Source organism: Paenibacillus sp. IHB B 3415 (assembly GCF_000802655.2).
In the GTDB taxonomy this organism is placed as follows: Bacteria; Bacillota; Bacilli; order Paenibacillales; family Paenibacillaceae; genus Paenibacillus_AQ; species Paenibacillus_AQ phytohabitans.
Genome location: NZ_JUEI01000029.1, coordinates 1 through 43,679, shown reverse-complemented (window position 1 = coordinate 43,679; position 43,679 = coordinate 1). Strand labels below are relative to the sequence as shown.

Sequence of the window (43,679 nt, the reverse complement as noted above, 5' to 3'; positions counted from 1 at the left end):
AAAAAAACCGCTCCCAGCAAGGGTTTGGAATTATGAAATTGTCTCTAAAAGGCAGCATTTCTCCTCCTCCACGCGGCTTTACGGGAAGATTGTTGTATTTCATACAACAATCCGCCTGAACACCCTGGTATTTAGGAATCAGAGTTGCAAAACGTACAACATTTATGCCGATACAAGCGCGAACTTAAAAAGTTTAATTCTGCCAGCAACGAATCTGGGAATCAGTATGAGGAGTCGGGCAATTCCGGCTTGTCCCATAGTCGAAGCGATTGATCAGTTACTTGTTTGATTTGGTTGTAGTCCCCAGTGCAGGTTATATTGCCGCAAATCCATGCTTATTCAGCAGCAGGCTTCCGGCTATATAGGCAGCGCGTAATACTGCGCCCGCTGGCTCTCGTCCTGCTGATAGAGCACGATCAGTAGCGTACTGCCGCCACTGGAACCGGGATGCGCATCAGCCAGAACCGGGGCTGCCCCCTCGGCCACAGCCAATGCTACCGCAGAATGCGGCGTTTCTGCCGCAGCCGTCACATTCTCTGCGGCTTCTGCTACAGCAATACCAGCCGTCTCGCCTTCAGCACCAGCCAAGCCGTCAAAACGCAGCCCACTGATCGAATCCAGCACCGGCTCCAGCCGGAACGGCAGCACATCCAGCACGATGTACTTCTGCAATTCACGCTCGCTTAAGCCCGCCTCGGCCAGCTTGGCCGAAATCAGCTCCGGCTGCCCGGCAATCTGCTTCAGGTATTTGGCCCACTCCGACTTGCCCATCACCTCATCCCACCAGATTTTGCGCGGCTTGTACTTGTGGCCGAGGAAATAATCCAGCTTCATCAGCCCGGTGATGATGTCCATGGATGCCGTACCCCGGTCCGTGAGGAAATCCTGCAGACGGGTGAACAGATCCTCGAGCTGATGCCCGATCTTCTGCCAGCCCCGCGCTTCCCAGTAGTCGCCGAATTCCTGGAAGAAATCGAACGGTGACGGGAAGACATGGCGGATCAGATACTTGACCGAATGAGCCAGGCGCTGGCTGTTCCAGTACTTCTCCAGCACATCCTCCAGCCGCTTCAGCCGGATAATGTCAGAGAACGGCATTACATGGCTGCTGAGAATTTCGTACGGCGCATGCTCCATGTACGTATAGTCGTATTTGGCTGCCTGGGCGCGCAGCCCGGTGCCGCGGAGCATTTTGAGGAAACCCAGCTGCAGCTCCTCCGGCTCCATGGCGAATACATCATTGAAGGTCTTGCGGAAGGTGGAGTAATCCTCCATCGGCAGTCCGGCAATCAAATCGAGATGCTGGTCGATATTGCCGCTGGCCTTGATCTTCATCACCGTGCGGGACAGCTTCGTGAAGTTCTGGCGGCGTTTGACCAGTTCGTTGGTCTCATCATTGGTCGACTGCACACCGATCTCGAAGCGGAAAACTCCGGGCGGCGCATTCTGCGCAAGGAAATCCAGCACCTCCGGACGCATAATATCCGCTGTAATCTCGAATTGGAACACACAGCCCTGATGATTGTCGATCAGGAACTGGAACATCTCCATCGCGTAATTGCGGTTGATATTGAAGGTGCGGTCGAGGAATTTGATCACCTTGGCCCCGCCTTCAATCAAATAGAGCAGATCGGATTTGACCCGTTCAATATCGTAATAACGCACGCCTACCTCGATGCTGGACAGGCAGAACTGGCAATTGAAGGGACAACCCCGGCTTGTCTCAAAATACACAATACGCTTGCTGAGCTCCGGCAGATCATCCGCGAAACGGTGGGGCGTCGGCAGGGTATTAAGGTCGCTTTTGGGACGCGGCGGGTTGACGATCAGTTCCTCCCCCTTGCGGTAGGCAGCGCCGTATACAAAATGGTACTTATGCTCATCCCGGATCTCCTGCAGCAGATGATGGAAGGTCTCTTCCCCGTCCCCATTGACTACGAAGTCGATTCCGGCTTCCCGTTTCATCCAGTACAGCGGCTCATAAGACACCTCCGGCCCGCCAAGTACGATCTTCACCTCCGGCATCACCTGCTTGAGGATCGCGACCAGCTTGACCGTTTCTTCGATGTTCCAGATATAACAGGAGAAGCCGATCACATCCGGCTGCTTCTGGAAAAGGTCCGACACGATATTCATCAAGGGATCTTTGATGGTGTATTCCGCCAAAAGGATATCTTCGAATTCATGCTCGCTGTACGCCTTCAGAAGCCGGATCGCCAGTGACGTATGAATATATTTGGCATTTAATGTGGCCAGGATGATTCTCATGCCTTATAACCTTCTTTACATTTCATTTTGAAAAAACTCCAGGAATGCCTTGCCGTATTTGCGGTACTTCACTTCGCCGACACCCTTCACCCTCAGCATCTCCGCTTCCGTCTGCGGGCAAACCACGCTCATCTCGCGCAGCGTCGCATCATTGAAGATGATGTAGGACGGCACATGCTCGCGCCCCGCAAGCTCCCGGCGGATCAGCCGCAGCTGCTCGAAGACCGTCTCGTTGACGGCCGACGGCGAGTGGTCGCGCGTACGGCTGCGGTCCCGCGTGCCGGAGGTGACAAGCGTGCGGGCCACGCGCTGGTGAACCTCACGCTGGCCGCGCAGCACCTCGGCTGCCAGCGGCTGCAGCCGCACGACCGGATACTGGCCTTCGGACAAGGCCAGATAACCCTCCGAGATCAGCACATTGATGCTCTCGGTAATTTCCTTCTCGCTGCGGCCCGACATCGCCCCGTGAGTCGGCAGCTTCTCGAAGCCGTACTGCAGCACCTTCTGGTTGCGTGAGCCCTTCAGCACTGAGGATACCAGCGCCACACCGTAGCGTTCACGCATACGGTGGATGCAGGAGAAGATCTTCTGCGCATCCACCGTCATGTCCACCAGCTGGCGTTCATCGGTACAGGAGCTGCAGATGCCGCACGGATCGTCGTCATGATTCTCGCCGAAATAATCCAGCTGTGCACTGCGCAGACAGCGGGTGGTGTAGCAGTAATCAATCATCTGCTGCAGCTTGCGGTATTCATTGGCTTTGCGCTCTGTGTCCTGCGGATTCTGCTCAATCAGGAACTTCTGCGTCATGATATCCTGCGCACTGAAGAGCAGAATACAGTCACTCGGCTCCCCGTCGCGGCCGGCACGTCCGGCCTCCTGGACATAAGCCTCCATATTCTTCGGCATATTGTAATGGATGACATAACGAACGTTGGACTTGTCAATCCCCATCCCAAAAGCATTCGTGGCAACCATGACGCGGATATCGTCATACAGGAACCCTTCCTGGCTCTCGGCCCGTTCCTGGTCGCTCATCCCGGCATGGTAGCGGCCCGCGGCGACTCCCGTCGCCTGCAGCCGCTGATAGAGATCATCCACCTCTTTGCGGGTGGCGGCATAGACAATGCCCGGCTGATGCGAATGCTGCGCCGTGTAGTCCAGCACGAATTCGCGCTTATTCTCTCCGCGCAGCACTTGCATGGCCAGATTATCACGGCCAAGTCCGGTCATGAAGACGCCCGGATCGCGCAGACGCAGCAGCCGGACCATATCCTCCATAACCTCAGGTGTAGCTGTAGCGGTAAAAGCGGCCAGAATTGGCCGCTGCGGCAGCTCCTCTACAAACGGCGACACCGCCAGATAGCTGGTACGGAAATCATGGCCCCACTGCGATACGCAGTGCGCCTCATCGACAGCCACGCAGGAAATAGACAGCCCTGCCATCTCCAGGCGGAACCAGTCCAGCTCCAGACGTTCCGGCGCCACATAGAGCAGCTTCAATTCGCCCCGGCGGGCGGCGCGGATCCGGTCATTCACTTCCTTGCCGCTTAAGGTGCTGTTGATATAGGCAGCCGGAATCCCGGCGGTAGTAAGGGCGTCCACCTGATCCTTCATCAGCGAGATCAGCGGGGATACAACAAGTGTAAGTCCCGGCAGCAGCAGTGCAGGAACCTGATAGCAGATTGATTTACCGCCCCCGGTAGGCAGGATGCCCAGCGTATCGCGGCCTTCGAGTAAGTTGTTCACAATTTTCTTCTGGCCTTCCCGGAAATCAGGATAACCGTAATATTTTTGCAGTTCAGCCTGCGCTTGTTCCATAAGTGATCCTTGCATCTTCATATCTCTTCTGACTCCTTAAGACTTTCTACCTTTAGTTTACCGGGCAACAGGGTACTTAGGCAACCGCTTGAAGCAGATATCATAGCACTCCTTTTGGGCCTGTTACATAAAATTTACATAAAAATCACGCGATCAAGCAACACTTTATAGAAATACATTCTAATTGTACTGCGGAGGAGGCGGCCATTTGCAAGACTGGAAAGATAAATATACCGCTTTTGTGCACAAGCAGCAGCAAGCTTCTCCTCCGGAGCCTGACAAAAGTCCGCTTACAGGAAATCTGCAGGCCGATTTACAAGCGCTGCAGGCACGGCTCGGCAACAACGGCGACCTTGTAGTCCGCGACTTTCAGCTCTTCGGAGCTCACCAGGCCGCAATGCTCTTCTTCTCTTCACTGGTTAATATGGAGCAGGTGCGCGAGCATGTCCTTAAACCTTTAATGGCCCAGCCCTCCGGGCCTCAGGAAATTCCGGATCATATTGCCGGTATGATCCATTATATCTGGAGTACAGCCGTCCAGGTAACACAGGGAACAACCACTACAGACATTGCTGTGCTGCCGGACGCTGCCGTGAAGGGTGAGCTGATTCTGCTGATAGAGGGAGTGCCCGAAGCCCTTGTACTCGATATGCGCCAGATTGATATGCGCGGCGTGGAGCAGCCGCAGACCGAGCAGGTGATCCGCGGACCCCGTGAAGGTTACGTGGAGAAGCTGGAGAATAATCTGTCCTTGCTGCGCTACCGGCTTCAGAGCACAGATTTCCGGATCGAAATCAGTCCGATCGGAACCCGTACCCAGTCGAGGGTGGCCTTATGCTATATCGAGAGCATTGCCGACAGCGGGCTCGTTGCTGAAGCGATGCGCAGAATCTCGATGATTGATACCGACGGCATTCTCGATGCCGGGTACATCGAGCAGTTCATCGAAGACCAGCCGCTGTCTCCGTTCCCGCAGGTACAGAGCACGGAGCGGCCGGACAAGACCGTTGCTGCTCTGCTGGAAGGACGCGTAGCCCTCCTGGTCGACGGCTCCCCCTTTGCCTTAATTGTCCCGGCTCTGTTCAACCAGTTCTTTCAGACGGTGGATGATTACACGGAGCGTTTCATTATGGGCACTTTAATCCGCTTGATCCGGCTGATTGCGCTGTCTTTCTCACTTTTTTTCCCGGCGTTATATGTTTCTGTGATCTCGTTTAATCCCGAATTAATGCCGACGGATTTCGCTGTGGCTATCTCGGGCGGAAGAGCAGGGGTGCCGTTCCCAGCCGTTCTGGAGGTACTGATCATGGAGGTCTCCATGGAGGTGCTGCGTGAAGCTACGATCCGTCTGCCGCAGATGATCGGCGGCGCCTTATCCATCGTGGGCGTTCTCGTAATTGGACAGGCAGCAGTAGGTGCCGGACTCGCCAGTCCGATTACCGTAGTGATTGTAGCGCTGACGACCATCGGTTCTTTTGCCACTCCAGCCTATAATGCCGCTATTGCCTTGCGGATGCTAAGATTCCCGCTGATTATACTGGCCGGAATGTTCGGTCTCTACGGTGTAATGATCGGTACGATTCTCATTCTGAACCATCTGCTGTTCCTGGAATCCTTCGGCGTTCCGTATATGTCCCCTTTCATTCCCGGCAAATGGCGTGACCTGAAGGATACGCTGGTACGTGTGCCGCTGTGGTGGATGCGCCGCCGTCCGAGCTTCCTGCATGCCCAGAATAATGACAGGCTGTCCCGCAAGGTTCCCGCAGTACATGTAGATCAGATCCTCAGGCAGGAAGGTGAACCCAGTGAACAATCCCCGGCAGATCACAACGCTGCGCGCAGCCGCCGTCATCAGTAGCACCATTATCGGTGTCGGGATTCTCAGTTTCCCCCGTTACATGGCATTAGCCGGGAACAGCAGCGCGCCATTCATCGCATTCAGCGGCGTAGTCCTGTCTTTCCTCAGCTACTGGCTGCTCGTTTCCCTGTGCCAGCGTTTCCCCAAAGAGTCCCTTTTTGTGTTCAGCCGCCGGCTGATCGGACGTCCGCTCGCCACCGTCTTCACCGCCGTAATTCTGATATTGTTTATTACGCTGACAGGGATCACTACACGACAGTTCGGAGATGTCGCCACAACCGTGCTGTATAAAAAAACGCCAATTGAAGCCACAATTTTTCTGATGCTGCTTGTTAGCCTGCTCTCCTCCAGACGCAATGTTGTGAAGTTCTCGTATATCCATTTTTTCTACCTGCCGCTGATTGTCGGCTCTATCGTACTCACGATTCTCATCTCTCTGAAAAGCGTGGATCTGCTTAATCTGCAGCCTATTCTAATGTCACCTACCCTCAAATTCTGGAATGGTGCACGGGAGGCAAGCTATCTGTTCCAGAGCACCTTCGTGATTACACTGCTGATCCCGTTTATGGAAAGGCCGAAGCAGGCGTTCCGCGCGGGGGCTCTGGCCATAATCATGTCGGGTGCCATCTATGTGCTGATCGTGGTTGCCTCTGTGGGAATGTTTGGTGCGGAGGAGACCAAGCTGCTGATCTATCCCACACTGGAAATGGCGCGTTCAGCAGCATTTGGTGAGGGGTTTCTTGAACGGCTGGATGCCATCTTCATCATTATCTGGGTCATTTCGGTCTATACAACGGTGTACACAACGTATTACATATCCGCCTACCTGCTGCAGAACCTGTTCGCTCTCCGTGATCAGAGTATGGCCGCAAGTATGCTGCTGCCGCTGATCTTTGCTCTGGCGATGCTGCCCCCCAATGTCTTCGATGCCTATAATTGGATCCTTCACCTGGGCAATGCCGGAATGGTACTGATGATTGGATATCCGCTGCTGCTATGGATGGCCTACCTCATCCGGCGCGCCGGGAGGGGGGCCTCCTCATGATCAGAAGGCTTCCGCGCTCCCTCGCCCTAATCCTAATGCTGGCTATGGCTGCCCCTGTTCTAAGCGGATGCTGGGATCAGGTGGAAATTGAAGACCGGGCGCTTGTGCTCGGGTTGTCCATCGATAAGATCTCGGCCGAAGAGGCAAAGAAAGGAGACGAAGTCACCCACATTAACCATGATAATCTGCCGGCAGAAATGATCAGTGTGACCGCACAGATTGCGGTTCCCGGCAGAGTTCCACTTGGTCCCGGAAGCGGAGGAGGAAACCCGGGTGACGCCAAGACCAGCCCGGTCTGGGTGGTTAGCGTACGCGGCATTTCACTCGACGATGCCATGAACAATCTGCAGCAGCAGATTGCCGATCCGCGCTATCTGGTTCATCTGCGGATCATTATCATCAGCGAGGATATCGCCAAAGGCAATCTCGAAGAACTCAACGACTATCTCCGGCGCAATCCGGAAATCCGGCGCAGGACCTGGCTGCTCGTCTCCGAAGGCAAAGCCTCTGATTTCATGGATGTGAATCCGCCGCTTCAGCGTGTGCCCACACTTTATATTTTGTCCATGATGGAGAAGTCGGTGTCCTCCGGGAAGTTCCCCCGGGATTATATCGGCACATTCTGGTCGGCGGATACCAAGTGGGGCCAGAGCGCGTACTTGCCTTATGTCGCACTGCGCAATAGAGATAATATCCTGATCAAAGGACTGGCCTATTTCAGCGGCGGAAGAATGGTCAACAAGACCTCTCCGATTGAAATCGGCGGCTTCATGGCACTCCAGGGAATCGACCCGGGAGGTTATTCTACCCTCTTTCATACCAATAGGATGGGTATCGTCATGACCAAAATCAATGAGCGGTTCACCCGGGCGCGGAGCTACATCAAGGACGGCAAACCGGTTCTATCGTATCAGGTCTTCCTGGAGGCCGATCTCGATGAGCATTATGGCAGCAATATCCCTGTCAACTCATCCGCCAAGCTGCAGGAAATTGAACGGGATTTCGAAGAACAGGTCCGAAGCATACTGACCGGACTGGTTAAGCAGACCCAGAAGGATCACTCCGATATTTTTGGCATGGGCGAAATGATCCGGAGTCACCATCCTGCCTACTGGAAAGAGCATATCCATGACAAAAATGACTGGGAAAGCCTGTATAGCAGCATTGAGGTAGACATTCAAATGAACCTTCGTATCCGGAGAGTGGGACTGAAAAACCAATGACCCGTAATTAAGTTCCTGTATCTATGCTAGAAGGGAGCGATCCGCATGGTCCGCCTGTTCGGAAGTCTGGTTATCGTACTGTTAGTCTCCACACTGATGCTGCTGGCAATAGATGCCCGGATTTACAACAGCAGAGGCTGGCTCCGGGAGAAAAAATACGCTATGGTTCTGGGATGGGCCTACAGCGTCATCTCCCTGGCTATCCTTATCGGGCTGATCATTTATGTCTAGCTGTCCGGGCACCCTCCGTAGTATTTCTTCACGGCCCATGGTATATTGAGGAGTACAATATTACAGGACGGAGAATGCAGGCATGAATACAAGAAGAAATCCGAAAGAGGGTTCCAAGCGGGGCGTGAAGCCCGCAGCAGCCTCCAAGGCCCAGCCTAAATCAGGAACCAGAAATCAGGGGAACAAGACCTCTAATTATAAACCGGGCGCAAGACCCGGGGCACCTGCCAAAACAACCACTAAAACACCTGCTCAGATAAAGTCCTATACGGTGTCCGAGCCCGCAGAGCTGCTGCCTTATCTGCTTAAGACGATTACGAATAAGGGACGGAATGCGGTCAAGTCGATGCTGTCCCGGGGACAGATATCGGTGAACGGCAAGCCGGTAACCCAGCATAACCATCAGCTCCATCCCGGCCAGACCGTGACCATTGATCAGGAGAAGCATGCAGAAGCCAAAGAAATGCTCGGCCTAACCATCGTCCATGAGGATGATGATATCATCGTCATTCAGAAGGATGCCGGTCTGCTGTCGATTGCTACCGGAGAAGACAATGAGCTGACAGCTTACCGCCAATTGATGGAGCATGTGCGCCTGACGAATCCGAAGAACCGCGTCTTTGTGGTACACCGGCTGGACCGCGATACCTCAGGAGTCATGATGTTTGCCAAAAGCGAGGCCATTCAGCAGTCCCTGCAGAACAGTTGGAAAGAGACCGTCAAGGAACGCTCCTACGTGGCGCTGGTGGAGGGCGCAGTCAAGAAATCCGAAGGCACCATCAGCTCCTGGCTGAAGGAGACGTCTACGCTGAAGATGTACTCCAGTCCGCATGAAGGGGACGGGCTGCATGCCGTAACCCGTTATAAGCTAATCCAGGCCAACCGCCATTTCTCCCTGCTGGAAGTTCACCTGGAGACCGGACGGAAGAACCAGATCCGTGTCCACATGTCAGACATCGGGCATCCAATCGCCGGCGACAAGAAATACGGCGCAGAGACCAAAGCCGTCGGCCGTCTCGGACTGCATGCCCGCGTGCTCTCGTTCGTTCATCCGACTACGGGAGAAGTCCTCACCTTTGAGAGTCCGATTCCAAAGACTTTCCTGAAATATACCGCTCCTGCGCCGACGAACTGATTAAGCCCGACTAATTTCTTTGTCAGTTACTAGAGTTTGATTCCACTCCAGACACTTTTATTCGCGTAATTAAAGGAAAATGAGAGGCATTTATGCCTCTCATTTGTCGCTTTCGGGAATTCCCCGATTCATCCGCTTTCTGAGGCAGAGATCCGGAACCATTCTATGAAATCCTGCACATAATACAACATTTTCCTCCTCATACCGGCCCAAATCCACAATTGTTGTACAAACTGCAGCATTTCACCTTTTTCAAGCGGCTCAGCAGGATTATTCTTGTATTTCATACAACAATCCTCCCGATCACCCGGCTATCCATCAATCAAAGTTGCAAAACGTACAACATTTATATCTATAGTGTTTCTTGCACTCTCTTTCGATTCACTATCATTCAATTTTAAACTTAGCATATAGGATTAGTTCGTTTGCTCTATCCCGCGCCTGTGAAATTCCACGAAAAAGGCACCCCAAGGGTGCCTTTTCATGCTCACTATCTAATCTCGTACCTGTTCCCCAGACCTGACGCCATAGCGCAGACGAATTACTCTACCTTACCGCCTTCAACTACCAGCTCGTCAGTATAGCCTTCTCCATAGACCTCGTTCAACGTATGGTTATAAGCCTGATGGATGAATTGCTCTTTGCCGATGGTTTCAAGCTCTGTATTGATCCAGTTCAGCAGCTCCGTGTTGCCTTTGGCTACCGCCGGGGCAATCGTATCCTGTCCGCCAAACGCCGGGATGCTTACCGTGAAGCCGGGATTGGACTTCGCCCAGGCGATCAGCTCGGTGTTATCGTTGGCAATCGCCGCGCCGCGCCCGTCTTTGAGTGCTGCAAAGATCTCTGTATACTGGTCAAATTTCAGCAGCTCAATGTCCGGGTACTCTTTGGTGAAGTAAGTTTCTGCTGTGGTTCCTTTGGCAACAATAAGCTTCTGGCCTTTCTCCTTCAGCTGGTCAATCGAAGTAACCGGTGCACTGTCAGGGGATACGATCCCGAAGGACAGCTTCATATACGGATTGGCAAAATCCACTTTTTCTTTTCTTTCATCCGTTACGGTAAAGTTAGCCATAATGATATCTACTTTATTGGATTCCAGATAAGCGACGCGGCTGGCCGCATCTACCAGAACGAATTCCGCCTTGGATTCATCCCCGAGCAGATCCTTGGCGAATCTTTTGGCGATATATACGTCGAAGCCCTGATTCTTGCCGTCGGCATCCACATATCCAAATGGCGGCTTATCCGCAAAAACACCAATCCGGACCTTGCCGTCCTTCTTCAGCTGTTCAATAGAAGCAAACTTGGATGATGCCGATCCTGCACTATTATCCTTGTTATCCGAATTACCGCAAGCGGTTAAGCCCACCAGCAATAAACCCGCTGCTATAAGTGATCCTGCCAACTTCAATCCTTTTCTCATTCCTCTTCATCCCCTGTTTTCTATGATTTTTAATACTGAAATATATCCAGAAAGTGCTGTGCACGCTCTGTCGCTGGTTTGGTGAAAAATTGCTGCGGCTCCGCGATCTCACAAATGCTGCCCTGATCCATAAATACGATCCGGTCACCTACAGACTTGGCAAAGCCCATTTCATGGGTCACGATAATCATCGTCATGCCCTGTTCGGCAAGCCCCAGAATAACATCAAGCACTTCGCGCACCATTTCAGGATCAAGCGAAGCCGTTACTTCATCGAATAACATGATCTCGGGGTTCATACATAACGCCCGTACAATCGCAATCCGCTGCTTCTGTCCTCCGGACAGCTGCCGGGGATAAGCATCCTTGCGGTCCAGCAGCCCGACCCGGCCCAGCAGCTGTTCTGCCTGCTGCCGCGCTTCTTTCGGCTCCCTCTTCTGCACCTTGAGAGGTCCGAGCAGAATGTTGTCCAGCACCGTCATATGCGGGAACAGCTCATAATTCTGAAACACCATCCCGATACGCTGCCTGACTTCACGCCAATTCACCTGCGGCCCGGCCAGATCCTGGCCATGGTAGCTGATTCTTCCGCCCTGCACAGGCTCCAGTCCGTTAAGACATCGCAGGAGCGTGCTTTTTCCGCAGCCGGACGGGCCGAGAATAACAGTCACTTCCCCTTTAACTACCTGCAGATCAATGCCGCTTAGAACCAGCCGTTCTCCGAAGCTTTTCTGCAGACCTTCTACCTCCAGCAACAGTTCGCCGGTATTTATCATGATTATCGTTCCTTCCTAACGGCTAATTCTGCCATCTGCGTTCCACTCTCCGGGAAATACGGGATAACGGAAAACATACGGCAAAGTACAGGATAAAGATGAAGCCATACACCCAAAACGAAGCGTTTGGCGCTTTGATGACCCCAAGCTCAATGATCTGCTGCCCGATCTTCACAACCTCTATCACTCCAATCAGCACAACGAGCGAGGTGGTCTTGATCATCCGTGTCGCCAGGTTAATTGCGCCAGGCACCATTCTGCGGATAGCCTGAGGGATAAGAATATACCGGTACAGCTGCCCCCGGCTGAGTCCCAGCGCTGCACCCGATTCCTCCTGATGCTTCGGCATGGACTGCAGCGCCCCCCGCACAATGTCGCCAATCTCGGCCGCTCCCCACAGGCTGAACACCAGAATGGAAGTCGTCTCACCGCTAATGTCGATATTTAATAGAGGTGTGAAGCTGAAATGCACAACGTAGAGCCAGACCAGAATCGGTATGATCCGGAAGGCCTCCAGATACAACCGTAGCAATGCCTGCAGAGGCTTCACGTTCAGCGTCCGGAGCAGCCCCATCACTATGCCCAGCACCGTCCCGATCACAATGGAAACAAACGAAATTTCAATGGTAACCAACAGACCGCCGAGCAGACGCTCGAAGTTCGAGCCTTCAAACAGTACCTCAATCCCCGAATTCTGCATATCTTACCTTCCTTTCCAGCCAGCTCAGCACAACCGACAAAGGAAGCACCAGAATCAGATAAGCGGCTACCAGCAGCAGCAGGGATTCCGCTGTTTTGTAATGCATGCCGATCAGATCCTTCGCCACATTCATCAGATCCATTAAGGCGATTGCTCCGACAATGGAGGTCTCCTTGAGCAGAAAAATCACATTCGCTCCCAGTGAAGGAATGCTGATGGCAAAAGCCTGCGGAAGAATAACATACCTGGCGAGCTGGGTCCGGGATAATCCGATACTAAGTCCCGACTCCACCTGTGTCCTGCTTACAGCTTCCATTCCGCCGCGGAAAGCCTCGGTCATATAACTTCCTCCCAGGAAGGTCAGCCCGACAATGGCACAGGTGACCTCACTCATCCGAAGGCCAACCTTGGGCAAGCCATAGTATAGGAAGAACAGCTGTACCAGCAGCGGGGTATTCCTCGACAGCTCGATATAAGCTTGAATAATGAAGCTGATGCCCCTCACTTTGTAATACAGGATAACGCTGAATATCAGTCCCAGCACCAGCGAGAACAGAATGGCCCAGAAGGCCAGCTTCAAGGTCAGCCACATTGCGTCACCATACAGCGGCAGGCTCTCGGCGATAAACTCCCAATCCAAATTCATAACCATTCACAACCCTTTGTCTGTAAATAAAATCCCCCATGAATCCAGCTAAAACTAACTATTCAAATGTGAAAACCCCACTTTATAGGCGGCTTAAGACGCCTTTGGATTTTTGTGAGCAACTATGATTGCCCTATGTACAATTCTGCCAAACTATTTAAAATTCTTACAAAAACCTCACATACTGTGGTAATCATCTTATTCACATAATGCCTACTTGTCAACTATGTTTTCTTAATTTTCACTCTTTTCCGCGTCATGGTACAATACAGAGAAACGTTAGAAGGTGCCGTTCTTGTTCCATCCTACTGTATTTGACAATATTAAAATTGCTTTTGAGAACCAGATCTACGACTATGATAATCTGGATGGAATCCTTGTCGTGACGGACCGGTCGGATATGCTGAACCTCGCGCTGATGTCACGGGAGTTCAGTCTCTCTTTCAAATTGACTGAAGGCAATAATGTAACCTCCGAAATTATGCTGCAATCTTCGTTGAAGGATCTGAGCGACGAAATTATGGAAACACCGGGGAGCGATCCCGGCTGCACTCTTCTATTACGCTTTTATATGGAGATTGACGATGTGAACGTTCAGTGTCCTGCGGTGGAGAAGATTCTGTCTACCATCTGGGGGCCGGATTTCCAGCCTGTTCAATCCCTCAGCTTCCGCTACGGCCAGGAAGGCGATACGTACAATAACTGCATAGAGCTGCAGTTCAAGCGACAAATCACTGAAGAACAGATGGAAGATATTCCGAACCTTCTGAAGTTCCTGCTGCAAAGCGCCGGGGAACTGGAGGAGGTATAATTCTTAAGGCGGGGTGAACTGCATATGAATTTTCTGCCTCCTGCAAGGAAGGGCCGCTGGCTCTGGTGGTCTATCAGTTACGCACTGATTGCATGGCTGCTGCTGATTCTGCACCGGTTCGTGCTGCTCGGCGAGGGTTTCGATCTTCTGATCTTACTGCGCTGGGCTGCTCTTTCCATCGTGCTCTCCGGCATTATTAACAGCTTCGGCTGGTATGGCGCCCGGCTGGTGTGGATATTCTCGACCGCAGGTGTTGTGCTCGGGATCAGCCTGATGTTCATTTACACTTCCCGCGATATGTCAGGCTGGGAGGATCTTGCGGGCTTTCTGTCTTTTCTCCTGTTCACGGCGGGTGGTTTCGTCCTTGGTTTGCTTGTGGAAGGCAGCCGGCTGCTTGTTCAATATTTGCGCAGACGCTGATGCCTTCTGCTGGCCGGACTCTACCCTTATACAGGATTACAAGAGGAGCTGATGACCCTGATGTCCAATTCCTTGCTGACCAAAAGTGCGCTCGCCCGCTCCCTGAAAGAGCTGATGGCACATATTCCGCTGAACAAAATCTCCGTCAGGCATCTGGTGGACGACTGCGGAGTGAACCGGCAGACCTTTTATTATCATTTTCAGGATATCTTTGACCTCCTGGGCTGGATCTACAAGACCGAGGCGGTCGAGAGTATTGCCCAGTACCGCAGCTACAGCACGTGGACGGACGGATTTCACCGGATTTTCTGCTATATCGAGAGCAATAAAGCCTTCTGCTGCAACACACTGGACTCGCTGGGACGGACACACCTCGACGCCTACTTGTATGAGGTAACTAATGATCTGATTATGGGAGTCATTAACGAGCTGGCCGCCGGGATGGATATCAGGCTGGAGGATAAGCAATTTATCGCTAACTTCTACACGCTGGCCTTCACCGGGCTTGTGATTCAGTGGATGCGCGACGGTATGAAGGATCAGCCGAAGCATATGATTGAGAAGCTTAGTGTGCTGATCGAGGGAAATTTCCTCAAGGCGCTGCATAAATACGAACAGGCGACGTCGTCGTACCCCTCCGGGTTGCTACCCGGGTAATCATCTAAGCTAAAACCCCACATTGTGGGGCTTTTTTCTGTCCAAAAACTATACACTTTGCACGATATGACCAAATTCCATACACTCGCGGACTTTTGATGATACCTTCCACAGCGGCGCTGTATTACACTCGGTTCAGGTACAGCAATCAAGCAAACCTATGGAGGCGACAATCAGTGAAAAAAGAGTACGGTAACGAGCAGGTGTATTTTGTCGGCGGCGGAATTGCATCACTTGCGGGTGCGGCATACCTCGTCAGAGACTGTGGTTTTCCCGGACAGAACATTCACATTATTGAAGAGATGAAGATCCTCGGCGGCAGCAATGACGGCTCAGGCAATGAGGAGCACGGCTATGTGATCCGGGGCGGCCGGATGCTGAACGACGAAACCTATGAGAACCTATGGGAACTTTTAAATACGATTCCATCCATCGATCAGCCGGGGCTGACGCTGCGCGAAGAAATCACCCAGTTCGATGATGCCAATCCCACCCGCTCCAAGGCCCGCCTGGTCGACAGTAAGGGTGAGATTCAGGATGTCAATTCGATGGGCTTCGATATGGCTGACCGCCTGGCTCTCGGCAAGCTGATCATTACACCGGAGGCCAAAATGGGCAAAGCACGGATCAATGACTGGTTCGGCCCGCATTTCTTCACCACCAACTTCTGGTATATGTGGGCGACTACCTTCGCCTTCCAGCCTTGGCATAGTGCGGTTGAGCTGAAACGGTATATGATCCGATTCATTCATGAATTCCCGAGAATTCAGACGCTCGAAGGCGTAACCCGCACCCCTTACAATCAATATGACTCGATTATTCTGCCGCTGCACCAGTATCTGGAGCCGCTTGGCGTAGATTTCACGTTAAAATGTACGGTAACCGATCTGGAATTCAAAGAAGGCGACGGCATTACCGTTACGAAAATGAAGGTCTCCCGCCAAGGTGTGGAAGACGTGATTGAGATTAATGAAGGCGACCGTGTGATTATCACCAACGGCTCGATGACCGAAGGCTCCAGCCTCGGCTCGATGACCTCCGCACCGCGCCTGAACGGCAAGGGCAGCTCATGGAAGCTGTGGGAGAATATCGCCGCCAAGAAGCCGGGTCTCGGCAATCCTTCGTCCTTCGACGATCATGTGGACGAGTCCAAATGGGAATCCTTCACGGTCACCTTCCAGGACTCGAAGTTCTTCGACCTGATGGAAGACTTCACCCGCAACCGGGCCGGCACTGGCGCACTCGTGACCTTCAAAGATTCCAGCTGGCTGATGTCCGTTGTATTGGCCTTCCAGCCGCATTTCCGCAACCAGCCGGAGCATGTCAAAGTATTCTGGGGTTACGGACTGTATCCGGACAAGGTCGGCGATTATGTCCACAAGAAAATGTGTGACTGTACCGGCGAAGAGATCATGCAGGAGCTGATTGGCCATCTCCATTTCGAGGCGCATAAGGAAGAAATCATGGCTACCGCCAACTGCATTCCTTGCATGATGCCGTACATCACTTCCCAGTTCATGCCGCGGCTGAACAGCGACCGGCCGCAGGTTGTGCCCGAAGGCTCCACTAACCTGGCCTTTGTCGGCCAATACTGCGAAATCCCGGATGATGTGGTCTTCACTGAAGAATATTCCGTCCGGGCGGCCCGAATCGCTGTCTACACGCTGTTCGGTATTAACCGTCCGGTTGAGCCGATTAAGGAATACCAGCATGATGTGCGCACGCTGTTATCGAGCCTTGTAACTTCGTTCAGATAGTACTGTTATATGGCCCGAAACAGGTAAACGAAATACCCCGCTGCATGGAGAGAATCCATACAGCGGGGAATTTGTGTGCGAGTCTGCCTAAGCGGAATCAGATGCTGCAGGAGCCATCATCACAGCCGTCAGCATCTTCTGCCTTGGACTGCGGCTTGCCGACTACCTGGAGCACAGGAGTATTCTGCTCTTCGGCCCAGACGGTGTCCAGAACTTCGGTGAATACCGGACCCGGCTGCGCGCCGGACACAGCGTATTTGTTATTGAAGACGAAGAACGGCACGCCGGTGATATTCAGCAGCCGGGCTGCATCAATATCTGCATTCACCTGATCAGCATAAGCGTCGCTCTCCAGCACCGCAGCCGTTTCAGCCTGATCGAGTCCGACCTCTGCGGCCAGCTCAGCCAGCACTTTGCGGTCACCAAGATTCAGCGAGTCGGTGAAATATGCGCGCAGCAACCGTTCGGTCATTTGCGGGGCTTTACCCTTTGTAGCTGCGTAATGGCTTAAGCGGTGACCGTCAAACGTATTGGTCGACTGGACCGTATCAAAGTTGAACTCAAGACCCACACCCTGCGCTTGTTCGGCAAGCTGTGCGTTCGTAGCTATAGCCTTGTCACGGGTCATGCCGTATTTGGCAGCCAGAATGTCGTGAATATCTCTCGTTTCATCGGTGCGCGCATTCGGATCCAGCTGGAAGCTGCGGAATACGATCTCCACCTTGTCACGGTCCGGGAACTGGCTCAGGGCGTGCTCCAGCCGTCTTTTGCCGATATAGCAGAACGGGCAGGCATAATCGGACCATATATCTATTCTCATGGGAATTCCTCCTGAAATGTATTGGATGCAACGCTGTACTACAAATGACGAGTCTTACATGTTACTTACTATTATATAGTTAAAAACCGAAAATTACAAACAAACTTTCTGCCGGAATGCAGATGGCGTTGTACCGGTGCTCATGGGTCATTCCATTGACTAATCGGTGATTAGACGGCAGGTGAGTTCCATAGCAAGTCCGCAAACATATTTAGGGAGGCGTTCCTTTGTTCAGAGAGGATTCAGGGGTGATCATCCGCAGATTGGATGCTTGCTTACGGCGGGTCTCTTTATGTATGCGGCAGCTATCCCAAAATCGCCCTGTTCCGAAACAAGCTGCTGTATGCCTGTATAGCCGCCATCGGCTTCTATGCAGGCATACAGCAGCTATCGGCTTCTATGTAGTCGCAGAGCATCGGATCTGCAACGGGTTCTCCAATTATAGGAGTGACCATCCGCAGTATTCCGGCAGCCGCGGCCTCAGTCACAACGGCACAACAATAAGACAGCGGTTTACAAGGAAGACAGCGGTTTACAAGGGAGACGTTAACTCTTGAGCATACCCGTCACCAAAGAGCGGTGCGGACGGATCAAGCCCTAAGCTCTCCTGAAGCAGATTGTAGAGTCTGGCTCCGATAATCTCTTCCGAATAATCAGAGCGGACGATCTGCAGCGCTGCTGCCCCCATCTCCCGGCACATCTCAGGATTGCCGAGCAGTTGATCCAGGGATGCAGCAAGTTTAGCCGGGTCAAGCCCTTCAGCGAGCAGTCCGCTCTCCCCGTGGCGTACCAGACCTCTGACCCCCATCACATTAAAAGCAACAGTTGGAAGACCGCAGGCTCCCGCTTCCAGGATAACCAGCGGCAATCCTTCATACCGCGAAGGCAGCACAAACAGCTCGGAGACGCTGTAATAGCTGGCCAGCATATCCTTGTTGCGGATTGTACCGAGCATGATGAAGCGGTCCTCCAGCCCCTTGGCCCGGATCAGATCCTTCAGACTCTGTTCATCCGGACCGCCGCCGGCAACCAATATTCTAAGGTCAGGGTGCTGCTTCAGCTGCTCCATGGCCTGCACCAGCAGCGAATGGCCCTTCTGATGCTCAAACAGCCGTCCAACGCTAATGATATATCTGCAGCCGGGGTCCAGCCCCAGCGCGGCTATCGCCTCATCCTTATCCCGCCGGTAAAAGATCGCCGAATTCACGAAATTCGGCAGCAGCCGGATCCGCCCCTCCAGATGCGGAAAGTGGCGCACCATGCTGTTCTGCTCATCCTCATTAAGCGTAGTCATGAATGCTGCCTTATGAAGCGTATGCTTCTTGATCGGCAGAATCCACTTATGGATGCTGCCCCCGTGGTAAGCGGCAATGATCGGGATGCTCAGCTTCTTCGCAGCGGCAGCCAGCCGCTCAAAGCGTCCGGAAGCATATTCCTGGGCATAGATCAGGCTGATTCCGTCTCCCCGCAGAATATCACACAGGTCTCTCTGAATCGTGGATATATATTGTGATACGAATTTGCCGATCGGTGTCCGGTGAGACAAGGGAATGACGGAATACCATTTATACAGCATGCCCACCGGGATAAACTTAATCGTACAATCCACGATTCCGTGCTGATAGGTTCGGACCTCACTGCCAATCCTGGTGAAATTATAGATGGTCGTGCGGATCCCCTTGGTTTGCAGAAGACGCGCATAGTCGAAAGAAAAATCGTTATGATACGAATGTACATATTCCTCTTCACTGAGACCTAGACCCTTTACGAAGAAATCTTCAAAGTAATTGGTATGCATAAAGATCCCGACATGCATAACGTCCCCTCCTAAAAGTTTTGTTAGCGTTGCTTCTTCAGATGTTACTTCGTACAAAACCTGCTTCGGAAGCATCCGCTTAGGTTTTGTAAGCATATACATTTTGAAATTAATTCTATTATAAGCGCAACTGTACTAAATAAAAGTAAACCAAAGTGGTATATACGGCCTACAAAAGGGGGAGTAAAATTAGATCAACACGTACTTTCGGTGCATTGTAATCTAAAATTAAAGCGGACAGTCTAGGACGTCCCGGGAGGAGTCAGCGGTATGCATGATCTGTCTATAGTAATTCCTACACGCAACCGGATCAGCGATCTGACCCTGTGCATTGAATCCATCGGCAGGCAGACAGAGCTGGAGGATGTTTCAATTGAACTGCTGATTGTGGATGACGGCGAGATTGAGGAGAAAGTGCTGGAGTATTTCCACAAGGTACTGGGGCGTATGCCTCAAGCCGAGCTGCGCTATTACCGCAAAACCAAACCCGGCGTCTGGCTCTCCCGCTATGAAGCCCTGGGTCTTATCGACGGGGAGATTCTGCTCAGCTTCGATGACGATGCCGAGCTGGATGATCCGCTCTACATCCGCCGGATGCTGGACACCTACGCTTCGGACCCGTCCATTGCCGGAGTAGGCGGCATCGCCAAGGGCCTCTCCAGCAGCAAGTCCGGCAAACTGCTCGGCAGGCTGACCTGCCAGATGTCGGCTTCACCCGGCCGGCTGTCGGCAAGCACACTGGCAGGCTCCCTGCTGCTGTGGGGGGAGACCGATAATATTTTCGAGACGGATTTCTTCCATGGCTGCAATATGTCCTTCCGGACGTCGGCGCTGCAGGATATGAAGCCTTACCCCTGGATGACCAGCTACGCGGTGGCTGACGATATCTATATGTGCCATCTGGCCAGCAGATACGGCAAGCTTGTCATCAACCCGGAGATGAAGATCATGCATCATGAATCTCCCAGCTCCCGCGACAAGGCAGGCCGGGTGGCCCGGGCTACTGCAGTGAATCATTATTATTTGCTTAATCTGCGCAAGGCACCGGTGAAGAATTATGCCGCATTGCTGTGGACACTGACCTATTTAACCGGCAAAGCTACCCTCAAGCGGAATTTCAATGCCGTCTCGGGCTATGCCAGCGGAATTCTCTTCGTACTGAACCCCCGTAAGGATAAATACAGGGAATTTATGCTGGATTAGTAACGTCAGATTTAAACTATATAGATTGAACTAAAGATTCCCCCATTTAAGCGAGGAGGCAGCTGCGGTGAATATTTGGACTTCCGGCCGCTGTTGTCCCCAGATTCCTTGAATTTGTACCGCTGTTCGCGGTGGGAATCCGGTGACAAAGGCGTTCGCTATCGCTCCTACAGTTCCAAAATCCCCCTCTGTACCTTTGCAGTGAACGGAATATGGGATATCCGGCATGCTTAATTGTACTTTGTACAACTAAATCATCTGATTACCAACCAATTATCCGTTTAGTTGTATTTCGTGCAATTAAAATGCCGGTTGTAGAGGGTTCTGTCCGATTCGGGCGGATTTAGTTGTACAGACTGCAGTTATAAGACGGAAACAACCCTTTTCGCAGGTTTTAATTGTACATAATACAACTATCACTGAATTTCCACATGGACTGAATACATAAGTTGCTGCATTGTTTGAATGAACTCACTTCTTCAGTCCTGTTGTGTGCTGGTTCTTAAATCATCACACAGTATAACCGAAGCCCAGTACCGTAAAGCATTTGTCCTTATCTTCCTTCGCCATGCGGATCTCAATGACATGCTGCTGACTCTGCTCATTCTGATACAGAATGACCGGATTGCAGTGCATCCAGCTGTTCATATGCGGATCAGCAGTCAGCACAAGGCTGCCATCGACGAAGATATTTGCTCTGCCAAAATCAGGGCTGCCCGAATCCTTGAATACGAGGATCAGATTGCTGCTGGTGAGGGTCAGCCTGAAGCTCTCTTCACCGGATGCTGCCGTATGCAGCCAGTTATGCGGAAATTCCGGGGTGCCGAAGGGATCGGCATCCAGCTCTACCCGCTGTAAATCCGTGTCGGTTGCCCGGAAGCCGCCTGCTTCCACCCGGACATCGTTGAGATCTGTCAGGCTCTTGCGGTCAAGCAGCCGTATATTCGTGTAATCATTTCCGAGAACCGGCCGTTTAGCGGTTGTAATATCCTCTTCGTCCCGGAGCGACCGGCAGGTCTCGGAGAATAAATAACCCAGACAGTCTGCCATAACCCGGTGTCCGTCATTAGCAGGATGATAAATATCGTAGAAAAATTGCCGTTTCGATATGACGTTCCCCTCAGTCTTGCTCAGACGGAACTGTCCGGTTACCGCATCTTTGATGCTGACCATCGGGAGGTTATAGTGCCTGCCCACAGGAGCGAGCCGTTCCTGAAGGTTCCAGTCATTCACAAACACACTGAACAGCAGAATCACGGCGGGCCGGGCCGGGTCAGACAGGATTTTTAGACAAAGGCTCTCGAAGCAATTGCCCTTCGTTTCATCACCCTCGTCGTTCACTGCAAATTCCACCACCACGATATCCGGCGTTACCGCACCCTCCCGCAGAATATCTCTTTCATAACGGATTACTCCAAGCTCAGAAGGCGTCCCGCCTACTCCGGCTTTCACATAATGGATATTCTCTCCACCGTCCTTACCGAACAGCTCCTTGAACTGCAAATAAGACTGGTAGGCATAACATCCGGTGTGGATCGGCTTAGCCCCTGCACCTTGGGTAATGGACCCTCCAATATAAGCAATGGTGACATCCTCACCCTTGATTGCCTTGTCTATAGCTGTTCTGAGCCGGTAATTATTGCCCGAATGCAGCAGAGACTTAGCAATCATTCCGCGGTACTCCGGCGAACCGAAGGCAACCGGAGCTTCCATTGTAGCTTCTGGCGCAGTATAGCCGTCATTCAAATAAAAAATAATACTCGCCGTTGCCAGCTCTCCTTCACGGCTAAATTCAAAAGCGAATTTGCCGGGACTTACATCGTCCCCGGACCACATGGCCTCCTCCAGCTTCAGCAATACCTCCGTCCCGTCCCCCGGACAGGGAACACGCAGCTGCGTTCCTGTCTCATACTTACTGCTTCTGCCCCAGTTCTGCATAAGAAAGGAGACCTTTCCCCCTTCACTGCCGGTCCCGGTCCTCACGGACACCCCGATGCTATGCACCAGCTCACGGAACCCGGCCCAGGTTGTCAGAAGCGCCAGCATCCCCTCATCCGTAATCCCGCCTATGTATCTTGCCTTATCCGTCAGATAATTGCCTTCCAGATACACTTCCTGGGATGGACTGCCCTCTGCTCTGGCTGTCGCCTCGATCGCTGTTTCGAACATGACGAAGAAGCCGCCTCTTCTCTCCTCCGGATCTTTGGGGGCCGCCGGACCTTCCATTCTGCCGCCGGTAAAATCATTGTTATTGCCCTTCACTTGGATCAGCTCGCTTTCCGGTATATATGAAGACGCTCTCATTATAGACGGGAGGGGGACTCCGCTCAACCGGGAAAGGCGGACTTTGTTAAGTTATTACAATAATTCTCTAGTTTGCCCACCCACACTATAGTAGAATCCCCGTTGAAATGAACAGGATCATATGCTCTTTAATCCGGTTTTTGTCCAGCGGCTCATGGGATTTGTTCCATTCTGTGGTGAGCGCCAGGTACATTCGCAGAATCATAAATGCCGCAACACTGGAATCGCAGGGCTTCACTTCACCGCTGCCGATGGCTTCCTCAATCTGCTGTCTCAAGAAATCCAGCGCGTATGCCTCCATCCGCTTAACACCTTCCAGCGCCTGGGCTGTTCCGATGTCCCGTACTTCCTGGGCGAGCTTCACAAATAGCTCATGATCGGACCGGAATTCCAGAATGGAATCCAGCAGATTAAGCAAATTATGCACAAAGGTCGTTTGTTCCGCCGCTACACGGTTCATCACCGACATTAATTCCTGCGAAGCCTTATCCAGAATTTCCTCAAACAGCTCTTCTTTGGTTTTGAAAAAAGTATAGATCGTGCCTTTGCCCACATTGGCGATTCTGGATACCTGATCCATAGTCGTAGCTTTATAGCCAAATTGTACAAAGGACAGGGTCGCTGCCTGCAGGATCAACGCCTTGCGGTCAATGGACATAGGTAAAACTCCTTTCTTCCTGTACGACCATAAATTGACTAAATTTAATTTTTGGTCACTAAGTCACAAATCAATTTACCATGTCCCCGGGAAGAAGACAACTTTTTGATAAAAGTTTCAATCCGCTTCCGTTCTGTAAGCTGCTCTTCTGCACAAAATGTCATGAAATTAGTATCCCTTGCCATTCTTTCTGGGGTATGATAATAAAGATGTGATCAAGAAACTAACTTTATGGATGGTGGAATATGTTTAAGAACAAGAAATCTGGCGTTATTCTGGCCGCTCTCGTCATTGTTATCGTCGCAGCTGTGGGCATCTGGCTCTTGGTGGGCAACAATGGAAAAGAAAGCACGACTACTGAAACCCCCGGCGGTGCAACGGTCACGAAAGATGGCGATACGAAGTCCCTGGAACAGACGTTTTATATTTATGATACGGTCGTGAATATCAAGGTCTTCGGTAATACTGTAGAGCAGAAGAATATGGATGATATTCAGGCGATGCTGGAACGGATGGACATCGAGTTCAGCCGCACCAAGGAGAACGGGGAATTATACGCTGTGAATCAGGCAGCAGGTAAAGAAGCGGTAGCCGTATCCGACGAAACGCTGGATATCGTGAAGCTTTCCCTTAAATATGCCGAAGAAATGGACGGGCTATATGATCCGACTGTTGGACCGCTCGTTGACCTCTGGGCAATCGGTGAAGGCGGAGAGCATGTTCCCGATCAGGCAGCGATTGATAAAGCCCGCAGCCTGACCAATTACAAGGATGTTATTGTGGATGATGCTGCGAAGACGGTGAAGCTGGCCAAAGAAGGCATGGTGCTGGACATGGGCGGGATCGGCAAAGGGTATGCCGCTGACCGGATCGCCGACTACCTCAAGGCGCAAGGCCTGGACAGTGCGATGATTAATCTCGGCGGCAGCAGTATTATTGCGCTTGGCAACAAGCCGAACGGCTCGCCGTGGAATATCGGTCTGCAGGACCCCGATCAGAGCCGCGGTACCCAGCTGGGCACCATCAAAATCTCGGACGAGGTTATCGACGCCTCCGGGGTATACGAACGTTTCTTCATGCAGGACGGTGTGCGCTACCATCATATTCTGGACCCGCGGACGGGCTTCCCGTCCCAGAACGGGCTGAAGAGCATTACCATTATGAGTCCGAACGCAACAGATGCGGATGCCTTGTCAACCGGTGTATTCCTGATGGGTCTCGAAGACGGCATGAAGTATCTTGAAGCGCTCCCGGAGAAGGTCGATGCCTTCTTCATCACAGACGACAATAAGATTCATGCCACCTCTTCGCTGAGAGAACGGCTGAATCTGACCGATCCTACGTACAGCTTCGCTGATTAATACCGCGCAGTGATGAATGTGCAGCATCGTATGCAAGCAGAAAAGGTGCCTTCCTTTGGGGAGGGCACCTTTTTGTCATACCAGCGGCAGCTCGCTGAACTCCTTATAATTGGTGAAAATATAGCTTGGCGTGTGATCTCCACCCGGCTGCCGGCCGCGCGGGTTGTACCAGCATACCTTCCAGCCTGCCGCAAGCGCACCAACCACATCGTTAGCCCATGTATCTCCTACATAGAGGCTGTTCTCAGGTGCAGTTCCCGTCATCTTATTGACATGGGCGAAGATGGCCGGGTCGGGCTTAGCCAGACCCACAGCATCCGAGATGAAGATCATCTCCGGCGGAATGATCTTATCTATCCCCAGCCCGCGCAGCTTGCCCATCTGGTGCTGCAGCGGGCCGTTGGTGATAATGCCTACCGGATGACCCAGGGCAATGAAGCGCTGAAGCTGCTCCGCCACGCCTTCGATCATCTCGATCGCGTACTGGCGGGCAATATAGGAGGCCTGAACTCTGGCTGCCTGCTCCCGGTTCAAGGGCAGGCCATATTCGGCAAAAGCCAGCTCCAGCCGCATCACCCGGGTCTCCTCCAGCTCAAGCTCCCCGCGCAGATATTTCGGCCACAGCAAATCACTGTGATGCCGTACGGTGTAGAACAGCTCCGCATAATCCAGCTTGTCTTCATCTGGCGCCGGCACCTCGCGAACCGCTTCCCGGAAAGGCACCAAATGGTCGTACAACGTATCATCCAGATCAAAAAACACTGCCAGCTTATTGCTTGTCTCCACGTAAACTCCCCTAACTATGTCTTTAAAAATATAAATGATAAGTGAAAAAGCTCTCATCCCGGATGTAGCCTTGGGCTTCATACAGACGCTGTGCGCCGGTATTATGCGTCATCGTTGAAAGCGTCAGTCCCTTCGCACCTGTCCCCTGCGCAAATCCGCGCACGCCTTCAAGCAGCAGTGAGCCAAGTCCATGCCCGCGCTGCTCCGCCGTCACAAACAGATCGTTCAGAATCCATACGGGCTGAACTGTAATGGAGGAGAAGGAAGGGTACAGCTGTGCCATTCCATACGTCCGCTTGTCCGCACCCTCACCGGCCGCTGCTATAAAAATTACAGATTCCTCATTGGACAGCCTCGCCTTCAGAAATTCCCGTGCAGCTTCCAGGTCAGAGGCTTGGCCGTAATAGCTGCGGTATTCATCGAATAGTGGAGCAAGCTCCTCCACATCCTCAAGCCCTGCCCGTTCAAAACGAAAATTCAACATGGCTCTCCCCTCCTTCTACCCAGCTTCCTTTATTCCTTGGAGTCATAAAAGACATGACGGGCCGTGATTTTACCGTCTTCAATGTCCATCAGGCCGAAGGAATACTGCTTCTCCCGTCGCTTGTCCGTAGGTGATCCGGGGTTGAACAGCAGAATACCGTTCTCCCGGCGCATCAGCGGCTGATGGGAATGGCCAAAGAGAATACAGTCCACCTCCTGGCCTTCAAAGGCCAGCAGAGCATTTCCATCGGTCCCTTTGCGGGAATACGGCGCATGTCCGTGAATCATCCCGATACGCATGCCCTCCAGCGTAACGATCTTGCTCTCACCGAAGCGCTGAATAATCTCGGCGCCATCGTTATTACCGGCGATTCCCTCCACCGGAGCAAGCCGGGCCAGCAGATCGTAGATCTCCAGCGATACCCAATCGCCCAGATGCAGAATCATATCCACCTTGCTGAATTCTTCCATAAGCACGGAGGGCAGCCCCTTGGCCCTGCTTGAGAGATGTGTATCCGATACCACTCCAATCTTCATCTGCTTCAGCTCCTAATTCATATAGTCCTCCTACCGGCACCCCGGTAGATTTCCATCCTAATTCCAAGTGTTCAAAAATGACCCGAGATACTGGAAGTAAAATAGCCGAGAAACGCTGTAAATAACGTTCCTCAGGCCATTTCACATCAACCTTCTCAAGTTTACGTACTTATAATTGTACGGTTTGCCGAACTTAGAAGCAAGCCGCGCCTGTTCTCTTCCTTATTCCCGCCAATTCCAGAGCCGGACTTCACCCACCCGCAAATGGCTGACCCAGGAGGCCTCGCGCAGCTTCAGCAGTTCCTTAACGGGTCCTGTGGCTACAGCTCCATAGAGCTGCACTCCGTGCTCCTGCAGGTAGGAGAGCGAAGTATCCAGTTCAATAAACGATGCGGCCTTCCGGGCCAGGGACTGATGCTGCTGCAGCAGCTTGAGTGTCTTGATGAAGTTCGCATCCCGCAGTTCACCGCTCCCGTAAGGATCAACAGCAGGCGAAATGCTGCTGTAGGAGGAGACCGAGCTGAACCAGCCTGTTTTTTCTGTCGTAACCTCTGATTTCAGCATATCATCGTCATGCCAGATCGGCTCATAGGGAAATCCCAGCGGACTCGTAACGACCTCATCATGGGTAGACGGCCCCGTGTCGGCTGCGAACCAGACCGGTCGCAGGTTCAGCACTTCAAACTCTTTTAGCAGCTCATCTGTGGTAAATAAATGGTCAAACGACAGGTAAGCTTCGGCAACCGTACCTTCGGGGAGCTTATCCAGCTTGTTCCACTCCTCGCTGTTATCCCCGCTGCTGACGGAACCATCTGCTGACGGGTAGAAGAAATGATAGTTGCCGCCATTACGTTCGTCCGTCCAATTGAAGGTACCGGGGTACGAAAGGCCCAGCCGGAATTCCTGGGAATACTCGCCGGCATCCAGCTTCTCGCTGCCGATCTGCTTCAGCAGATTGCCGGTTAATTCCATGCGGAAGAAATAGTGCGCGTTAGAAGAGATAGATACGCTTGTATTGGGACGGGTCACAGCAATCGCCGAGGATACAACATCACTGTAAGTCTCACCGCGGTTCCCGGTGCCGTAGAACACCACAGTAATAATGGTACTGATGATCATGAAGGCAATGAAGGCTGCAAATACAGTAATGGTGTTCACGATCCGCGCCTTCCATTTGCCGCGGCGGATAATTCTCTTCTCCCGCTTGTCCGCCTTTTTCTTCATCTTCTTGATTCCGGGAGAATCACTGCCGGCCGGGTCTGCCTTTGTCCACTGCCCGTTTGTCTGCTCTTCCCGCTCCAGCTGCTCCTCCAGATAGAGCTGATAAGCCTCCAGCTTCTCCAGCTCACTCTCCAGCGCCTCCCGCTCTTCCTCCGGAAGTGTCCCCTCACTGTATTTCCGCAGCTGTTCTTTGAACTCCTCACTCATGCTCATTCCTCCTCCGGTCCGCCTCACGCAGCTTCTGCCTGGCGCGGAATACCAGTATCTTGTATTGGGACAAGCCTACGTTCATAATGCCGGCAGCTTCCTTGTAGGTCAGCCCGTGATAATCATGCAGCAGCAGCGCATGCCGCTGCCCTTCCGGCAGACAGCTGAGCGCCAGCGCCGCCTCTTTCCAGCGTTCCTGACGCAGCAAAGTCCCTTCCGTGGTCTCCGGATGAGGCAGCCTGCTGAAAAACCCGTCTTCCTTGGACACACTCCGCTTTTCCTTGCGCTTGTAGTCCACGAAGGCGTTGTAAGCTACCCGGAACAGCCACGGCTTAATCCGTTCTTCCCGGCAATCCTCCAGATACAGATACGCCCGGTAAAAGGTCTCCTGCATCAAATCTTCGGCCGCATGGTGGTCATGGCAGAGGGAGCACAGATAGCGGTAGATGTCCGCCACATAATTCTCATATAGATCATCCAGCGAATTCGGCTCCATCTCCTCCCCCCTTAATCCATCCACGTATGAGAATGCCAAAAGTTACAGCTTCCAGCCAGAAATTTCCGGAATCATCCATCTTACTATAGCAGATTTATCTGCATCCCTACGCAAAAAGGGAGCCTCACGGCTCCCCAATCTTCCCTTTACAGTCGCTTCCCTCTTACTTAATAAAATCCGATACTGGACGAAGCATCCTTCATCCATTCCCGTTTGCGCCCCTTGTCTAGCTCACTGCGCATGCCGCGCACCAGAGACTCCACATCAGCCGTGCCATTCTCATGCCATTCCAGCGCCGCACTGACATACAGCTCGCCGAGCTGGGTCAGGGAGAAATCTCCAGTCAGTCGCGCAGCGGTGGCCGTACCCTCTTCACCTGCGAAGGCGGAGAACCCGCGCAGCTGCAGATATTCGAGGCGCAGCGCCTCATTTGGCATCTTGATCTCATAGGCCCGGTCGAAGCGCCCGGCGCGGTTCATGAGACCCGGGTCGATTTTCTCCGGATAATTGGTGGTGCCGATCAGGAAGATGCCTTCCTTCGAAGTGGCCCCGTCCAGCGTGTTGAGGAAAAAGGAGCGGACCTCCTGCGGCATGGAATCGATGTCCTCAATCACCAGTACCATCGGCGCCAGCCGGGCCGCAGCCTCGAACACCTCATTCACTGACTCGCTGCTCGTATATTCGGTAATCTGCCAGTAGATCACAGGTCCCGGTACACTTCCGGCGATCGATTTGACGAGCGTAGTCTTGCCGTTGCCCGGATGGCCGTAGAGCAGAATGCCCCGCTTGTACGGGATATCGTAAGTGACGTAGAAGCTGCGGTCCGAATCAAAAAACTGGTCGAGCGAACGGTAGATTTCTTTTTTGATCCCCGCGTCCAGCACGACCTCCTCACGCCCGACAGAGCGGGTGATGGGTTCATCCTCACGGAAGATTCCGTTACGCCGGTCAGTGAACACCGTCACCTTATTAATGTTCTGCTCCCGCTGCCGGGTGCGCACATTGGCCAGGAAGAATTGCAGCTGCGCGTCAGATGCCGCGAACACATAGTCCTGAAAGTTGATGCCGTTCTCCTGGAACACAGGCACCCGCGCCAGAGCAATGCCCATGGCAGGATACGCCAGCACATTATTGCGGATCGAGAGATGGATATTGTACTCCGGCTGCTCTTTATCATCGTCATACACAAACGTCCGGTCCTCCAGGCGGTCAAAAATCCGCGCCACATGCTCCACCCCGGCATTCCCGCTCTGCACATCGTTCTCCAGCAGCTTCCAGTATTCACTGTTGGGGTCATCGCTCGCATACAGCTCATAACGGACGCCGTAGCGGCTGTAGAGCGCTTCAAGTATGCCGTCAACCAGGCGTGCGTACACATCATAACCTTTGATGATTCCGGCTCTGTCTTCATCGTATTCGTAGATTACAGTAGGTTTCTTAATCTCCTGCTCCATCCTATTTCGTCCCCTTTATCGCTGCGAGCGGCTTGCATTTGGCCACAACAGCAGCCAGGCCGGCGCCCGTAACGCTTTCTATAATCTCATCTACATTCTTATAGGCCTGGGGAGATTCGTCAATGATAGATTCCAGGGAATGCTGATTCACTACAATCTCGTCTGCCGTCCCCACCTTCATCGACCGGGAGAATTCATGGACAGACACCAGCCGCTTCGTTGCCGAGCGGGAGCGGATGCGTCCGGCTCCATGGCAGATCGAATAATAATTCTCTTCTCCTCCGGGCTGGCCGACCATGATGTAGGAAGCGGTGCCCATCGAGCCGGGAATCAGCGCCGGATGCCCGGTCGCCGCGTAAGCCCGCGGATTATCCGCATGGTCTGCAGGCAGGGCGCGTGTCGCCCCTTTGCGGTGAACAAACTTGGTGCCTGAGGAGGTTTCCTCTTCCCACGCATAATTGTGCATCAGATCGTAGAGGGTGCGCAGCTCGCATTTCGTGCCGAAGACGTCACGGAAGCCCTCACGTACACCATAAGCGATCAGATGGCGGTTCACTACCGCATAGTTCAGCGCCGAGTACATCAGATTAACATAGTGCTGGGCCTGCGGATGTGACAGGGGCGCATAGATCAGGCGCGGGTCTGCGCTGCCCAGTCCAAGCTGGCCCATGACCTTGGCGAAGGCCGGGGTACAGAACTGATTGACCATGCCTCCCCAGGCCCGGGAGCCGGAGTGGATCATCACGGCAATCTGACCGTCCCTCAGGCCCCACGCTTCAGCCACCTCCCGCTGCTCCTCGGCGATTTCAATCGCCTGGATCTCAACGAAATGGTTGCCGCCGCCAAGGGTGCCGAGCTGGCGGTGACCCCGGTGCCAGGCCATATCCGGCAGCTCGTTCAGAATCTCGTCATCGAAGGCAAGCTTGCTGATCTCCACATGGGACAGCGCGCTTGATTTCTTCGGAGTGTAGCTGTCCGGAACATATTTGCTGGGCAGGCCGTGCAGTCCCTTGCGCACGATATTCTCCAGCCGGATATCGCTGTAGTGGCCGCGCTGCTGGGCCTCCATGGGCAGATACTTCTCAATTGCACGGACCAGCTTCCGGCGCAGCTTCACTTCACGTAGATCATCCATATGCAGATTGGTCAGATGTACACGCATGCCGCAGCCGATATCGCTGCCTACAATGGACGGCGATACATAACCTGACGCGGCATCCCAGACCGCGGTAGTCCCGATGCAGGTTCCGACGCCTACATGTACATCAGGAGTGTAGCTCATATATTCAATATTTGGAATCTGCAGATTGTTGTTAGCCATTTCCAGGACCTTATAATCAAGTGAGCCAAACAATTGCTCACTTGCATATACTTTGAGGTCGCCGCCCGGAAGGGCTACCTCATGTTTGTAGCGGGATATCTCCCCCGCCTGCTGCTTCATGCTATTCATAAATGTTTTCATTTCCTCTCAGGTTGGTAAGATAAATTCCAGTTTTGTGGTACGCAAAAAGAGCCGCAGATCAGTTCTGATCATGCGGCTCCCGGAGCGCTGGGTGCAGCTTCGAATTCAAGCTGGGACACCCGTATGCAGTTGTGACATAATAAGCACGCTGCGTATTATGTCTTCCGGACGAAGGCGATGAGATCAGATTGTTCATATGCGGTTGTAATGTGACTGTGCGGCGTTCTCAAACCATTTGTTCCAATCATGACCCATCGGCCTCCCTTCTCTAAATGATAAACCCAATAATATATGGCGCTGCTGCAGATTGTCAACCCTGATACTGGTAAAGTTTGTTTTATTTAAATTTCGACCAGTCCTGATTGCTGTTCTCCAGCAGGTGGCCGAAATCATTCTCCAGACGTTTCTGCTCTGCCTTGCGTTTATCCTCCGCTTCCTTGAGGGCGGCGTCTTTCTTGCCTTGCTCTTCGGCTTTGAGCGCATCGGACTGCGCCTTCAGCTTGTCCAGCACCTCGCGGCTGAGCAGGTCTTTGAGCGTTGCCGGAGCATCGGCCGGAGTAGGGCGCGGAGCCGGAGTTATCTTCTTCTTTTTAGCCAAGGGAATCATCCTTTCAAGTAGTGCAAATAGTTCAAATTTGTTTTAGTTATAGGTCTTTTCGTTTATAATGTACAGTAAGAGGTGAGCCTAATGAAATCCACAGAGTTATGTCCAAGGTTACAAAAAAGCATGGATATTATCGGCAGACGTTGGACGGGCTTAATCATCTATCAGCTTCTGCAAGGTCCCCAGCGCTTCGGCGCCATTGAAGCTTCGCTGCCGGTCAGCGGCAGGCTTTTGTCCGAGCGGCTGAAGGAACTGGAGCAGGAGGGTATCGTCCTGCGCGAGGTTTTTCCCGAAACGCCTGTAAGAATCCAGTATTCGTTAACTGACAAGGGCCGGGCCTTGGAATCCGTCATCCGTGATTTGCAGGTATGGTCGGAAGACTGGATTACGGAAGAAGAATGCCGGTCTGCTTCAGCTGCTCCTCCGCAATAAGTTTCACACACTGTTTCTGCGAAAGCCTTATATAAATTTACAGCTTGCGGCCTACGATAACAAGGTCACGCGGAATGCCGTCCAGCACGGCGACACCCGGCAGCAGGCCCCATTGTCCGAAACCAAACTTCCGCAGCAGCGCAAGGCTTGGCTCATTATGGCCAAACACAAAACCGACCAGGTTCTGCAGACCAAGACGCGGACATTCCTCAAGCGCCTTGGTCAGCAGGATACTTCCGGCGCCGCTGCCGCGGAATTTTTCACTTACATAGACGCTGATCTCTGCCGTTCCATTATAGGCCGGACGCCCGTAGAATGACTGGAAGCTGAACCAGGCTGCAATCTCGCCGCCTTGCCGCAGGACCCAGAGGGGACGGTGATGGCTGTTATGCTCATGGAACCACTTCACTCTATCCTCCACGGCTATCGGCGTAAGATCCGCTGTCACCATTCTTCCGGCAACCGTCGTGTTATAAATCTCCACAATCGCTCCCAAATCCTCAATTGCCGCATCCTCTATACTGTAACCTTGCCAATCCATGCTATGATTCCTCCTAAAAGTTGTATGTGATATATGAACAACATTCCCCTCATCCTATCGGCCCCAATCCAAAATTGTTGTACAAAAGGCAGGATTTTAGCTTTTTCAAGCAGCTTAGCAGGACAATTATTGTATTTCATACAACAATCCTCTCAAACACCTGGCTTTCAATGAATCAGAGTTGTAAAACGTACAACATCTATGCCTCATCTATGCCTCATCTATGTCTACAGTGCTTGCTAAAAAGTCTCCGTTCTGCCGGTAACGAATCAAATATAAGGAATTGGTTGACGTATTCTGCCAGTCCCACAGCAACTGACCAGTAACTTGTATGGTTGTTGTTTAGAGTACGGCTTATTTAGCCAGGCATTTACAGAGATTCGCTCATAATCAGTTGACGATTGTCCACTAGTTTCATTGCATTGCGGAAAACAAGGCTAGTTCAGCCCTGTCTGCTCCAGACTCCACTTCCACAGCCGTGCGGCTTCTTCTGTATTCTTCGCCCTTGGCGATAATTCCTTGATCTCGCGGCGGTAATAATATTGCCCGCTTACTTCGCTCAGCTCCGGCGCAGCCGCCAGATAAATGGCTGTGTCCGCACCTTTCTCAGGAGTCAGGAAGAAGTAGGACAGCAGCTTCAGCAGCGAGCGCCCAAAGCCTGTCTCCCGGTTCACTCCGATGCTCGTTCCCACCGCTCCCGGATGCACACAGTTCACAGTAACCCTGGTACCCTTCAGGCGTGCAGCCAGCTCCCGGGTGAACAGGATGTTGGCCAGTTTGGAACGGGCGTAAGCCTTAGCCGGATTGAAGCCGCGTGACAGCGTATGATCCTCCAGATGCAGCTTGCCAATCTTGTAGGCACCCGAAGCCACTACCACAATCCTGCCCTGTTCAGCATGCTTCAGATTATCCAATAACAACATGGTGAGCAGAAAATGACCCAGATGATTCACGCCCAAATCCTGCTCATAGCCGTCTGAAGTAAGCTCACGTCTGATGGCGACTACGCCAGCATTATTGATCAGAACATCAAGCACTGGATAGCCGGCCGTGAATTCCTCTGCAAAAGCGCGAATGCTTGCGAACGATCCCAGATCGCACAGCATCAGCCGGATTTGATCAGAGCCGCTCTGGCGCACTGCTTCCGCAAGAGCTTCCTCCCCGCGTTTGCGGCTGCGGCAGGCCATGATTACATGGGCTCCTCTGCGGGCCATTTCCACTGTCGTAGCCAGTCCCATGCCGGAATTCGCACCGGTGACAAGCACGGTTTTTCCTTTCATGGACATCTTCCTCTCTCTTGCGGGCCAGCCTGCCCAGGGCAGGGCGTAGCCTTTTCAGAGTATATGTTTTATGATAATGTTACATCATTTCTGAGGGTTAAAATAGCCCCTGGGCATGGAATAGCTTCTCAAGAGGTCTATTCCCGGTTAGAAGCAACTTATCCTACTACAGGGGGCGTGTACATGGCTACTATTGAAGATTTCTTGAAGCTGGACATGCGCATAGGAACCATTCTGTCCGCAGAGCCTTTTCCTGAGGCACGCAAACCGGCGATTAAGCTGCAGATCGATTTCGGGGAGCTCGGCATTAAGGCCTCCAGTGCACAGATCACCAAACGTTACACTCCGGAAGAGCTGATCGGCCGGCAGATTGCCGCTGTCGTGAACTTCCCGCCCAGACGGATTGCCGGCTTCCTCTCGGAAGTGCTTGTCCTCGGCGGCGTGCCGGAGGAAGGCGATGTGATTCTGCTGGCTCCGGAGCAGCAGGTGCCGAACGGGACGCCGATCGCGTAACGGACCTGCTGAACCGGCTACCCCGGATATGCCGCTTGCACTGCGCAGTCTGCATAAGCTCGCAGACCTGACGGTAAGAATATCGTCTGCTACCCATGGTGCACGGTATGCAAGCAGCCCGCAGGTGTTGATGGTTCACTTGCGGGCTGGCTGTAGCCGGGGTTTACAAGCTGCAGGCCATAACAGGAAAGGCTGTCCTCTGTGCAGGTGATCTGCAAGGAGGACAGCCTTTGTTTGTTTCATAGTTACAGAGTTACAGAGTTACGGAATTACAGTGTGAAACGGACTCAGATGACGCTATTTTGCAGAAAAGGGTGCTTTTGACGCTTATCCGGACTCAGGAGCCCTTATTTGGAATATTGTAGACCCGAATACGGTAAAACTGAGCCATTAAGGTCATCTGAGTCCGCAACGGACAGAAACCAAGCTAATATCCGGAAATAACGGCTTCTCAGTCCGCATCAGCGGCGGATGGCCGTGAAATCCCTTCTCCATTAGCATAGCCTAGTAAAGTGCCGGGGGAAGTACGCGGAAAATGCAGCTAACAGCCTTCATTTCCAATTCGGCCGCAGCGCAATCAGCTTATCATCCTGTGCGCGCGGGTTGCCTCTGCCATCCCGGTTATTGGTCATAATGTACAGGGTGCCGTCAGGCCCTTCCGCCACATTGCGGATTCGGCCATACTTCTCTTTGAATAAAGCCGTAATCTTAGGCTTGCCGCCCGAAGGAGACAAAGATACCCGCAGCAGCTGCTGCCCGGCCAGACCGGCAACCAACAGTTCGCCGCTCCATGGCCCCTGCGTAATAAAGGTCATGCCCGACGGCGCCCAGGTCTCCTTCCCGCTGTGTGCCAGCGGAGCCTTCAGCTTCAGCTTCGCGGCTCCGGTCTCATCGCCTTCAATCAGCGGCCAGCCGTAATTGGACCCGGCCTGAATACGATTGATCTCATCATGGCTCGACTGGCCATGCTCCGAGCTGTATAAGACTCCGCTCTCCGGCTGCCAGGCCAAACCCTGCGGATTGCGGTGGCCCATGCTATAAACCGGAGATCCCGGCCACGGGTTATCATCAGGGATGCCGCCGCTGGTGGTAATCCGCAGTATTTTCCCGCCCAGACTTTTCTTATCCTGCGCCAGCTCAGGCTCATAGCGTTCACCTGTGGTGATGTACAAGTAGCCGTCCGGGCCCAGCTTGACCCGTCCGCCGTTATGATTGGTGTCCCCTGGTATATTATCCAGCAGAACCTGCTTGATCTCCGCTTTGCTGCTGCCGATCTTAATCCGCAGGACCCGGTTTGCCACTCCGCCCTCCGCATTGCGGTAAGAATGATATAAATACGCCAATCCGTTGTTCTCAAACTCCCGGTCAAGCGCAAGTCCCAGCAACCCGCCCTCTCCCTTACTGATAAAGGGGGCTTCAAGCTCCAGCAGCGGGGCCGCACGAAGCTTGCCGTTCTCTATGACCCGCAGGCTGCCCGGCCGTTCGGTGAAAAAGATCCGCCCGTCCGGAGCGAATACCATCTCCCAAGGCACATTCAATCCGTCTGCCAGCGTATGGGCGGTATAGGGGAAGGCCGACGAAGCAGGCGGCTTCGGCGCGGCAGCCGTTACTTCCGGTGCCTGTGTGCTTCCAGAGGCACTAGGTGATGCTGCACCAACCGGCGCACCCGTTCCTTCACTGGCAGAGGCTCCCGGCGTTTCGGTCATCGTAGTCATCGAAGATGGAAGAGCAGTGCCGGCAGGTTGTGCGTCAAGCCGCGGATTCTCACCTGTCAGCTGCCCTTGCATATGATCTTGTTCAGAAGAGGTGCAGGCTGACAGCAGGCCCATCAGCAGGACCAAAGTTCCGCGCAGCAGAAATGTACGGAAGAGGATCGATGTACCGGACATATTCATAACCTCCTGTTAAGTAAAGCGGGAATAGAAACCAGAAATGATTGTGGCAACTATTACCCGGTGCTTAACTTCACTAAACTCCCTTTTGCATCCGTTCCAGGAACGTGCAGCCTCCCGGATTATGAATTATAATGAGGATATTGCTGTTGAAGCGTGTATATGAAAGGGGAACTATTGCAATGAATGAAGCTCTGCTTAAACTGGAGCAAGGACTTACAGAAGGGGGCTTGGATGCTCTACTCGTAACCGATCCTAAGCATGTATACTATCTGACCGGATTCGCAAGCAACCCGCATGAACGCTTTCTGGGCCTGCTGCTGATCCGCGGCGAGGAGCCTGTGCTGATCGTTCCGGCGCTGGACGCCGAAGCGGCGCATGCCGCCTCCTCGGTGAAGACTATTCTGACGCACAGCGATACGGACAACCCGTACGAGCTGCTCAAATCCCGCTTCGGCGGCGCTGCTCCGGGCAGCTTCGGCATAGAGAAGGAGCACTTCTCCGTCAGCCGCTATGAGTTGCTGGCAGACGCCATCCCAGCGGGGGCATTCAGCGACATCGGCCATCTGCTCCGCGCTATGCGCGCCATGAAGACGCCTGAAGAAATCCGCATTATGAAGCATGCCGCCGAGCTTGTGGAGGAAGTTCTCCGCCGGGGCCTGTCGCATGTCAAAGCCGGTGTCAGCGAGAATGAGCTGGTAGCGGAGCTTGAATACCTGATGAAAAAAGTCGGAGCCTCCGGCCCCTCCTTCGACACCATGGTGCTCTCCGGCCCGAATACGGCCCTGCCGCATGGCGTACCGGGTGAACGCATCATCCAGCCGGGTGATCTGCTGATGTTCGATCTTGGCGTATACGCCGCTGGCTATGCCTCCGATATTACCCGCACCTTCGCTGTAGGGGAAATCGACAGCAAGCTGATAGATATCTACAATACTGTGCTTGCTGCCAATGAAGCCGGTATTGCCGCTTCTGTTGCCGGAGCCACCTTCGGTTCTGTTGACAAGGCTGCCCGGGATGTTATTGAAGCCGCCGGCTACGGCGAATACTTCATGCACCGCGTCGGACATGGTCTCGGCATGGATACCCATGAATATCCATCACTGCATGGACTCAATACGGATATTATCGCAAACGGCAACGTTTTCACTGTAGAGCCGGGGATTTATGTGCCGAATCTTGGCGGCGTGCGCATTGAGGATGATGTGCTCGTTACGGCAGAGGGCCCGCAGACGCTGACCAGCTTCCCCAAAGCATTGACTGTGCTGAGCCTGTAATTCAGCAATTACATTACAAAAGCCCCAACCTCCGGTTCATCGGAGGCTGGGGCTTTTCGTATGCATGACTATTCTATGAAATATTGCGCTTGGTCTCCTGGGAGCTGACTGTCTGCTCCTCTTCAGCGAACTTAAAGGAACGGGCAAGGTAAAGCACCGGTGTGCCTGCACCTGTAAGCAGGAATTTGGCCAGATAGGTGGTCAGCAGAATCTCAGTCCATACCTTCAGGTCATAGGTTCCGGCAAAAGCAATCGTACAGAAGATCAGGGTGTCGACAAAAGAGCTGATCATGGTGCTGCCGTTAGAGCGGATCCAGAGCTGACGTGAGCTGCCGTAGTACTTGCGGATCCATGCGTATAAGCGCACATCCAGAAACTGGCTGATAAAATATGCGGTAAGACTGCCCAGCGCAAGTCTCGGCATCAGACCGAAGATCGTCTGGAGTGAGGATTGGGCAATATCCGTCTCCTGCGGCTCAAATACAAGCACCATCTGCATAATGACGGTAGTCATCAGCAGAGTGAAGAATCCGAACCAGACGGCATTCCGCGCTTCAGCCCGCCCGTATCTCTCATTCAGCAGGTCACTGGTCATATATAACGTGACATACATCGTATTCCCCAGCGTCATTACGATATCGAAAGGCATCGCAATCGTTTTGGCGACTTGTATATTGGCGACCACGGTTGCCATGCCTACCCAGGCATAGAGCCCTTTTTTACCGAACAACCGGTAGCAGAGCAGAAAAAACACAAAATTAACAACAACAAACAAAATCCCCCACAACAAATTAAACATATTTCTGTTAACTCCTCCTAGTTTTGGTTACGCGGGATGGTTACGAACCGCGGCTATCCACTCTTATAGAAACAAAACATTAATACTCTACCACAGAAAAAGCTAACATGCTATGAAATTTAAAATTTTCATGAAAACAGCGTATAATTCATTTTTTTCGGTAAATTGGTGATAGACTCGTTAAATATTCAATTTTTTCTGAAAAATAATGCAGTATAGAGCAAACTTTCACTATTCAACCTGAGGTTAATTCTATAGAATAGTTATCAATCACAATTCCCGTTCACAGATAGCTTCATATATGACCTACACCAATGGAATATATTGCTGCTTGCCTGGCTCTTTGTCTGGCTTGGGATATTCAGATGCAATTGACAGAAAAGGAGAGAAAGAAATGTTCCGTTTCAAAAAATCAATTAGCCGCAAGTTTACGCTTCTGCTGTTTGTCGTTCTGTTACTCACTTCTCTTTTGCTAAGTATCAGCTTCTACTTCATATCCATTAATATCATCGACAGCTATGTGATGCCGCAGATCAACAAGTCTCTGACTGCCTCAGCCCAGGATGTATATAAGAATCTGAATGCTACAAGCGCGCAGCAGGCCCTTAACAAGAATGAACAGGCGGGGACCAATGTAGAATTTTACTTTGAAGAAAAGCGGAAGCAGCACGATGTTGAGACCATTTTCCTCATTGACCTGAAGGAAGGCAAAGCTACTGTTCTGGTCGCAGATCATAACGCCAAGCTTCAGCGTGAAGAATCCATTGAGGTATTGCCTGCCATGGAGCAAGCCTCCAAAGGAAAATCCGGACTTAGTGAAATCTATAGTGATAGTCATGGTATACATAAGACTGCATTTGTTGGCGTTCCCGGCACCGCCATGCTCGTTGGCGTAAGCTCTGATGTCGGCTTTATTCAAGAAAAGATGAGCAGCATTCTGTGGACCAGTGCGGGAATCACCCTGCTGGCACTTATTGTCGGACTCTCCAGCGCCACACTGATGAGCCGCAGAATCATCCGTCCGATTAAACTGCTGGCGGCCTACAGCAACAAGCTGGCCGGAGGCGATTTCACCGAAGCACTTACGATAAAAGGCAACGATGAAGTAGGCCAGCTCTCCGAGAGCTTCCGGATCATGAGCGAGCGGCTCAAGGAGATGATCGGACATGTGCTGGATACATCGGGCGCAGTCGTTGCCGATTCCAATGATCTGAAGGAACGTGTTCAGATTCTGAACAATATGGCTGAGCAATCTGCTGTCTCTGTAGAGGAAATCGGTAAAGGCAGCACTACGATTGCGAGCAGCGCACTCGATAATTCCCGGGCCATGGATGAGATCAACATTGGCATCCAGCATATCGCTTCCGCCGCCGGTGAGGTCACAGAGCAGATCAGTGAAGCCTCCGCCGAAGCCATGGGCGGTAATGACATTGCCCAGAGTGCTGTGCAGCAGATGCGCCAGGTAGAACAGGCCTCGGTACAGTCGCTGGAGCAATTCCGCATCATGAATGAACGCTCGCTGATGATCGGGGAAGTGGTGCAGGGCATTACCGAAATCACGAAGCAGATTCAGATGCTGTCGCTTAACGCATCTATTGAAGCAGCGCGCGCCGGAGAGCATGGACGGGGATTCGCTGTCGTGGCCGGTGAAGTGCGCAAGCTGTCTGAGCAGTCCAAGGAATCCAATGAGCAGATCCGCGAATTCCTGCTCGGACTTCAGGAAGATATGAACCACTCGGTATCCGAGATGAACCACGTGAATACAGAAGTAGCTTCAGGTATGAACAAAGTGGTGGAAGCAGGCAATGCCTTCAATCATCTGCTGATTCTTATCCAGAGCATCAACCACAGCATCCAGTCCGTATCTGCCGCTACCCAGCAGATTTCGGCAGGCACCGAAGAAGTCAGCGCCTCGGTGGAAGAAACGGCACAGATTACAGCCAAGTCGCAGCAGAGCGCCGATACGCTGGCCGGCAACTCTGCCCGCCAGCACCAGGAGCTGGAAGGCCACGCGCTGACCGTAGAGCATCTGCATGAGCAGGCCGTGAAGCTGCAGAAGGCTGTCGAGCAGTTTAAGATTTAGCTTGTTCTGTTCAATCAACTCTATAAAGCTGTTTAATAGTAAATATAAAAAGCAGCTCCAAAGGCCTCGTGGCTGTTGGAGCTGCTTTTTTGCATAGGGACAAGCGCAATCCTTCAATTCCTCAAATTTGATTCGTTGCTGACACCTTGAGATTCTTAAGTTCACGCCGTTTCAGTATAAATGTTGTACGAGATAAATGTTGTACGAGTTACAACTCCGATTCATAGATACCAGGTTTTTTAGAAGGATTGTTGTATGTAATACAATAATTTTCCTGATTTTCCGTTTAGAAAAGGAGAAATTCTGCATTCCGTACAACATTTTCAAATTAGGACCGAAGCAATCTGCAAAATGTTGTATTTTGGGCAGGATTTCATAGAATAACAAGGTTCCATCACAATCCGTGGGTGAGAATAGAGGGATTCGTGCGATAACTGATTAGGACATGCTCAGTGCCTCGGTGCCCACAAGATGACAGAGACCCCAATCACGCAGATGCCGGCGCCGATCCAGTCGTAGAGATCCGGTGTTTTCCGGTCCACCAGCCAGCCCCACAGCACAGCAAGCACGACGAATACTCCGCCATAGGCGGCATATACCCGGCCAAAGGAAGGAAACTTCTGCAGCGTCGGGATAATACCATACGCGATCAGGATGGCAGAGCCTGCCAATCCGTACCACAGCGGCCGCGATTCCCGCAGCCAGAGCCAGACCAGATACCCGCCCCCGATCTCGGCCAGTCCGGCAACAATAAACAGCAGAACCGCAATAGCCATCCCTATTCCTCTCCTCCCCGCAAGCCCATAATATTGTAAACGGCTTCCATGTCCAGATGTGATCTTACAGCATCCGCCAGCCGGTCAAATTCCTGCTCACGGAGCGCAGCAGCTGAGAAGGTTACGGCTAGCGGTGCGAGTCCTTTGGCAATACGCAATCCGTCCAGCCAGCTGCGGCGCAGCCCGTCATTGTGGAACAAGCCATGCAGATAGCTGCCCCAGATTCTGCCGTCCGGGGTTCCCCAGCCTTCCGGCAGAGCCTGTCCTTCCGGCCCGTCCAGACTGAACAGACTGCGTACTGAAGCAGCATCATGATTCGTCGTCATTCCCATATGTATCTCGTAGCCGGTAATGGGCATCTCTCCGATTGAGGCGGGCGCCTGTGTGCTTAGTTGCAGCGGATGAGCCGCAGCCAGTGTTCCGCTCACGCGTACTGTGGTCTTCTGCTGCAGGAACGCCGTTGACAGCGGCAGATACCCGAGGCCCTCACTCTCACCCGGTTCAGCACTCTCAACCGCATGAGGATCAAGCAGCTTCAACCCCAGCATCTGATATCCGCCGCAGATTCCGGCAAGCTGCTGCGTCCCCTGTCCCAGTGCACGCTCTATTGCCTCCGGGAACCCCTGCTCCCGCAAATACTGCAGGTCGGCAGCTGTATTCTTCGTGCCCGGCAATATAATGACATCCGGCGTTCCAAGCTCGTCTGCCGACAGGACATAGCGTACGGCAGCATCCGGCTCATCCTCCAGCGGATCGAAGTCGGTGAAATTGGAGATGCGCGGATAGCGGATGACCGCAATATCAAGTTCTTTCATAGAACCTTCACGCACGCGGCCTGAGGTTCCTTCCAGAACTACGGAGTCCTCCGCCTCAATCCGCAGCTGCGGCAGGAACGGCAGCACCCCCAGCACCGGAATGCCTGTACGCTCCTCCAGCCAGTCAAGCCCGGGCTGCAGCAGCGAGACATCGCCGCGGAATTTATTGATAATGAAGCCTTGGACCCGGGCCCGTTCATGCGGCTCCAGCAGCTCCAGCGTACCCACAATGAAAGCAAACACGCCGCCCCGGTCAATATCGGCAACCAGCAGCACCGGGGCATCTGCCCAGCCTGCCAGATTCATATTGACGATATCCCGCGCCTTGAGGTTGATCTCCGCGGGGCTGCCTGCGCCTTCCATCAGCACAACATCATATGCCTTGCGCAGACGCCCAAGCGCGTCCATTACGGTCCCTTTAGCCTCGGGAAGAAATTTCTCGCGGTATTCCCTTGCACTGAGCGCTGCATGCGGCACACCATGCACCACAATCTGCGCGCTCATCTCACCGGATGGCTTCAGCAGGATCGGATTCATGTCACTGGTAGCCGTAATGCCGAAGGCTTCCGCCTGCATCCCCTGGGCGCGGCCGATTTCTTTGCCGTCTGCTGTAACATAAGAATTCAGCGCCATATTCTGCGACTTGAACGGTGCCGTACGGTAGCCGTCCCGGGTCATAATCCGTCCGATGGCAGCGGTGACGAGGCTTTTGCCGACATCGGAGGCGGTTCCCTGCACCATCAGCACGGCGGCTGGCTGCTGCTTGCCGCGTCCATCTGCACCCCCCGGCGCTGCGGTAGCTGGCTGCTGCTTATCCGCTCCCCGAGCAGCTCCCGTCGCTGCCTGAAGTGCGGCCTTACCTGAGGCTGTATCTTCCATGTTCATCTTCCTCGCTTCCTCGCTTTCTGGCTGCTGCCGGTGTTCAGGGCGATGCAGCCCTATGGCCCTATTGGAGCGCTGTGCGGTGCTGCCCTAAGTGCATGGCGGACGCTGTTCCGCTACAGGTTGTGCTGCAGCAGCACCAGCACCAGCAGAACCACCGTCTCCAGCAGCTCACCCAGCGCGCCGTAGATGTCGCCGGTGAGCCC

The 43,679-nt window shown here is 52.8% G+C and carries 40 protein-coding genes; 15 read left to right on the top strand and 25 right to left on the bottom strand.

Annotated features, from left to right (window positions below; genetic code table 11):
• Positions 1-357 precede the first annotated feature (357 nt).
• Together QW71_RS15480 and recQ are read right to left on the bottom strand one after the other, a co-directional pair.
• Positions 358-2,268 (bottom strand): B12-binding domain-containing radical SAM protein, encoded by a 1,911-nt coding sequence (locus tag QW71_RS15480; RefSeq protein ID WP_039299919.1) that lies wholly within the window; start codon positions 2,266-2,268, stop codon positions 358-360.
• Positions 2,269-2,283: 15 nt separating this feature from the next.
• Positions 2,284-4,110, bottom strand: coding sequence for a DNA helicase RecQ (gene recQ / locus QW71_RS15475; RefSeq protein ID WP_039299916.1), 1,827 nt, complete (start codon positions 4,108-4,110; stop codon positions 2,284-2,286).
• 187 nt (positions 4,111-4,297) lie between these two features.
• Here recQ and QW71_RS15470 point away from each other — a divergent pair, with 187 nt between their 5' ends.
• The 5 genes from QW71_RS15470 (at position 4,298) to QW71_RS15450 (ending at position 9,581) form a co-directional block, all read left to right on the top strand.
• The gene (locus QW71_RS15470) at positions 4,298-5,947 is read left to right on the top strand and encodes a spore germination protein (RefSeq protein WP_039299913.1); all 1,650 of its coding nucleotides are present in this window, start codon (positions 4,298-4,300) and stop codon (positions 5,945-5,947) included.
• Positions 5,895-6,992, top strand: coding sequence for an endospore germination permease (locus tag QW71_RS15465; protein ID WP_039299909.1), 1,098 nt, complete (start codon positions 5,895-5,897; stop codon positions 6,990-6,992). Before QW71_RS15470 ends, QW71_RS15465 begins: the two co-directional genes overlap by 53 nt.
• Complete coding sequence (locus tag QW71_RS15460; RefSeq protein WP_039299906.1) at positions 6,989-8,215, top strand: Ger(x)C family spore germination protein; 1,227 nt, start codon at positions 6,989-6,991, stop codon at positions 8,213-8,215. Before QW71_RS15465 ends, QW71_RS15460 begins: the two co-directional genes overlap by 4 nt.
• 45 nt (positions 8,216-8,260) lie before the next feature.
• Complete coding sequence (locus tag QW71_RS15455) at positions 8,261-8,446, top strand: CLC_0170 family protein (RefSeq protein ID WP_039299903.1); 186 nt, start codon at positions 8,261-8,263, stop codon at positions 8,444-8,446.
• Positions 8,447-8,528: 82 nt separating this feature from the next.
• On the top strand, positions 8,529-9,581 hold the full coding sequence (locus QW71_RS15450) for an RluA family pseudouridine synthase (RefSeq protein ID WP_083442565.1): 1,053 nt from the start codon (positions 8,529-8,531) through the stop codon (positions 9,579-9,581).
• 128 nt (positions 9,582-9,709) lie between these two features.
• On the opposite strand, the gene QW71_RS40480 is transcribed toward QW71_RS15450, so the two are convergent.
• The 5 genes from QW71_RS40480 to QW71_RS15430 form a co-directional block, all read right to left on the bottom strand.
• Positions 9,710-9,868, bottom strand: a complete 159-nt coding sequence (locus QW71_RS40480; protein ID WP_160311809.1) for a hypothetical protein — start codon at positions 9,866-9,868, stop codon at positions 9,710-9,712.
• A gap of 254 nt (positions 9,869-10,122) precedes the next feature.
• Positions 10,123-11,004 (bottom strand): transporter substrate-binding domain-containing protein, encoded by an 882-nt coding sequence (locus QW71_RS15445; RefSeq protein WP_039299900.1) that lies wholly within the window; start codon positions 11,002-11,004, stop codon positions 10,123-10,125.
• A gap of 29 nt (positions 11,005-11,033) precedes the next feature.
• Positions 11,034-11,780, bottom strand: a complete 747-nt coding sequence (locus tag QW71_RS15440; RefSeq protein ID WP_039299897.1) for an amino acid ABC transporter ATP-binding protein — start codon at positions 11,778-11,780, stop codon at positions 11,034-11,036.
• Between the two features lie 22 nt (positions 11,781-11,802).
• The gene (locus QW71_RS15435; protein WP_039299894.1) at positions 11,803-12,480 is read right to left on the bottom strand and encodes an amino acid ABC transporter permease; all 678 of its coding nucleotides are present in this window, start codon (positions 12,478-12,480) and stop codon (positions 11,803-11,805) included.
• Positions 12,461-13,126, bottom strand: coding sequence for an amino acid ABC transporter permease (locus QW71_RS15430; RefSeq protein WP_039299936.1), 666 nt, complete (start codon positions 13,124-13,126; stop codon positions 12,461-12,463). Before QW71_RS15430 ends, QW71_RS15435 begins: the two co-directional genes overlap by 20 nt.
• A gap of 295 nt (positions 13,127-13,421) precedes the next feature.
• Between QW71_RS15430 and QW71_RS15425 the strand changes: the two genes are divergently transcribed.
• From QW71_RS15425 to QW71_RS15410, 4 genes are all read left to right on the top strand, one after another.
• Positions 13,422-13,937 carry a hypothetical protein gene (locus QW71_RS15425; protein WP_039299891.1) on the top strand — a complete coding sequence of 172 codons (516 nt, stop codon included), beginning with the start codon at positions 13,422-13,424 and terminating at the stop codon, positions 13,935-13,937.
• Positions 13,938-13,961: 24 nt separating this feature from the next.
• Positions 13,962-14,357, top strand: coding sequence for a hypothetical protein (locus QW71_RS15420; RefSeq protein ID WP_039299889.1), 396 nt, complete (start codon positions 13,962-13,964; stop codon positions 14,355-14,357).
• A 60-nt stretch (positions 14,358-14,417) separates the two neighbouring features.
• Positions 14,418-15,014: a TetR-like C-terminal domain-containing protein gene (locus QW71_RS15415; protein WP_047013793.1), complete on the top strand. Its 597-nt coding sequence runs from the start codon at positions 14,418-14,420 to the stop codon at positions 15,012-15,014.
• A gap of 119 nt (positions 15,015-15,133) precedes the next feature.
• Positions 15,134-16,771: an oleate hydratase gene (locus tag QW71_RS15410; RefSeq protein WP_373604769.1), complete on the top strand. Its 1,638-nt coding sequence runs from the start codon at positions 15,134-15,136 to the stop codon at positions 16,769-16,771.
• Positions 16,772-16,868: 97 nt separating this feature from the next.
• Here the strand turns inward: QW71_RS15410 and QW71_RS15405 are convergent, their stop codons facing one another.
• Together QW71_RS15405 and QW71_RS15400 are read right to left on the bottom strand one after the other, a co-directional pair.
• Positions 16,869-17,591, bottom strand: a complete 723-nt coding sequence (locus QW71_RS15405) for a DsbA family oxidoreductase (RefSeq protein ID WP_039299883.1) — start codon at positions 17,589-17,591, stop codon at positions 16,869-16,871.
• A 532-nt stretch (positions 17,592-18,123) separates the two neighbouring features.
• The gene (locus QW71_RS15400; protein WP_039299880.1) at positions 18,124-19,407 is read right to left on the bottom strand and encodes a glycosyltransferase family 4 protein; all 1,284 of its coding nucleotides are present in this window, start codon (positions 19,405-19,407) and stop codon (positions 18,124-18,126) included.
• A 270-nt stretch (positions 19,408-19,677) separates the two neighbouring features.
• Between QW71_RS15400 and QW71_RS15395 the strand changes: the two genes are divergently transcribed.
• The gene (locus QW71_RS15395) at positions 19,678-20,610 is read left to right on the top strand and encodes a glycosyltransferase family 2 protein (RefSeq protein WP_039299877.1); all 933 of its coding nucleotides are present in this window, start codon (positions 19,678-19,680) and stop codon (positions 20,608-20,610) included.
• A gap of 510 nt (positions 20,611-21,120) precedes the next feature.
• Here QW71_RS15395 and QW71_RS15390 read toward each other — a convergent pair.
• Both QW71_RS15390 and QW71_RS15385 read right to left on the bottom strand, forming a co-directional pair.
• Complete coding sequence (locus tag QW71_RS15390) at positions 21,121-22,836, bottom strand: SGNH/GDSL hydrolase family protein (RefSeq protein ID WP_039299930.1); 1,716 nt, start codon at positions 22,834-22,836, stop codon at positions 21,121-21,123.
• A gap of 163 nt (positions 22,837-22,999) precedes the next feature.
• A complete protein-coding gene (locus tag QW71_RS15385) occupies positions 23,000-23,572 on the bottom strand; it encodes a TetR/AcrR family transcriptional regulator (protein WP_039299874.1) in 573 nt (190 codons plus the stop codon).
• Positions 23,573-23,817: 245 nt separating this feature from the next.
• Here QW71_RS15385 and QW71_RS15380 point away from each other — a divergent pair, with 245 nt between their 5' ends.
• Complete coding sequence (locus QW71_RS15380) at positions 23,818-24,933, top strand: FAD:protein FMN transferase (RefSeq protein WP_039299871.1); 1,116 nt, start codon at positions 23,818-23,820, stop codon at positions 24,931-24,933.
• 75 nt (positions 24,934-25,008) lie between these two features.
• On the opposite strand, the gene QW71_RS15375 is transcribed toward QW71_RS15380, so the two are convergent.
• The 8 genes from QW71_RS15375 to QW71_RS15340 all read right to left on the bottom strand — a co-directional run bounded on the left by QW71_RS15375 (position 25,009) and on the right by QW71_RS15340 (position 32,177).
• Positions 25,009-25,719: an HAD family hydrolase gene (locus tag QW71_RS15375; RefSeq protein WP_039299868.1), complete on the bottom strand. Its 711-nt coding sequence runs from the start codon at positions 25,717-25,719 to the stop codon at positions 25,009-25,011.
• Positions 25,720-25,741: 22 nt separating this feature from the next.
• On the bottom strand, positions 25,742-26,203 hold the full coding sequence (locus tag QW71_RS15370) for an N-acetyltransferase (RefSeq protein WP_039299865.1): 462 nt from the start codon (positions 26,201-26,203) through the stop codon (positions 25,742-25,744).
• Between the two features lie 29 nt (positions 26,204-26,232).
• Entirely contained in the window at positions 26,233-26,739 is a 507-nt protein-coding gene (locus QW71_RS15365) for a metallophosphoesterase (protein WP_039299863.1), read from the bottom strand.
• A 222-nt stretch (positions 26,740-26,961) separates the two neighbouring features.
• The gene (locus QW71_RS15360) at positions 26,962-28,167 is read right to left on the bottom strand and encodes an anti-sigma factor (protein WP_039299860.1); all 1,206 of its coding nucleotides are present in this window, start codon (positions 28,165-28,167) and stop codon (positions 26,962-26,964) included.
• Positions 28,160-28,663: a sigma-70 family RNA polymerase sigma factor gene (locus QW71_RS15355; protein WP_039299857.1), complete on the bottom strand. Its 504-nt coding sequence runs from the start codon at positions 28,661-28,663 to the stop codon at positions 28,160-28,162. Before QW71_RS15355 ends, QW71_RS15360 begins: the two co-directional genes overlap by 8 nt.
• A 167-nt stretch (positions 28,664-28,830) precedes the next feature.
• Positions 28,831-30,117: an ATP-binding protein gene (locus QW71_RS15350; protein ID WP_039299854.1), complete on the bottom strand. Its 1,287-nt coding sequence runs from the start codon at positions 30,115-30,117 to the stop codon at positions 28,831-28,833.
• Position 30,118: 1 nt separating this feature from the next.
• Positions 30,119-31,567, bottom strand: coding sequence for an RtcB family protein (locus QW71_RS15345; RefSeq protein ID WP_039299852.1), 1,449 nt, complete (start codon positions 31,565-31,567; stop codon positions 30,119-30,121).
• A gap of 349 nt (positions 31,568-31,916) precedes the next feature.
• Positions 31,917-32,177 carry a YqkE family protein gene (locus QW71_RS15340; RefSeq protein ID WP_039299849.1) on the bottom strand — a complete coding sequence of 87 codons (261 nt, stop codon included), beginning with the start codon at positions 32,175-32,177 and terminating at the stop codon, positions 31,917-31,919.
• A gap of 90 nt (positions 32,178-32,267) precedes the next feature.
• Between QW71_RS15340 and QW71_RS15335 the strand changes: the two genes are divergently transcribed.
• On the top strand, positions 32,268-32,615 hold the full coding sequence (locus QW71_RS15335) for a helix-turn-helix domain-containing protein (protein WP_039299846.1): 348 nt from the start codon (positions 32,268-32,270) through the stop codon (positions 32,613-32,615).
• Between the two features lie 37 nt (positions 32,616-32,652).
• On the opposite strand, the gene QW71_RS15330 is transcribed toward QW71_RS15335, so the two are convergent.
• Entirely contained in the window at positions 32,653-33,156 is a 504-nt protein-coding gene (locus tag QW71_RS15330) for a GNAT family N-acetyltransferase (protein ID WP_039299844.1), read from the bottom strand.
• A 437-nt stretch (positions 33,157-33,593) separates the two neighbouring features.
• Complete coding sequence (locus QW71_RS15325; RefSeq protein ID WP_039299928.1) at positions 33,594-34,436, bottom strand: SDR family oxidoreductase; 843 nt, start codon at positions 34,434-34,436, stop codon at positions 33,594-33,596.
• A 183-nt stretch (positions 34,437-34,619) separates the two neighbouring features.
• Here QW71_RS15325 and csaA point away from each other — a divergent pair, with 183 nt between their 5' ends.
• A complete protein-coding gene (csaA, locus tag QW71_RS15320; protein WP_039299841.1) occupies positions 34,620-34,949 on the top strand; it encodes a chaperone CsaA in 330 nt (109 codons plus the stop codon).
• Positions 34,950-35,500: 551 nt separating this feature from the next.
• Here the strand turns inward: csaA and QW71_RS15315 are convergent.
• Positions 35,501-36,838 (bottom strand): sorbosone dehydrogenase family protein, encoded by a 1,338-nt coding sequence (locus tag QW71_RS15315; RefSeq protein ID WP_235441467.1) that lies wholly within the window; start codon positions 36,836-36,838, stop codon positions 35,501-35,503.
• Between the two features lie 185 nt (positions 36,839-37,023).
• On the opposite strand from QW71_RS15315, the gene QW71_RS15310 reads away from it, so the two are divergent.
• On the top strand, positions 37,024-38,118 hold the full coding sequence (locus tag QW71_RS15310; RefSeq protein WP_039299838.1) for a Xaa-Pro peptidase family protein: 1,095 nt from the start codon (positions 37,024-37,026) through the stop codon (positions 38,116-38,118).
• A 73-nt stretch (positions 38,119-38,191) separates the two neighbouring features.
• On the opposite strand, the gene QW71_RS15305 is transcribed toward QW71_RS15310, so the two are convergent.
• Positions 38,192-38,917, bottom strand: coding sequence for a queuosine precursor transporter (locus tag QW71_RS15305; protein ID WP_039299835.1), 726 nt, complete (start codon positions 38,915-38,917; stop codon positions 38,192-38,194).
• 394 nt (positions 38,918-39,311) lie between these two features.
• Between QW71_RS15305 and QW71_RS15300 the strand changes: the two genes are divergently transcribed.
• Complete coding sequence (locus QW71_RS15300) at positions 39,312-41,000, top strand: methyl-accepting chemotaxis protein (protein ID WP_039299832.1); 1,689 nt, start codon at positions 39,312-39,314, stop codon at positions 40,998-41,000.
• A gap of 449 nt (positions 41,001-41,449) precedes the next feature.
• Here the strand turns inward: QW71_RS15300 and QW71_RS15295 are convergent, their stop codons facing one another.
• Together QW71_RS15295 and QW71_RS15290 are read right to left on the bottom strand one after the other, a co-directional pair.
• Complete coding sequence (locus tag QW71_RS15295) at positions 41,450-41,776, bottom strand: YnfA family protein (protein ID WP_039299830.1); 327 nt, start codon at positions 41,774-41,776, stop codon at positions 41,450-41,452.
• A gap of 2 nt (positions 41,777-41,778) precedes the next feature.
• Entirely contained in the window at positions 41,779-43,332 is a 1,554-nt protein-coding gene (locus QW71_RS15290; RefSeq protein ID WP_039299922.1) for a cobyric acid synthase, read from the bottom strand.
• Between the last annotated feature and the right edge of the window lie 347 nt (positions 43,333-43,679).

What these genes read in the sequence shown, in the direction of transcription:
- QW71_RS15430 (WP_039299936.1), bottom strand. Translation starts at nt 13,126, where the DNA reads ATGAATTTGGATTGGGAGTTTATCGCCGAGAGCCTGCCGCTGTATGGT.
- QW71_RS15390 (WP_039299930.1), bottom strand. Translation starts at nt 22,836, where the DNA reads ATGGAAGGTCCGGCGGCCCCCAAAGATCCGGAGGAGAGAAGAGGCGGC.
- QW71_RS15315 (WP_235441467.1), bottom strand. Translation starts at nt 36,838, where the DNA reads ATGTCCGGTACATCGATCCTCTTCCGTACATTTCTGCTGCGCGGAACT.
- QW71_RS15335 (WP_039299846.1), top strand. Translation starts at nt 32,268, where the DNA reads ATGAAATCCACAGAGTTATGTCCAAGGTTACAAAAAAGCATGGATATT.
- QW71_RS15415 (WP_047013793.1), top strand. Translation starts at nt 14,418, where the DNA reads ATGTCCAATTCCTTGCTGACCAAAAGTGCGCTCGCCCGCTCCCTGAAA.
- QW71_RS15480 (WP_039299919.1), bottom strand. Translation starts at nt 2,268, where the DNA reads ATGAGAATCATCCTGGCCACATTAAATGCCAAATATATTCATACGTCA.
- QW71_RS15295 (WP_039299830.1), bottom strand. Translation starts at nt 41,776, where the DNA reads ATGGCTATTGCGGTTCTGCTGTTTATTGTTGCCGGACTGGCCGAGATC.
- QW71_RS15370 (WP_039299865.1), bottom strand. Translation starts at nt 26,203, where the DNA reads ATGTTGAATTTTCGTTTTGAACGGGCAGGGCTTGAGGATGTGGAGGAG.
- QW71_RS15300 (WP_039299832.1), top strand. Translation starts at nt 39,312, where the DNA reads ATGTTCCGTTTCAAAAAATCAATTAGCCGCAAGTTTACGCTTCTGCTG.
- QW71_RS15290 (WP_039299922.1), bottom strand. Translation starts at nt 43,332, where the DNA reads ATGGTGCAGGGAACCGCCTCCGATGTCGGCAAAAGCCTCGTCACCGCT.
- QW71_RS15325 (WP_039299928.1), bottom strand. Translation starts at nt 34,436, where the DNA reads ATGAAAGGAAAAACCGTGCTTGTCACCGGTGCGAATTCCGGCATGGGA.
- csaA (WP_039299841.1), top strand. Translation starts at nt 34,620, where the DNA reads ATGGCTACTATTGAAGATTTCTTGAAGCTGGACATGCGCATAGGAACC.
- QW71_RS15380 (WP_039299871.1), top strand. Translation starts at nt 23,818, where the DNA reads ATGTTTAAGAACAAGAAATCTGGCGTTATTCTGGCCGCTCTCGTCATT.
- QW71_RS15305 (WP_039299835.1), bottom strand. Translation starts at nt 38,917, where the DNA reads ATGTTTAATTTGTTGTGGGGGATTTTGTTTGTTGTTGTTAATTTTGTG.
- QW71_RS15450 (WP_083442565.1), top strand. Translation starts at nt 8,529, where the DNA reads ATGAATACAAGAAGAAATCCGAAAGAGGGTTCCAAGCGGGGCGTGAAG.
- QW71_RS15395 (WP_039299877.1), top strand. Translation starts at nt 19,678, where the DNA reads ATGCATGATCTGTCTATAGTAATTCCTACACGCAACCGGATCAGCGAT.
- QW71_RS15365 (WP_039299863.1), bottom strand. Translation starts at nt 26,739, where the DNA reads ATGAAGATTGGAGTGGTATCGGATACACATCTCTCAAGCAGGGCCAAG.
- QW71_RS40480 (WP_160311809.1), bottom strand. Translation starts at nt 9,868, where the DNA reads ATGAAATACAAGAATAATCCTGCTGAGCCGCTTGAAAAAGGTGAAATG.
- QW71_RS15435 (WP_039299894.1), bottom strand. Translation starts at nt 12,480, where the DNA reads ATGCAGAATTCGGGGATTGAGGTACTGTTTGAAGGCTCGAACTTCGAG.
- QW71_RS15405 (WP_039299883.1), bottom strand. Translation starts at nt 17,591, where the DNA reads ATGAGAATAGATATATGGTCCGATTATGCCTGCCCGTTCTGCTATATC.
- QW71_RS15345 (WP_039299852.1), bottom strand. Translation starts at nt 31,567, where the DNA reads ATGAATAGCATGAAGCAGCAGGCGGGGGAGATATCCCGCTACAAACAT.
- QW71_RS15310 (WP_039299838.1), top strand. Translation starts at nt 37,024, where the DNA reads ATGAATGAAGCTCTGCTTAAACTGGAGCAAGGACTTACAGAAGGGGGC.
- QW71_RS15350 (WP_039299854.1), bottom strand. Translation starts at nt 30,117, where the DNA reads ATGGAGCAGGAGATTAAGAAACCTACTGTAATCTACGAATACGATGAA.
- QW71_RS15400 (WP_039299880.1), bottom strand. Translation starts at nt 19,407, where the DNA reads ATGCATGTCGGGATCTTTATGCATACCAATTACTTTGAAGATTTCTTC.
- QW71_RS15385 (WP_039299874.1), bottom strand. Translation starts at nt 23,572, where the DNA reads ATGTCCATTGACCGCAAGGCGTTGATCCTGCAGGCAGCGACCCTGTCC.
- QW71_RS15360 (WP_039299860.1), bottom strand. Translation starts at nt 28,167, where the DNA reads ATGAGTGAGGAGTTCAAAGAACAGCTGCGGAAATACAGTGAGGGGACA.
- QW71_RS15440 (WP_039299897.1), bottom strand. Translation starts at nt 11,780, where the DNA reads ATGATAAATACCGGCGAACTGTTGCTGGAGGTAGAAGGTCTGCAGAAA.
- QW71_RS15455 (WP_039299903.1), top strand. Translation starts at nt 8,261, where the DNA reads ATGGTCCGCCTGTTCGGAAGTCTGGTTATCGTACTGTTAGTCTCCACA.
- QW71_RS15445 (WP_039299900.1), bottom strand. Translation starts at nt 11,004, where the DNA reads ATGAGAAAAGGATTGAAGTTGGCAGGATCACTTATAGCAGCGGGTTTA.
- QW71_RS15330 (WP_039299844.1), bottom strand. Translation starts at nt 33,156, where the DNA reads ATGGATTGGCAAGGTTACAGTATAGAGGATGCGGCAATTGAGGATTTG.
- QW71_RS15460 (WP_039299906.1), top strand. Translation starts at nt 6,989, where the DNA reads ATGATCAGAAGGCTTCCGCGCTCCCTCGCCCTAATCCTAATGCTGGCT.
- QW71_RS15355 (WP_039299857.1), bottom strand. Translation starts at nt 28,663, where the DNA reads ATGGAGCCGAATTCGCTGGATGATCTATATGAGAATTATGTGGCGGAC.
- QW71_RS15420 (WP_039299889.1), top strand. Translation starts at nt 13,962, where the DNA reads ATGAATTTTCTGCCTCCTGCAAGGAAGGGCCGCTGGCTCTGGTGGTCT.
- recQ (WP_039299916.1), bottom strand. Translation starts at nt 4,110, where the DNA reads ATGAAGATGCAAGGATCACTTATGGAACAAGCGCAGGCTGAACTGCAA.